This window comes from Nocardia sp. NPDC004654, from assembly GCF_040609595.1.
Taxonomy (GTDB): Bacteria; Actinomycetota; Actinomycetes; order Mycobacteriales; family Mycobacteriaceae; genus Nocardia.
Genome location: NZ_JBEXKI010000005.1, coordinates 1 through 57,671, shown reverse-complemented (window position 1 = coordinate 57,671; position 57,671 = coordinate 1). Strand labels below are relative to the sequence as shown.

Sequence of the window (57,671 nt, the reverse complement as noted above, 5' to 3'; positions counted from 1 at the left end):
GCGAATCGGCGGGAGATTCGCCCGCGAAATCGGACTCGGTGTCAGTTGCGTCCGGGCGCGGCAGGATCAGGAACCGCTCCCCTACCGACGGCTGTCGGCACCACCTTCGCGACATCGGCCGCTCGCGCCGTTGGCCGCCGCCCGAACCGCGCGCCCGGAGCTTTTCACATCCGGGCGCGGCACGAGCGCAAACGCCACCCGTCCGGAAGTGCAATGCGCGCCAATCCTTTTGGATACATACACAACGAACTGTGCAGCGATGGAGCCTATGTCGCATCATTGGGCCGACGACGCAGCCATCGGCCTATGGGAGTTCTCCATGCAGCCCAGTCACCCCACCGCGCAGAGCTCACCCGCTGACAACTCGCCGGTGCCACCGCTTTTCGCCGACTACTCACTGCCGAAGAAGGTGTGGGAGGTCTTGGGAGGCCCTGCCGTCGGTGGCGTGATTTGTGGTGTGGCGTTGCTGGTGAACCTTTGGGCCTACATCGCCGCGATCGTGCTCGTCGTCCTCGCCGGACTTCCCGCAGGCGCCCAGCACCGAACCTTGCCGGGCGCGCTGATCCGCGCATGCGCGGCCGGGATCGTGTGGGCGGTCGCCATGCTGCTCGTCAGCGGCATCGGCGACCCGACGCTGACCCTGCCGCCTTTCGGCGTGTTCATCACCTTGTTCGTCCTTGTGCCAACCGCCCTGAGCGCGACGATCTCGTGGTACTTCGGCCGCCGAGCGAGCCGCCGAGCGAGCTGAATTCGGATCGACCGACGGCGTGCACGACGAGTTCGCGACTGGCCTGCTGGAGTGTTTCACCACCCGAGTCGCCTGCTGAGCCAGTTGGCCGTGACTTGCGCTGAGTGGGCCTGGTACCGGCGGAGCCAGGGTGATCGCGGTGGCGCGGGCTCGCGGCTTTTCATAGCCCAGTAGCCCGCAAGGGAGCACAGGAATGCCGATACCGCGGCGGGATCGACGCCGCTGGTCGTTGGATGCGTGGCGAGGAGCTCGTCGACATCGATTCCGTGCGCGACGATGTGCGGAGTGAGCGCGACGAGATCGATCCACGCGGCGCCGCGGCAGGGCCACGCCCAGTCGAGGACCATGACGCTGCCGTCCGGTTGTAGCAGCATGTTGTCCGGGCGAAGGTCGGTGTGCAACAACGTTTCACCTGCGGCGTGGTCGGTCCAAGTCGATTCCAGCTCGGCCAGCTCGTCCAGGTTGCGCCGTGACCAGCCATCCAAATCGGCAGGAGGCTCGTGCTCCGCGAATCTCCTCCAGCCCTGTAGCTGCCGTCCGTAGTGCTGGACGATTGTCGGCAGATCAGGCAACGGGCTGGGCGTGAGCATGATCGCCAGCCGCTCGATCGTGGCCAGCACCGCTGCCAGCTCAGCTCGTCGATCGAGCCGGGGGTGTCGGCCAGGAACGTAGTCGAAAACCGCGACCAGCCAACCTCGGGTATCCAGGGTGAACCGCAGCGCCGGTGTGGGGACCGTTGGCGGCAATCGGGCGGCGGTTTCGAGTTCGGTCCGGTACATCACGGCGAGGCTGTCATCGGTGCTGATCGCCTTCGCGAAGAAGTTCTGACCGTCACGCAATTCGAGCCGGGCTGCCAAGCCGTGGCTGAACCCGCCCGCCTGGGTGGTGGCTGCGCGAACCTGAGATCCCAACCGGTGCTCGACCTCGGCGCGCACGGTGCCGGGGAGTTCGTCCCATCGAATCCGGTTCACGCTGTTGTCATCCCCGTCCATGTGACCATCGTGGTGCGGGGCGCTTTCCAGTGCCAGTTCTTTTGTAGCCACAGATTCGCCAGACACACGCAGGATGCGCCGGTTCTTCGCACCCTGGCCGCTTAAGCTATCTGCGCCGCCATGTGCGACAAATACGCGAGGCCAGAAAGCACTAAGAGGTACACGTCCAGGAGGTGCGGAATGCCGGAAGCCGGTCGTTGGCGGTCTCGTTCGATGTTGATTGCGAGCATGTTGCCGCTCGCGGTCCTTCTCGGAACCGGAGTAGCCAACGCATCCCCGGATGACACCCCTGTCACGTCACCGACGCGCCTCGAGCAGGGGCTACTCCCTCCGCAGGCCGTGCTCGTTCCGGTTGCCGAGTCGCCGGTCGACACCGCGGCTGCGGCAGACCCCCGCGGCGACAGACGACCAGCGCATCCGGTCGCCGACAGTCCGACCGAGACGGTCACCGCGCCGGACGCGCCGCCGACCGTGAGTCAGGAGCAGCTCGAGGCATTCTGCGCGCAGATCCCCGTCGATCCCCGCCAATGCACCGTCGCCGCCGTGGACGCGGGCGTCGGTGCGGCGATCGGTGCGGGCATCGCCGCGGGACTGTCCGCGCCGGTCGCGATAGCCGCCGCGTTGGCGGGCGCGGCGGCCGGGTTCATCGTCGGTATCCCGTTCCTGCCGACCGGCTTGGTTGTCGGCCCGCTCCTCGGCGCGGCCCTCGGCGTCACCATCGTCGCCATCCCCGCCGCCCTGCTCGGTGGGGCGCTCGGGGCGTCGATCGGGGCGTTGCTGGGCATCAACACGCCCCTCCCGCAAGAGGACGGCCGCACCGAGGAATCCGGCGCGCCCACCACCTCGCCGAACTGAGCGGACCTCACTCCAATCGTGCGTTGAGAATCCGGGCGATCTGAGCGATCGCACTCGGCTCGGTCATCGCCAGATGCGTCGTATCGATGTCGAAGACCGAGATCTGCCCGCGGACCACCCGCGCCCATCCCTCGTGCCCCGTGGCATCCGATCGCCTTTCCCGTGTCGCGGTGAAATAGAGCATGTCGCTGTCCAATACCGCGGGCCGCCATACGCCGACCGCCCCGATCGCCAGGTTGTAGGCATCGGTCAGGCGCTCGATCCGTGTGGCGTCGATACCGAGGCCGCGCCCCAGGTGCCGTTCGATCAGCTCGGCGGCCTCCTCGGCGGTCGCGTCGGGACTCACGAAATCGACGCCGAGGACCGGACCGAGATTGCTGATCAGCTCTCCCGCGGTGACCGCGGAGAATGTCGGCTCCTCGACAGCGTCCACCTCGGCGTCCAACAGCGCCAGCAGCGCGACCTGTTCACCGGCGGCGCGCATCTCGACGGCAACGGCATGGGCGATCACACCGCCCAGTGACCAGCCGAGGACGTGATAGGGACCGTGGGGCTGAACGGCGCGAATCTCGTCGAAGTAGCGTCGAGCCATCTCTTCGATCGTTGTCGGACCGGGGACCTCGCCGCCGATCTGCGGAGCCTGTAGGCCGTAGATCGGTCGACCGTCGGAGAGGTAGCGGTCGAGGGTGCGGTAACACCACGACAGGCCCGCGGCCGGGTGGATACAGAACAGTGGTGGTCGCTCACCGCCGGTCCGGATCGGCAGCAGCACGTCGAAGCCGTGATCGGTTCGCTCGACGACGGGACCCGAGCGCATTCCGGATTCGATCCGCTTCGCCAGGTCGGCGGGGCAGGGATCCGACAACATCCAGGCGATCGGCACCTCGTAGTCGAGTTCTTTCCGCAATTCGTTCACCACTTGCACCGACTTCAGCGAGTTACCGCCCAACGCGTAGAAGTCGTCGTCGGCGCCCACCCGATCCGCTCCGAGCACTGCTGCGAATGCCCGTGCGACCGCACCTTCCAGCCACGACGAAGGCTCCCTGAACTCCGCTACCGCGAGCACCGGCTCCGGTAGTCGCGTGGAGTCGAGCTTGCCCGACGCGGTCAGGGGCACCGTGTCGAGCACCATCACCGTGGTGGGCAGCATGTATTCCGGCAGTTTGGTCGCCGCGTGCGCCAAGACGGACGCGGTGTCGACCGCGGCGCCCGCGGCGGGCGTCAGGTAGCCGACGAGGTGATCCACCGCTCCCGTGGAGCGCACCACAGCGATCGCCCTGGCGATGCCGGGGTACTCGGCGAGTACCGCCTCGATCTCGCCCAGTTCGATACGCAGCCCGCGCAGCTTCACCTGGAAATCGGTGCGGCCCAGGTATTCCAATTCGCCGTCGTGGCGCCAACGCACCAAGTCTCCGGTGCGGTACAGGCGACCGCCGTCGCCGTACGGGTCGGCTACGAACCGTTCCGCGGTGAGTCCCGGTCGTGACCGATAGCCGCGGGCGAGCTGGGCGCCCGCCAAGTACAGCTCCCCGGCGACACCCGGCGGCACCGGATGCAACCGGTGGTCGAGGACGTATGCCCGCGCGTTCCATACCGGTGTGCCCATCGGCATGTTCGCGTTGTCGGCTTCGGTCACCCGATGCGCGGTCGCGCACACGCTGAACTCGGTCGGCCCGTATAGATTGTGCACCTCGACCCCGGGCACTGTTCGCCGCACCGCGGCCACCACCTCGGGGCCGAATGCCTCACCGCCCACCAGCAGCGTCCGCACCGACTCCAGCGACCGCGCGGGCGCCGCGTCCGCGAATACCGCCAGCATCGACGGCACGAACGCCGCGACCGTAACGCGCTGGAGGGCAATGGTTTCGGCGAGGTAGGCCGGGTCGGCATGTCCGTCGGCTCGTGCGATCACCATGCGCGCCCCTGCCGCCAGGGTCGCGAACAGCTCCCACACCGACATGTCGAACGTGGCTGGAGACTTCTGCAGCACCACGTCGTTCGGCGTCAGCGCGCAGAGCCCGCTGACCCAGAGCACCTGGTTCACCACCGACCAATGCGATATCGCAACACCTTTCGGCCGTCCGGTCGAGCCCGAAGTGAAGAGCACGTACGCGACGTTGTGCGGTCGCAGCGGCGCGAGCCGATCCGCGTCGGTGACCGGCGCGTCATCGAAACCGGCCAGCTCCAGCCCATCGAGGGACGACAGCTCCAGCACCGGTGCGGCGATCGACAGCATGTACGCGATGCGGTCGGCGGGAAGGTCCGGATCGACCGGCACGTACCCACCGCCCGCGGCGTGCACCGCGTACATGGCGGTGACCTGGTCCAGTGAACGCCGCATCCGCAGCGCCACCAAAGATTCCGGACCCACGCCCCGGGAGATCAACCACCGCGCCAATCGGTGCACGCGAGACGCGAATTCCGCGTAAGTCAGCGACTTTTCGCCGAATACCACCGCTGGCCGATCGGCATGCGCCCGCGCGGAGTCGGCGAAGATCGAGGGCAGCGTCTCGCCGGGCGGTAGCCGGTGTTCGGTCGAGTTCCACTGCGTCAGAACCGCTTCCCGTTCCTCGGCGCCGAGCAGTTCCACCTCGTGCACCGGCTGTGCCGGATCGGCCACCAGCGCGCACAGCAACCGCAGGAGGCGATCGACGATCATGGTTACCGTCGTCGCGTCGAAGAGGTCGCTCGCATAGGTCACCGCGCCAGTGACGCCCGCCGGGGCGCCGGTGGCGTCGTAGGAATCCGAGACCGTGATCTGCAGATCGAACAGCGCGGTGTCGGTGTCGGCCGTCACGGCCGACGCCGAGAGCCCCGGCAGTTCGAACTCGGCCCTGCCGATGTTCTGGAATGCCAGCATCACCTGGAACAGTGGATGGTGCGCGTGCGAGCGCACCGGGTTCAGCTCCTGCACCAGTCGCTCGAACGGAACATCGGCGTGCCCGAACGCGGCCAGATCGGTTCCGCGCACCTCCTCGAGCAGCTGGGTGAACGTCATCCCCGGGGTCAACCGGGTCCGCAGCACCAGGGTGTTGACGAACATCCCGACCAGATCGTCGAGCTCCGGCTCGCCGCGTCCCGCGTACGGAGTGCCGATGGCGATGTCGTCGGTATCGGCCAGCCGGGCCAACGTAGCGGCCAGCGCGGCATGGAACACCATGAACAGTGTCGTGTTGTGCACCCGCGCGACCCGCTGCAATCCCGCGTGCAGATCGGCGCCGACGGCTATCGGTACGCTCGCGCCCGAATAGGTCTGCACGGGTGGACGCGGACGGTCGGTCGGCAGCTCCAGCAAGACCGGCAGCTCCGCCAATGCGACTGTCCAGTAGTCGATCTGGGCGCGCAACAGGGACTGGGGATCGTCTTCGGTCCCCAGCACGGTTCGCTGCCAGATCGCGTAGTCGGCGTACTGCACCGGCAGTGGCGGCAGGCTCGGTGTCTCCCCGGCCAGGTGGGCCGCGTACGCGGTCATGGTGTCTCGTGCCAGCGGGCCGAGCGACGATCCGTCGCAGGCGATGTGGTGCACCACCACGGCGAGGACCCACTCGTTCGGCGCGAGCTCGAACAACCGGATCCGCACCGGCGCGTCGACCGTCAGATCGAACACCGTCGAGACGAACGCCGACAAGGCCTCGGCCAGTTCATGTTCCGCGACGGAGGTCACGGTCAGCGGCGCGATCGCCGCGGCGGGAAGGACGACCTGCGACGGCTCGCCCTCCCCATACGGGTACACGGTCCGCAGTACCTCGTGCCGGTTCAGCACCTCCTCGACGGCCGCGCACAGCGCGTCGAGATTCAGCTTCCCGGACAGCCGTAGCACGATCGGGATGCTGTAGGCCGCCGAGCCGGGCTCGAGCTGGTTCAGGAACCACATGCGCTGCTGTGCGTACGACAGCGGAATGCGCTGCGGCCGTTGCTGTGCGGTCAGCGCCACCCGGCCGGTGTCGGCCCGCGATTCGGCGCAGGTGGCCAACCTCGCGACCGTCGGCGCCTCGAAGATCATCGACGCCGGGATGGTCGCGTCGAGCGCGGCGCCGATCCGGGCCGCTACCCGAATCGCCACCAGGCTGTTGCCACCGAGTTCGAAGAAGTCGTCGTCGGCGCCTACCGGACCGTCGATGCCGAGGATCTCGGCGAACACGCCCGCGACTATCTCCTGCACCGGTGAGGCCGGGGCCCGGAATCGCTTGGCCTGGACGACCGGTGCGGGCAGGGCCGCGCGGTCGAGCTTTCCATTCGGCGACAGGGGAATCGCGTCCAGGATCATCACCGCGGCGGGCACCAGGTACGACGGCAGCACCTCGGCCAACGACGCCCGCAACTGTTCACCCGACAGGCCCGCCCCGGCTTCGGGCACCGCGTAGGAAATCAGCATCTCCGGCCCCGTGTCATCCTGCCGCGCGACGGTGACCGCGTATGCCACATCCGCCCGCGCGCTCAGCACCGCGTCGATCTCGCCCAGCTCGATCCGATAGCCGCGGATCTTCACTTGGGAATCGTTGCGCCCCAGGAACTCCAGGGCGCCGCCGGTGTTCCAGCGCACCACATCACCCGTGCGATACATGCGATGTCCCGGTTCCCCGAACGGATGCGCCACGAACCGCGCCGCGTTCGTCGCCGCCCTGTTCAGGTACCCGCGCGCCAGCGCAGGGCCCGCGACATACAGCTCTCCGGCCACCCCGACCGGCACCGGCTGCAACCGGGCATCCAGGACCAGCGCCTGCGTTCCCGGCAGCGGGGCACCGATCGTCGGCCGCTCATCCGATCGCAGCGCACCCGTCGCGGTGGCGGCGATCGTGGCCTCGGTCGGCCCGTACAGCACCTGGAACTTTCTGACGCCCGCGCTGTCGGTGCCCGCCCATCGGCTCACCAGATCGGCCGGGACCTCCTCCCCACCGGACATCACCAGCCGCAGGTCGTCCAGCCCGTCCGGATCCACCGACGCGAGCGCTGCCGGGGTCAGGAAGGCGTGGGTGACCCGTCCCACGCGCAGGAGCTCGGCGAGTTCGCCGCCGCCGTAGATCTCGGTCGGCGCCACGACCAGGACAGCGGCCCGGCTGACGGCGATCAGGATCTCCAGCACTGCGGCGTCGAACGACGGCGACGCGAAATGCAACACCCTGGAGGTGTGCCGGAGTTCGCGGTCGGCGCGCCACACCGAGATCAAGTCGGCGATGCCGGAATGGGTGATGGCGACGCCCTTCGGCACTCCGGTCGATCCGGAGGTGAAGATCACGTAGGCGATATCCGCGGCCCGCAGCGGCCGCGACCGCTCGTCATCGCTGATCGGGCCGCTCGCCGACGCGTCGATCCACGCGGCGACGGCCGGGTCGTCGAGGACGATCCAGTCCACCGAATCCGGCACCTCGGCACGCGCCGCCGACACCGTAATCCCCAGCGGTGCACCTGAATCCGAGACCATTTGCTCGATCCGGCTCGCCGGATAGCCCGGGTCCACCGGTACGTACGCGGCGCCCGTCTTGACCACCGCCCACCACGCGACCACCGATGCCATCGACCGCGCCGCCGCCACCAGCACCGGACGCTCCGGTCCGGCGCCACAACCGATCAGTACCCTCGCCAGCCGACTGGACCGCTCGTCCAGCTCCGCGTACGTCAGCGTGGCATCCCCCGCGACGACGGCGATACCGTCGCCGTTGTCGCGTACGGCCGAGGCGAACACGTCCGGCAGCAATCCGGAGGGCTCCGCAGCCGCCACGGTCCGTGTCCCGACGCGCGACGTGAGCGCCGCGCGCTCGTCGGCTTCCAGCAAGTCGATGTCCCCGATCACCACGGCCGGATCGTCGGCGACGGCTTCCAGCACCCGCACCAACCGTCGGACGATCGCCGCTGCGCTCGCCTCGTCGAACAGATCCCGCGCGTAGGTCATCGTTCCCGAGATACCGTGCGCCACATCGGTATTGCCGAACGAATCGGACAGCACCAGTTGGAGGTCGAACTGGGTCGCCCCGGTATCGGCGTCCACTCGGGCTACCCGGACGCCGGGTAGCGCCACATCGACCGTCGACACGTTCTGGAACGCCAGGACCACTTGGAACAACGGATGCCGCGCCGCCGATCGCTCCGGGCTCAACGCCTCCACGACCCGCTCGAACGGCACGTCCGCGTGCTCGAACGCGAGCAGGTCCGTCTCGCGAGCGCGCATCAGCAACTCGGCGAACGGTTCGCGGGTATCGACCCTGGTCCGCAAGGCGAGGGTGTTCACGAACATCCCCACCAGATCGTCCAGCGCGGGCTCACCGCGTCCCGCGACCGGGGTGCCGATCACCACGTCATCGCTGTCGCCGAGTCGCCCCAATACCGTTGCCAGCGCGGCATGCATCACCATGAACAGCGACGCTCCGCGCGCCCGTGCCAGCCCGAGCAGCCGCTCGTGCAGACTCGCATCGATCTCCACGGGCACCCGGCCGCCCGACAGCGACGCGACGGCCGGACGTGGTCGGTCCGCGGGCAGTTCCAGCCGGTCGGGTGCGCCCGCGAGCGTCGAGCGCCAGAACTCCAGCTGCGCGGACAGCAACGACGCCGGATCGTCCTCGGTCCCCAGCATCTGCCGTTGCCACCACGCGAAATCCGCGTACTGCACGGCGAGCGGCTCCCATTCCGGCGCGTGCCCGGCCAGTCGCGCGGCATACGCCGCCATCACGTCACGGGCCAGCGGTCCCATCGACTGACCATCGCCTGCGATGTGATGGACCACCAGTGCCAGTAGGAATTCTCCTGTGTCGCCGTCGAATTCGAACAGCCCCACGCGCATCGGCACCGCGGTCGTCACATCGAATCCGCGCCGCACGAACTCGCCCACCACCTCCGGGACCGAATCCGCGGACACCAGCACCGGCTCCACCGGCACCGCGGGCTCGTCGAGAACGACCTGCCGCGGCTCACCGGAGACCTCCGGGTAAATCGTCCGCAGTACCTCGTGACGTGCCATCACATCCGCGAGCGCGGCCGCGAGCGCCGCGGTGTCCAACCGTCCCGACAGCCGCAGCAGCACCGGAATGTTGTACGCCGCGGAGTCCGGATCGAACCGGTTCAGGAACCACATCCGCTGCTGCGCCAGCGACAGCGGCACGGGGTCGGGGTGCACTCCGGGTAGCAGGGGCAACCGGCCCACGCCGCTGAGTGTCCCTGCGAGCGCGGCCAATTCGCCGACCGTCGGGGCCTCGAACACCGACCGCACCGGCACGCGCACCTCCAGGGCCGCGCCTATCCGCGCCACCACCAGCGAGGCGCTCAGCGAATCGCCGCCCAGCGCGAAGAAGTCGTCGTCGACTCCCACCCGGTCCACGTCGAGCACCTGCTCGAATGTCCGCGCGACCAACTCTTCCAATCCCGGTGAAGGCGCCCGGAATTCGCGCGCGACGGCAACCGGTTCGGGTAACCGCTCGCGATCCAGCTTCCCGTTGGCGGTCAGCGGCACCTCGTCCAGCACCACCACCGCGGACGGCACCATGTACCGGGGCAACGCCTCGGCCAGTGCCGCGCGCAACTCCTCGCCCGACACCTCCGCCCCGGTCGCGGCCACGACATAGGACACCAGCAGCGTTGATCGCCCCTCGTCACTGCGCGGCACGGTGACGGCGTATGCCACATCCGCACGCGCGCCCAGCACCGCGTCGATCTCCCCCAGCTCGATCCTGGTGCCGCGCACCTTCACCTGAAAGTCGTTGCGCCCCAGAAACTCCATCTCGCCGGCGGCGGTGCGGCGCACCATGTCGCCGGTCGCGTACATGCGCTGGCCCGGCTCCCCGAACGGGCATGCGACGAACCGCGCCGCGGTCAACGCCATCTTGGCGACATACCCATCGGCAACGCCGGGGCCGAACAGGTACAGCTCGCCCGCGACACCGGGTGGCACGGGCCGCAACCAGGTGTCCAGGACAACGGCCGCGACCGTGCCGACGGGCCTGCCGATCGTGACCGCGGCGCCCGGCGTCAGAGCGTCGCCGGAGGTAGCCCAGATCGTGCATTCCGTCGGCCCGTAGACATTGATCATGGCGCGATCCGGCGCCCACCGATCGACCAGTTCCGGCCCGACCGGCTCACCGGCCGCCGCCAGCACGCGCAACCCGTCGAGACCATCGCACGGAACCGTCGCCAGCGCCGAGGGTGTCACTATCGCGTGCGAAATACCCTCGCGGCGCATCAGTTTCGCCAGCTCGGGCCCGGCGTAGACATCGGCGGGTGAGATGACGAGCCGACCGCCCGAGCCGTGCGCCATCAACAACTCGAAGATCGAGGCGTCGAAGCTGGGCGAGGCGACCTGCAGCACCACCGACGCCGGGTCGACGCCGAGTATTCGCCGCTGCGCCGCGACGATCTCGGCCAAGCCGCGATGGCTGACGAGAACGCCCTTGGGCGTTCCGGTCGACCCAGAGGTGTAGCTCACGTACGCGATCTGGTCCCGCCGAATCGGCCCGCCGCGTTCGACATCGGTGATCGGCGCACCAGAGACCGAGTCCAGGGTGTCGTGCGTCTGCTCCTCGTCGAGGACCAGCCAGTCGACGCACTCGGGGAGATGCTTCCTGGTCGACGCATCGGTCAGTCCGACAACCGTTTTCGAGTCCGACAGCAAGAACTCGATACGCTCCGCCGGCAGGATCGGATCGATCGGCAGTACGGCGGCGCCGGTCTTGGCCACGGCCCACAGGGTCAGCGTCGCCGCCGGGGATCGCGGAAGCACGGAGGCGACGACCTGTCCGCGCTGGGCGCCGTGCCACAGCAGGATCCGAGCCAGACGTGAGGATCGCTCGTCGAGCTGCCGGTAGGTCATGGCAGCCGCACCGCATCGCACGGCGATCGCGTCTGGTTCGGCGGCAGCGGAGGCGGCGAGTATGCCGTCCAATGTGTCCGGAATCGCCGCTTCCGCAACCGAAACCGGCCACAGCGGACCCGATTCCCCGGCGAGCTCGCCGAGCCGCACGTCCGCGTTCGCGGCGATCCGGCACAGCAGCTCGACGAAGCGATCGAGAATCCGGCGCGCCGAGGCGGTGTCGAACGCGCGCTCGTGGAACCGGAGGGTAATCCGCAGCCCCTGCACCTCGCCGTCCTCGGACTGCTTCGGTTCCACGGCCAGGCTCAGCGGGTACGGCGTCGCGTCCACACCGCTGAGTTCGTCCACCCGCAAGCCCGCCGAATCGACGAGTTCCTGCAGCGCCGTCCGGTCGATGGGGAACGACTGGAAGGTGATGACGGTGTCGAAGAGTTCGGGCAGGCCGACGCTGCGGTGAATCTCGGGTAGGCCGATATGGTGATGCTCCAGCATGCGGGCGTGCCGCACCTGAATGCCGGTCAGCAACTCGCGCACCGTCATGGTGGGTCGCAGCGGGACTCGCACCGGAATCGTGGTGAGGAACATGCCGAGCGTCTGATCGACCAGCGGCAGCTCCGGAGGCCTGCCCGACACCGCGGCGCCGAACATCACATCGGTCTCGCCGGTCGATACACGCAGATTCAGCGCCCAAGCCGCGGCCACCGCGGTGTTGATGGTGACGGCCGTCTCCGCCGCCACTAGACGGAGTTCCGCGAATCGATCCGCCGTGAGTTCGGCCGCGACCTCGGCGGCGCAGACCGAGCCCGCCGACGAGGCTTCGCGGGACACCCGGGTGGGTCCGTCGACATTCGAAAGCTCCTGCGCCCATGCCGCTTTGGACGCGGCGCTGTCCTGCCGAGCCAGCCAGGACAGATAGTCACGGTAGGAGGGAGCGGGACCGGCGGAGTCGATACGCGCGGGAGATCCGTAGTAGTCGAGCAGTTCTCGCATCAGCAACGGCATCGACCAGCCGTCCAGGATCGCATGGTGGTTCGTGACGAGCAGCCGGAAGGACCGCGCGTCGAGCCGGATCAGCGTCAAGCGCAGGAGCGGAGGAGCCGACAGGTCGAATCCCGCCGCCGCGTCGACCGCGGCGATCGCGCCCGGGTCGGCGGGCGATCCCGCGTCGACACCATCGGCGAGATCTACCTCGCGGAACGGGATTTCGGCATGGTCCAGCACGACCTGGCACGGCCCGCTCGCCGTCTCCACGAAGGCGGCCCGAAGGATGTCGTGCCGGTCGACCACGGCTTGGGCGGCACGCCGCAGGCGCTCACCGTCGACCGCGCCGGACAATCCGATCATCGTCTGGACGGTGTAGTTGTCCCCGGCACCCGGGTCGAACGTCGAGTCGAAGTGCATCCCGGATTGCATGGGCGACAACGGCCACACGTCGGACAGGCCGGGGTACTGGCGTTCCAGCCGATCGAGGTCGTGTTCGGTCAGCGTGACGAGCGGGGGCTCCGAAAAGCGGTCCGCCGTCGGGCGCCGGGCGGGTTCCTCGACCGCCACCGGGGCGGCGATGTCGTCCGCCAGTGCGGCGAGCGCAGCAACCGTCTTGTGTTCGAACACATCTCGCGGTGTGAGTGTGAGCCCGGCGGATCTCGCCAGTGCCACCAGCCGCATCGAGACGATGCTGTCCCCGCCGAGCGCGAAGAAGTTGCTGTCGGCGGACACCGTGTCGAGATGGAGTACATCGGCGAAGAGTCGCGCCACGATCTGCTCGGTAGGCGTCGACGGCGATCGCCCGCCCGCGGCGTCGGCAGCGAAAGGGCGCTGCCGCAGGGCTTCCCGGTCGATCTTGCCCGTGGGAGTGCACGGCATCTCGTCGAGCCGCACGATCGCCGCCGGATTCATGTACCGGGGTAGCCTGGCCGCGAGATCGTCGCCGATCGCCGCCACATCCACGGCGGAGCCCGGCGCGGAGACGACATAGGACACCAGAACCGGTTCACCGGAAGAGCCTTGCACCGCGACGGTGGCGACACTCGCCACGTCCGGGTGCCGGGCGATGTGGGCATCGATCTCCCCCGGCTCGATCCGCAGCCCGTGAACCTTGACCTGCTGATCGCAGCGGCCCAGGAATTCCAGCGCCAACCCGGCGGGTCCGCGCACCCAGCGCACGGAATCACCGGTGCGGTAGATCCGCTCGCCGCGAGTGGATCGCGGGTCCGCGACGAAGCGCGACGCCGTCACGCCCGGTCGATCGATGTACCCGCGGGCGAGTCCGGGCCCACCGACGTAGAGTTCGCCCGCGACACCGACCGGCACCGGTCGCAGCCAGGTGTCGAGAACCAGCGCGGACGCACCGCGGATCGGGCCACCGATCGTCACCGGTTCGCCGGGTACGAGGGCGTCCGACCCCGTCGCCCAGATCGTGCACTCGGTCGGTCCGTAATGGTTCATCAGCCGTCGCCCGGCGCCCCACCGGTGCACGGTGTCCGGCCCGGTCGCTTCGCCGACGACCGCGAGCGTTGTCAACGAGGGAATCCGGGACGGATCCATCGTGTTCAGCACCGACGGGGTGAGGATCGCGTGCGAAACCCGCTGGGACCGAATCAGTTCCTCGAGATCGGTCCCGCCGTACACCTCCGGCGGCGCCACGACCAGACAGGCGCCACTGCCGTGCGCCAACAGCAACTCCGACAGGCAGGCGTCGAATCCCGGCGACGCGACCTGCAACACCCGCGCATCGGTATCCACACCGAACGCGTCGATGTGCGCCGCGACCAGGTCGGCCAGGCCTCGATGGCTGAGCTGGACCGCCTTCGGCGTACCGGTCGATCCGGACGTATAGATCGCGTATGCCGCGTTGTCGGCGGACAATCGGCCGGTATCGGCCGGATGGGGTAGACCATCGTGACCGTCCGAAGCCGGAGCGTCCAGCAGCAACCAGTCGACAGTGTCCGGAAGCCGCTGTGCCACAGCGCTGGTCGTCACGCCGAGGCCGGTCCGCGAGTCGGACAACAACTCCCCGATCCGCGCGGCGGGATTGCCGGGATCCACCGGCAGGAACGCGGCGCCGGTCTTCGCCACCGCCCAGATCGCGACGACCAGTTCGGCCGAACGGGGCACGGCCAGCGCGACGAGCGACTCGGCCCGTGCACCGTGGCTCGCCAGCAGGCAAGCGAACGCGTCGGCGCGACGCTCCAGCTCACGATACGTCCACGAGGAGTCACCGCACCGGACTGCCACAGCGTCCGGATACCTCCGCGCGGTCCCCCACAGGACGTCGCGTAGCACGAGCGCCGCGGCCGGGTCCTCGCCGCGTACCGAAAGCAGTTCCGCGCGTTCGGAATCCCGGTACGAGGAGACGTCGGACACCCTCCGGGCGGGGTCCATGACGATCTGCCCGATCAGCAGCTCGAATCGTTCGAGCAGTGTGCGGGCCTCGTCCGCATCGAATCGGTCGGTAGCGAATTTCAGTGTCACCGTGTAGGTGTCGGGCTCGTCGACGTCCGGTCGTCCGTCGCGGCCCGACCGCGGCGGGGTCACCTGCAAGCTCAGGGGATACGGCGTGGCATCGTGGGCGTCGACCTCGACGAGCCGCAAACCGGCGTCGGAGAGATCGCGTGCCAACAGTTCTCGGCCCAGTGGATAGGACTCGAGTACCGTCGCGGTGTCGAACATATCGGTGATTCCGATGACCCGTTGCAACTCAGCCAGACCGATGTACTGGTGATCCAGCATCGCGGCCTGCTCGGATTGCACACGGACGAGCAGGTCACCGACGGTCTCGTCGGGTTCGAGCCGGACGCGGACGGGCAGCGTGTTGACCAGGAGCCCGACCATGCGCTCGATGTCCGGAAGCTGCGGCGGGCGCTGCGACATCGTATTGCCGAACACCACGTCCGACCGTCCGGTCGTGGCGGCCACCAGCAATGCCCACGCCACCTGCAGGGCCGTGTTGGGCGTGACGCCGTGCGAGCGCCCCAGCTCGAAGATCGCGGCGGTGGTCGCGGCGTCCAGGTTCATGCCGACTTCACCGGCGTCCGCGGCGGCTGTTCGATCCGGCCCGCCCGCGACCCGGGTCGGACTGTCGATTCCGGCGAGCATCTCCTGCCACGCGGCGATCGCGGCGGCGCGATCCCGAGTTTGCAACCACCGCAGATATTCTCGGTACGAACGAGGGGGCGCGAGGTCGGCGGTATCCCCGTCGGAGGCGTACAAGGCGAGCAACTCGTGGATCAGCAGAGGCATCGACCAGCCGTCCAGCACGAGATGGTGGTTGGTGACCAGCAGCTGGAAAGTATCGACGCCGGTACGCACGAGGTGGAAACGCACCAGCGGCGGGTGAGCCGGGTCGAACGGAGCCGCGGCCTCGGCCGCGAGTCGCCGAAGCGCTTCCGCCTGCGGGGCGACATCGCTGACACTCGACTCGCTCCACTCGACCCGGGTATCGCGCAACACGATTTGCCGTGGCCCGTCGGCACTCTCGACGAACGCGGTCCGCAGGCTGTCGTGGCGGTCGACGAGCACCTGCGCGGCCCGCCGCATCCGCTCCGTGTCCACGTGCCCGGCGAAGGTCAGCGCCGCCTGCACGATGTAGCCGTCGTCGCCGTCTCGGTCGTAGATCGTATGGAACAGCAGCCCGGACTGCAGGGCGGTCAGCGGCCACACATCGGTCATCGACGGGTATTCCCTCAGCCAGCCGTCGATTTCGTGCTGCGACACCGTGGTCAGCGGGAAGTCGGAGGGAGTGAAGCCCGGTGTGGTGTCGGATCGGACGTGCTCACCCAGCGCCAGCAGTGCCCGAGCCCACAGCCCGGCGAGTTCGTCGACCTCCTCGACACTCAACACCTGCGAGGCGAACTCCCAGGTCGTGTCGAGTTCGAGTCCGTCGCTGCCTTCCTCGGCGATCGCGTTGATGTCGAGGACGGCGGCCAGCGCCATCGCCGGATCGCTCGTCGCGGTCAGCGCGGTGAATTCGGTGGTGGGCGCCCACGGCCCCGAGTGCTCAGCGGCGCCCACCCGCCCGAGGTAGTTGAAGCTGATCTGCGGTTCGGGCAGACCGCCGAGCTCGGCACTGCCCTGGGGATCGAGACAACGCAGCATTTGATAGCCGATGCCGTTGTCCGGCACCGCACGCAGCTGCTCCTTCACCTGCTTGATCGCGTGTCCCGCACTCGGTCCACCGGCCAGCGCATCATCGAGATCGATGTTCTCCCAGTCGATCCGGACCGGGAAGCGGGTGGTGAACCAGCCCACCGTGGAGCTGAGATCCGCGCCGGGCACGGCCCGCTCCTCGCGGCCGTGTCCCTCCAGCGAGATCAACTCTCCGGCGGCCGCCACCGCACCACGCCTGCGCCGCCACTCACTCAGTGCCAGTACCAAAGCCGCCAGCAGCGGTTCGTTGGCACTGCAGTGGAAGCGATCCGGAATGGTGGTGAGCACCGCCTCGGCGACCGCCGCCGGGATGCGCTGACGAACCCGGCCGGCCGTGGCTCCGACGTCACGATCCGGCAGCAGACGGCGCGAGCCGAGAAGTTGATCGCCGCGCTCGAGCACGTCTTTCCAGTGTTCGAGTTCCGCCGACCGCCTGCCCGACGCCTGCACGACCAGGCCGTGCGCCCAGCGCCGGAACGAAGTGCTGACCTGTCCGAAATGCGGTGCGCCGCTGGACATTCGCGTCCAAGCCTGCGCGAGGTCGGCGACGATGATGCGCCAGGACACCGCGTCGACGGCGAGGTGGTGGATCACCAGCCACATCAGGTCGGGTCCGGACCGGTCGCGATCCCGAATCCAGACGGCCTGGACGAGCACACCACTGCCGGGATCCAATCTATCCGCCGCTTTCTGCAGGTGGCGATCGACTTCGGCGGCGTCACGTCGATCGAGCCAGACGTCGACGAGCGCGGCGTCCGGGTCGACGGCTTCCCGATCGAGCACCTCGACGTACGGATCGACCGAATCGCCGCCGCGCAGCACCGCGCGCAACATGTCGTGGCGCTCCAGCAGGGATCCCACGACGCGCACTAGACCCGCCCGGTCGACCCCCTCGGGCAGCTGCACGAGCGCGGCCTGCGCGAATCGGTCGTAGTGACCCCGATCGAGCATCGCGCGCATGATCGGCGACAGCGGCATCGGCCCCACGCCGGCACCGGGCAGCTCGGCCAACTCGAGGGTGTCGACGGCTTCCGTCGCCGTGGCCGCCAGGCCCGCGACGGTCTTGTGCACGAACACATCCTGGGTGGAGAAACTCAAGCCCTCGGCCTTGGCCCGCGCCACCAGCCGGATCGACAGAATGCTGTCGCCGCCGAGTGCGAAGAAGCTGTCGTCCGCCCCGACCCGAGGCACGCCGAGCACCTCGGCGAAAAGCCGTGCGACCGTCTTCTCCCGAACCGTGGCCGGCGCCCGGCCGACCGGCGCGGTCCCGAATTCGGGCTTCGGCAAGGCGCGGCGATCGACCTTGCCGAAGGCGTTCACCGGGAGGGCGTCCAGCGCGACGATCACCGCCGGGACCATGTGCGGCGGCAGCGAATCGCGGGCGAAGCGCTGAAGTAGGAGCGGATCGACGCGACGGCCAGCGACCGGGACGACGTAGGACGCCAGTACGGTCGTGCCGACGTTGTTGCGGACCGGCACCGTGACGGCGAGATCCACGTCCTCGTGGGCGGTGAGCGCGGCGTCGATCTCGCTCGGCTCGATCCGGTAACCGCGGATCTTGACCTGGAAGTCGCCGCGCCCCAGCAATTCCAGCGTCATCTCGGCGTCGTCGCCGGTCCAGCGCGCGATGTCGCCGGTGCGGTACATCCGCTCGCCGGCGTCGCCGTACGGATCGGCGACGAACCGGGCGGCGGTTTCGCCGGGCAGTCGGCTGTAGCCACGGGCCAATCCCGGCCCAGCGAGGTACAACTCGCCCGCGGTGCCCTTGGGCACCGGCTGGAGGGTTCGGTCCAGCACCATCGCCGCGACGCCACGGAGGGGGCCACCGACCGTCTGGGCGCGGCCGGGTCTCAGCCCGGCGCCGAGGGCGGTCACGGTGGTTTCGGTGGGACCGTATTCGTTGTACATGGACAACGACTGGATCCACCGCTCGACGACGTGCGGCGGGCAGACGTCGCCACCGACCACGACCACCCGCAAGTCGGTCGCCGGACTCGGGTCCACGGTCGCCAGCATGGCGGGGGTCAGCGTCAGGTGGGTCACGTGCTCGTCGGCGAGCAGGCGCGTGAGCGGAGCACCGCCTGTCACTTCGGGCGGCACGATCACCAGCGTGGATCCGCTCGCGAAGCAGGTCAGAAACTGTTCCAGCGAGGCGTCGAAACTCGGCGAGAGGGCATAGGACACGCGGGATTTCGTGTCGATACCGTACGTGGCGGCCCGGTCGGCAACGAGATTCGCGAGGCCGGTGTGGGTGACCTGGACGCCCTTCGGCTTCCCGGTGGAACCCGAGGTATAGGTGACATAGGCGATATTGGACGGCCGTAGCGGGCGGATACGGTCTTCGTCGGAGATCGGCCCGCTCGCAGCGTCGCATTCCCCGAGGGTCGCGGGGTCGTCGAGAACCACCCGATGTATCTGTCGCGGGAGCCGCCCGCGCAGAGCGTCGACCGTGATCGCCACTGTCGCACCGCTGTCGGCGATGATGTGGTCTATCCGCTTCGACGGGTACTCGGGATCCAATTGGACGAACGCCGCACCACATTTCGCGACCGCCCACGTCGCCACGACCGATTCGACCGAGCGGGACAGCATGATCGCGACCGCCGTATCCGGCCCACAACCCAGGGCTATCAGATTCCGGGCCAGCTGGGAGGATCTGGTGTCCAGCTCGCCATACGTCATCGTCCGCCCGGCCGAGCTGATCGCGCACGCACCACGATTCCGGCGGGCGCTCGCGGCCAGAATCTCTGGAAGCAGTCGTGTTTCGACCCCGCCGGGCCCCCGCACCGGCAGCAGCGCGGACCGTTCCTGCGCTTCCAGCAGCGGCAGCCTGCTGATCGGACAGCCCGCTCCCCCGGCCAGGAACTCGTGCAGGAACATCAGGAAGCGGCGGTGGTGACCGGCGAGTTCCTCAGGGCTGTAGGCATTCGGATTGCCTTGGAAGTCGATGTGCGTACTGTCTTTGCCCGCACCCGGATAGATGTTGACGAAAAGGTCGGCGGTCGGGCCCGAGGTGAGGACGTGCAGGCGGCCTGTCGTCTCACCCAGCACGACCTCGTTCTCGACCATCATGAGGTTCACGGCCGGCCCGAAGGACGCCGCCTCGTCGCGCGCGATTCCCATATCGTGGAAGATGTCCTCTTGGCGATAACGCTGCCGCCGAAGCGCACTCGTCAGCTCGCTCAGCACCGCGGCGATCAGCTCACCCACGCTGCGGCCCGCGACCCGCACGCGCAGCGGGACGACATTGGCCACCATTCCCCCGGAGTGGCGCAGCACGGCGGAGTGCCGACCCGAAACCGGGAGGCTCAGCAATACTTCGTCGCTCCCGGTCATTCGCGCGAGATAGGCGGCGAACGCCGCGACGATGGTCGGTGTCACGCTCGTGCCGTTTCCGAGCACGACGCTTTCCAGCAGATGCGCTGTGGCCTCGGGCAATTCGTCGCTGACCAGCGTCGGATGAATGGTGGCCTTGCCCATGCGGCTGGAAAGGCTGACGAGGGGAGGCGCGTCCGCCAGATGCTCCGACCAGTATCTGCGGTCGTTGTCGAAACGCTCCGAACCCCGGTACGCCAGATCCTGCTCGACGACGACACCGAGATCCCGCGCCATACACGGCGGCGCTTCCTCGGAGTTCACCCACGCGTTGTACAGCGCGGTTATCCGGTGCAGCATGGTGACGGCGGCGAATCCGTCGAGCGCGATATGGTGCGCCCTCTGATACCATAGGAAATGGTTCGCGCCGACCTGGAACACGATGCTCGCCATGAGATCGTCACGCAATAGGTCCAGCGGAGCAGAATAGTCCTGAACCATGATTTCGCGCGCGGTCGCAACCGGATCGGCGTGTCGGCGCAAATCCATTACCGAGACCTGACCGCCACGTTCCTGGTCGATGAACTGACGCGGCTCTCCATCGACCTCGATGAGGCGCAGATGCCCCGAGCCGAACTCACGACTGGCGGTTCGGCAGGCCTCGGTGAGCAATTCCACGTCCAAATCGCCTACGATCTCGACGTATTGGGCCACCGATATCGGCGACGATTCCGCTAGATGCTGAGCGAACCAGATTCCCCGCTGGGCCGCGGTCAGTGGAAGGATGCCGGACGACGGACGTCGCGCGTATCCATTACCGTTGGAGTGCGCTCCGGAATCCTTTTCCCGATGTCCGGAGGAACGGAATGAGCTGATCTCCGACCGTTTCGATCGGTCCCGACTGTCATCGATGCCACGCTTTCGGCCCATTTCGAACCTCCGACGATATCGTTCATTTCAGGAGCTCAGTTGTATTGCCGTAAGGTTGCCTATATCGGATTGTTAGAAGTTTGCAACGTGGTTACGACAACCGGAATGCATGCTCAGGAAAATCATGACGATCGGCAACCGATCGCCGACAGCGGTCTCGCCGGCCGGACGTCTCCGTCATCCGCCCCATAGTCAGTTCACCTGCGGCGCAAGCCCCAGGACTGAGGTCACAGTTTTGGATACGATACAGCGTCTCGCAGCAAATATAGCGCAAGATCTTGCCACAAGGTCAAGACGGCCGTAACCTGGCATCAAATGCCCCACGAGCACCAAGGAGTAGTCCACACCGAGAGACAGCAATGAGTTGGCTATCGCTTGCTGTGAGCAGTCCCGGTTAGGACGATCCCATACGCCGGTCCCTCCGCGCGGTGCTATTGCACCGTGTGGTGAAATCGCGGGCTTGTTCATCGAAAAGCACTCCTTTAGTTCGCGCATCGAGCACAAGAGATGCTCCTTGACAGCCAGTCACTTACGACTGCCCGCGAGTTCCCGCCTGCCACAATTCGGCTGGGCGTTTTCCCGTGCGCCCGACACATCTCGGTGACCAGCTGGGAAACGTCGGAAGGCAGGGCTTATGGGGCACTTCGAGCCCGCGACCCGGCGCGGATGCCGAACTCGCGGCGCGCATCAACGATCTGCTGCTGCCGATCTTCAAGGGTGTTGGCTCCGAGCGCGCCTACCAGTACCTGGTTGCCGCCTTCACGATCATGGAAACAGAGCGCGGAGTGTTCGCGGCACTGGCGGTGGTGGGCACGCTGACGCTGGTGCGCCGCGAACCCACGCGGATGGACTGGCCGCCCTGGCCATCGTCGCGAGCAGGCGACACCACCGCCCCTCGCCCACCCCGGACAGCGACGCAATCCGCTGACCGGCGAGCAAGGCGGATGCCGGGAATGTGGCCGAAGTGATGTGGTTGTGCATCGTTTCGGTGCGCAACGCCCGCCGACTGTCTAGGCTCACGGAGCTTGTTGTCAGATCACCTGGAGTATCTCCGATGACGATGTCCTCGTCCGCAACGCACGGCAGGTCCGCGCGCGATTCGCCCATCGATACCGACGGCCCGCGGGTGCCGCTGTATTCGCCGGAGTTCGCGGCGGACCCGCACCGGGTCTATCGCGAGATGCGCGACCGCTACGGGTCTTTGGTGCCGGTGGACTTGGCGCCGGGTATCCCCGCGACCCTGGTGATCGGCTACTACACTGCGGTCCGGATCTTCAATGACCCGGACCATTTTCCGGCCGACCCGCGAACATGGCAGCAGAACATTCCAGCGGACTGTCCAGTGCTGCCGATGATGCAGTGGCGGCCGAACGCTTTGCGCAACGCGGGCGCCGACCATGCGAGGTATCGGAAGACGAATACCGCGGGTCTGGATCAGGTCGATCAGTACGGTTTGCACGCCACGGTCGCGGCGCTCGCGGTGCCGCTCATCAATTCCTTCTGTACCGAGGGCTCCGCGGATCTCGTGCGCCAGTACGCGTTTCCGCTCGCCTTCGGGGTGCTCAATGCCCTGCTCGGCTCACCGGCCGAGATCGCGGCCCGCGCCGCAAAAGGGATGGCCGCCGTGTTCGAGGGCGCCGACGCCGAACAGGGCAACCAGATGCTCATCGGCGCACTGCTGGAACTGACCCAGCTGAAGCGCGCCGAGCCCGGCGATGACGTCACGACGCGGATGCTGCAACATCCGGCGGGGTTGAGCGACACCGAAATGGTGCATCAATTGGGCACGCTGTACGGAGCGGGCATCGAGCCCCAACAGAACTTGATCATCAACACCCTGCTGTTGATCCTCACCGAGGAACGGTTCGGCGGGAGCGTACTCGGCGGGAGTCTGTCCACCCGGGACGCACTCGACGAGGTGCTGTTCGACGATCCGCCGATGGCGAACTTCTGCATCAGCTTTCCGCGCCAGCCGATTCTGATCGACGGCGTATGGTTGCCCGCGCATCAACCTGTCGTCATCAGCATAGCGGGCTGCAACAACGACCCGGAGATCAAAGCGGATCAGTACGCGGGCAATCGATCTCACCTGGCGTGGGGTGCCGGGCCGCACGTCTGCCCGGCTAGTTCGATGGCATACCTGATCGCCCAGGAGGCCATCGATCAACTTCTCGACGCCCTGCCCGAACTACGACTTGCGGTACCGCCCGATGAACTGACCTGGCGCCCAGGCCCGTTCCACCGAGCCTTGACCGCCCTGCCCGTCACCTTCCCGGAATCGCCACCGCTGCCGGAGATTCAGGCGGTGAACTCGGAACCCGGCTCTGGGCAGTTCAGCTCTCGGTCCGCTCCGGTTTCGGGATCAGAACGGTGAATGTCGCTCGGGGCGAAGACGCGCTGGCGAACGACCGCCGCACCTCGCACAATCTCAGGCGGCGAAGTCGCGACCAGGACCGCAGAAGTCCGGCCGCGACGGCTCAGGCGAACGGCCACCGCGTCAGGCGGTCCTCGGCGCGCGACTCATAGGGCCGCGCGCCGAGCAGGCGCGCCCGGTGCCGCGCGGCGATCACCTCCTCGCGCGCGCCGGGAAGTCCGAGGATGCCGCGGGCGGTACCGCGGTAGAGCCCGGACGGCCCGAGACACACCAGCCCCGGCCATTGCACGATCAATGTCTCGCCCCACCCCTGGGTGAACGGTTCGAGTTCGGCGGTGAGCTCGACCACCCGGTCGCGCTGCTCCGGCGCGCGCTGACCGACCGTGAGCAGCGCTTCGATCAGCAGCGGCACCCGTACCACCAGGCGCGGGCCGTGCAACCGCCCGGGCAGGGCGATGATCGACTCGATCGTCGACAGCGCGCGCTCGTGATCATCGACCTCCGCCGATGCCATCGCGACCACGAGCGCGAAGTCCTCGTCGAAGTCCTGAGCCATCCGGTCCACTTCGGCGAGTACCTCGCCGAGCCGTCCGCGATGCCACAGCTCGATCGAATTGCTGGTCAGCGCAGAGACTTCGGCGAGCAGCCGAGCGTGATCGTCGACCGCGCCGAGATCGTCGGCGAAGCGTGTCATGAGCGCCTGCGACTCCCGGTAGTCGCCACGCAGCACGGCGAGCATCACTTGCCACCACAGCTGAGTGGCCGCGAGGTCGATGTCGTCGGCGGAAGCGAGCCGGGCGAATTCGGCAGACAGCCGACGGACCAGCCGCATATCGCCCGTCTCGAGGGCACACACGCGGCGCAGGTGGACCGCCGTCGCCCGCGCCGTGCGGTCGTGGCCCGCGAGTTCCTCCAGTTCCTCGGCGATCTTGCGCCGGTCGGCGACGGTTGCCGGCCCCCACGTGCACAGGAACTCGGCCAGCAGTACCTGCGGCCACGATCGGCTTCCGGCCGCGCTGCGCGCCCGTGCCTCGGCCAGCGCGTCGAAATCCCCCGGCAGACCGTGGATCGCGCGGTCCGCGGCCTCGATCGCCTCCGCCGCGGCGACCAGCTCGGCGTCGAGATCGAGACGATGCGCCAGTGCCTGCGCCCGCAGCGCCGACGAACCCGCGTGCACCACACCGTATCCGGAGAAGTATCCGGCTACACCACGCGGTGCGGCGAGCAATGCGGTCCGCGCCAGGCCGGACCAATCTCGGCGTTCGGCGCAGCGCCGACCGGCCCGGTCGAAAGACGCGGCGGCCGCGTCGTAGTGGCCGAGACGGTGATGGGCCTGTCCCGCAAGCTGATCCAGCTCGATCAGCAGCTCCGCGTCACCGGGGTCGGCGTGCCGGAGCCCGCGCGCGGCGAGTTCGGCGCACTCGGTGAGCGCGTCCCGCCGCAGCGCGTCTCGCGCCGCGACCGAACAAGCATGCGCGGCAGCGAAATCCAGCGAATCGAGGGCGGCGGCGCTGCGATGCCGTGCCTGCGCCGTGAGCGCACCGGGTCGCAGGTCGGCCAGCGCGTCCGCGATTCGCTTGTGCAGCAGCGCCCTCCGCACTTCACCGATGGTGGCGAGCACGGCATCGCGCACGAGGTCGTGTTCGAAGGCGACGGCGCCGTCCTCGAGCGAGACGACCCGTGCGGCGACGAGCTCACCGATCCGATCGTCGAACCGTGGCTCGCTGTCGGCGGCCGCGACCAGTCCGATCGACGTGCGCGTACCGATCACGGCCAGCACCTCGGCGAGCGCTCGCGCCGAGGGCGAGACCGCGGACAGCTTTGCCGTCGTGATCTCGGGGGCCGAGCCGCTGACGTCCAAGGGGCGGCCCGCGCGAACGAGATCGCACAGTTGCGCCGCGACGAACGGACTACCGGCGCTCGAGTCGATGATCTGGTCGCGCACCTCCGGACCGACCGAACCGAGATCGTTGCGAACCAACTCGTCCACGGCCGCGGCGGACAGCGGAGGCAGGTCCACCACGACGTGAGTGCCCGCGGACTGGAGCGAGTTCACCTCCGCCGGGAGCGGCTCGGGGCGAACCGTCAGAAGCAGCAGCACGGGGTGGGCTCGCAGCACCCGCATGGCCGCCGCGATCATCCGAACCGAATCGGGATCGGCCCACTGCACGTCGTCGATGACCGCGACCAGATGTCCGGTCTCCCGCGCCACCTCGGCGAACAGCGCGGCGAGCGCGCGCGGTGTGGGGACATCGGGCACGGCGCGTCCGGCCAGCGCGGCCTGATCCAGCCACGGCATCAGCGTCGCCAACGCCGAGGCGCCCGTCCCGCTGATCCCCGCGGTGAAGAAGGCCACCTCGCCGTGGCGCCGCATGGCGTCCTCGACGACGGCCGTCTTGCCGATGCCGGGCGCGCCGCGCACCGTCACGACGGTCAGTCCCTGCCGGGACCGGTTCCACGCACGATTCAAGACAGCGGCGACGTCCGCACGTCCCACGAGGACCGATCGTTCCGCCGGGGCCGCCGCGGGCTTGGCCGGAGTGCGGATCTCGTTCTCGACCCGGACGGTGTCGGGCGCGGGATCGAGCCCGAGATCCTCCCGCAGCGAGCGGCGCAGTCGAACGAGAACGTCGAGGGCGTCGGAGACCCGTCCGCAGTCTCGCAGCGCCAGCGCCAGCAGCCGTGCCGTTCCTTCCCGCTGTGGATGCCGCTCGCATTCGTCGGTGAGCAGGGTGACCGCGTGCCGGGCGCGTCCGAGCACGATCAAACCCTCGGCGCACATCTCGACGAGTTCCGATCGCAGCTCGACCAGACGCGCCCGTTCCGGAGCGAGTTCGGCGACGTCGTCGACATCGCAGAGCGCCTCGCCGCGCCACAGGCGCAAGGCGCGTTCGAGCAGATCGACGGTTCGTCCGACATCACCGTCGGCGTGCGCCGCGCGCGCTTCCCTGGACAGCACGTCGAGCAAGTCGAGGTCGGTGCCGGATCCACCGCACCGCAGCACGTAGCCGTTCGGACTGGTCTCGATCCGGAATTCCGGAAGTGGCCGCAACGTCCGGCGCAACCGTGAGACGTAGCCCTGCAGCGTGACCAGTGCGCTCTCCGGCGGGCTGCGCCGCCACAGCAATTCGCACAGGTACGGCGCGCTCCGGGCGGTGCGTTCGGCCGCGAGAATCACCAAGAGCTCGGCGTGTTTGCGTGCCGGGATGGTGAGGCGGGCGCCGTCCGGGCCGCGCACTTCCAGCGGCCCGAGCACCGAGATGGCCGGGCGGTCGTCCTCGGACCCGCCGCGCACCAGCGTCACACCAGCGCCCTGGTCGACCCTTGGCCCATGACACACACGCAAGCACTCCTACCAACCCACACCACCGGCGAAACTCGGGCCATCGGCCCCTCTCGCGAGACTGTACTGCGGATGTGCGGCGCCGCACTGGCCTTCGCGGGCCCCCTGTGCATCGCGGGCGGCACACTGCATCCGATCGTGGCGGGCAAGAGCCATTCGGTCGAGGCGCTCACCAGCCCCGGCGCGCCGCTCGCGCAGATCCTGCTCGGCATCGGAACCGTTCTGCTGATCCTCGGCCTGCCCGGGATGTACGCGTGGATGCGGCCGAGACTCGGCACGGCCGGATTCGTCGGCCTGATCTGCTACCTGCTCGCCAACGTCGTCACCGCGGCCGGTCACCTCACCGTCGAGTTGTTCGTCGCCTACCCGTTCGCGGCTGATTCCGGCACCGCGCACCTGATCGCGGGCAACGACAACATGATCGACACCACGGCGTTCGAATTGTTCAACATCATCGGCGCTGTCGTCCTGCTCGCCGGGCTGGGCCTGATGGGCGGGAGCATGTTGCGCAACAGCGCGGTGCCCCGCTGGATCGCGATACTCACCCTGGTCGCCGGGCTCGGCTTCTTCCTGCCGGTTCCGCCCACCCAAGGCCTCACCGGATTCCTCTACGAGGCGCCGCGTGGCATCGTCGTCGCCGCGATCGGTGTGCTGATGTTGCGGTGGCCGGGCGGATTGCGGCGGTGGGCGGAGGACTCGGATCGCTAGCGGAACCCATTGTCACGGGCGGGCGGGTTTGAACGCGAACCCGACTTTCACGAGTCCGTGGTCACCGGTGCCGCTCTCGCGGTGGTTCTCGAAATTCAAATGGTCGTTGTTGATGGTGAGCCCGTCGAACAGCCACACGCGTTTGCGGCTGTTGTCGTAGAACTGTTCGCTGACGAGCACATGATCGAGCGATTCGCGAATGTCTTGGTGCACGTGGGTGTAGTAGACGTCGCGGGTATCGCGGTACTCCTGCAACGTCTGGGCGGTGTAGAGGCCGTTGTCCACGCCGCCCAGCGAGTCCCCGACCAGGTAGCGGGGCTGCTCGGTCAGGATGTTGGCGGTGTTGCTGTGCTGGCCGTCGTTGATGTCGCCGAGCACGATGACCGGCGTCGCGGTGCCCTTCATCGCGGAGGTGAGCAGGACGCGCAGCGCCACCGCCTCGGCGGTGCGGCGAATTGTCGACAGCCCCGCACCCAGCGCCAGCTGATGCGGCTTGAAGGTGTCCGGATCGTCCTGGAACCACTGCTCGCCCGCCAAACTGGTCGGCAGTTTGGATTTGAGGTGGACGACGAACACCTCGGTCGGCTGACCGTCCCGCAGTTCGACGCTGAAGTGCAGTACCGGTCGGGAGAACCGGTCGATGGCGACCCGGATCTGCGGTGCTTGCGGGTCGTTTCGATCGTCGGTGGATTCCAGGCGGACCGCCTCGGAGAAGTCCGCGATCCACTGCGGATCGCCGTGCAGAAGGCCTTTGCGGACCAGCGCCGCGCAGATGATCCGGGAGCCGTCCGCGGGATCGGCGAGCACATCGTAGGTCGCCTCCAATCCCCCGGCGGCGACCACCTTCTCCAACGCGGTCTTGCTCCACACCTCCTGTAGACCCACGATGTCGACGTCCAGCGTGGTGAGCTGACCCGCGATCCAATCCGCCTTCCGCGTGAATTCCGCTTCCGTCCAGGGACGTTGACCCGGATTCATCGGTTGTCCGGGGTCCTGGAGGTTGAACATGTTGAACGTGGCGACGCTGAAACGATTCAGGTTCATCGCGCACTCCCTCGAAATCGATCGGTCGAGTTACCGCGCGGCCGAATGGTGCGTTGACTCATCCGATCATGCCGCCCATGCAGGGTCTTGCCCTGCGTAGTCGACTACTCGATCGAGGCTTTCTCGACCGGTAGTCCGGCCAACGCCCATTCCAGCATTCCCTCGTCGAGGCGTTTGACCTCCCGACCGGACTGCTGCGCGATGCGGATCGCGTCGGGCGCCATGACGCAGTAGGCACCGCGGCAGTAGGCGACGATGTCCCGGTCGGCGGGCAGCTCGGCGAGTCGGGCGGCGAGTTCGGCGAGCGGAATGTTGATGGCGCCCGGGATGTGCCCGGCGTCGTATTCCTCGTGGGGGCGGACGTCGACGAGGATGATCTCCCCGGCGTCGCGGCGGCGGATGAGTTCGTCGCGGGTGATCGCGTCTTCGGGAGAGCCGAGCGCGGCGGCGGCCGCGAGGGCGACGTCGGCGAGGTGCGCTTCGGCGACGCTCTGCACTAGCGCGAACAAGCGAGCGACGTCGGTTCCGGCAAGCCGGTAGTGCTGGCGGGTTCCGTCGCGTCGCGCCTCGACCAGACCGCTGGATTTGAGCGTTTGCAGGTTCGCCGAGGCGGTGGTCAGGTTCATGCCGGTCGTGGTGGCGATCGCCTCGACCGTGCGCTCGCCCTGGGCGAGCAGATCGAGGATCTGCAGTCTGCGACCGTTGCCCAGCGCCTTGCCGACGCGGGCGACCTGGTCGAACAGAGCGGCCTTGGGACCGGACGACTCGCTCACGCTTGCTTCTCCAATACTCTTTGGAATAGCTTATTCCACAGTTCCTTGGAACAACATCGAACATGGCGATTGTATTCGCGACCGCTTGCCCCGCCCGCTCGACAGCGGCTCACCAGGAAGACCTTCTCGTGGCCACCGGCACCACCAGCATCACCTCCGACACCCCGCTCCCCGACACCGCACGAGCGCAGCGCCGCATCCTGATCGTCCTGGTCTCCGCGCAGATCCTCAGCGGCGCGGGACTGGCCGCCGGAATCACCGTCGGCGCGTTGCTGGCCCAGGACATGCTCGACTCCACCAGCCTGGCCGGACTGCCCAGCGCCCTGTTCACCGCCGGTTCCGCGCTCGCCGCCGTAGCCGTCGGACGTCTTTCCCAAGCCCGCGGGCGCCGTCCCGGTCTGGCCGCCGGGTACCTCACCGGCACGATCGGCAGCCTCGGCGTCATCGCCGCCGCCGTGCTGAACAACCTGGCGCTGCTGTTCATCGCGCTGTTCGTCTACGGCGCGGGCACCGCAACCAACCTGCAAGCCCGGTACGCCGGAGCCGATCTGGCCACCGCTTCGCACCGGGGTCGCGCCGTGTCCACCGTGCTGGTCGCGACCACTCTCGGCGGTGTCATCGGCCCGAATCTCGCCGCCCCGACCGGCGGATTGGCCCAGAGCTTGGGCATCCCCTACCTGGCCGGGCCGTTCCTGCTCGCCGCGGCGGCCTACGCCTTGGCCGCGCTCGTGCTCGCGGTGTCGCTGCGGCCGGACCCGCTACTGCTGGCACGGGAACTGGGCACGACGGATGCGGCGACCACACAGACGGCGCCTGTCGACGATTCCGGCAAGGGCATCGCCGCGGGCGGCTTGGTCATGGCGCTGACGCAGCTGGTCATGGTGGCGATCATGACCATGACTCCGGTCCACATGCACGCCCACGGCCACAGCACCGCCGCGGCTGGGCTGGTGATCGCCATCCACGTCGGCGCCATGTACCTGCCCTCGCCGCTGACCGGCTGGCTCGTCGACCGCTACGGTCGCCTACCTGTCGCCGCCGCGTCGGGGGTGACACTGCTCGCCGCGGGACTCCTCGCGGCCGCCGCACCCGGCGACTCCATGGTGTTGCTCGCGCTCGCGCTGACGCTGCTGGGGTTGGGCTGGAATCTCGGGCTCGTGGCGGGCACGGCCATCATCACCGACACGGTGCCGCTGGCCACCCGCGCTAAAACCCAAGGCGCGGTGGATGTCTCGATCGCCGTCGCTGGAGCGACCGGCGGCATGGGGTCCGGGCTGATGGTCGCGGCGACCAGCTATCCGGCCCTGGCTCTCGCCGGTGGCGTGCTCGCGCTGGCGGTCGTGCCGATCGCGGCGTTCACCGGGTTCAGCCGGTCGGCATCGAGATAGCCATTCGGGTGGCGCGCCTGTCCCTTCGACGACCTCGCGCGACGTCGCTTGGGCTCATGGACGAGCAGCCGTCTACGCACAAGTTCCTCGACGACACCAGCGTCGACGAGATCGCGGAACGCGCACGCCAAGACCTGGGATCGGATCATCCCCGCTGAGTCAACGCGCCGCTCTCGTCGCTGAGACCTGATTCGAGCCATTCGAAAGATCAAGTCCGGCAACCTGTTTGTCGCGATCTGTGGGATTGCGCCAGGGCGAACGAAACTGGTCGCGGTGACAAAGATCTCCCCCTCGCCGTCGAGCGCCTCGGCGGGTGATGACCGCTGCTATCGTCGGAAGCGTTCATGGCGCCGGGTGAGGGACCGCGCGCTTCATTCGCGCGCGAGGACGAACCCTCTTGAAGTATGTACCCCGCCTGGTCCTGTTCCTGGCTGTTCCGGCCCTGCTGATCTCGCTGCCGTGGTGGACGTTGGTGGCGGCGCCGACCCAGGGAACCGGCTCGCTGTTCTGGCTCGGCTCGGCGCTGGCCGCCCTGACGTTCTGCTGCCTGCCCGCGGCGATGTATCTCGGCCACGGACACGCGCAGTCGGATGCCGCCTCGATCGTCGGCGACACGCTGCTCGGCGTGATGTGGGTGGTGTTCAGCTGGTCGGTCTTCGGCAACCTCGCACGCCTCGGGCTCGCCGTGGCCGGTGTCGACGATCCGGCCCGTTCCCGGATCGTCGCCGCGGGCGTGTTCGCCGCCTCCGCCGCGCTCGTGGTGTGGGGCGTGGTCGAAGCACGGCGGGTGCCGCGGGTTCGCACCGTGGAGGTATCCATCCCCGGACTCGGTCCGGCGCTGGACGGCCTGCGCCTGGTGGTCGTCACCGACACCCACTTCGCCGCGCTCGACCGATTGCGCTGGTCGGAGCGCGTTGTCGAGGTGGTCAACGCGCAACGTCCCGATATCGCTTGCCACGCGGGTGATCTCGCGGACGGCTCGGTGGCGAAGCGGCACGCGCAGGTCGATCCGCTCGGCAAGGTCGAGGCCGAGCTCGGCCGGTTCTACATCACCGGCAACCACGAGTACTTCGGCGACGCGCCAGGCTGGATCGACCACATGAGTTCGCTCGGCTGGCAACCGCTGCGCAATCAGCACGTGACGGTGCGCCGCGGCGACGATCAGCTGGTGATCGCCGGTATCGATGACCCGACGGGCGTGGGCTTGACCGGTCACGGCCCGGACCTGCCGACCGCGCTCGCCGGTGCCGACCCCGACGCGCCGGTCGTGCTGCTCGCCCACCAACCCAGGCAGATCATCGACGCCGTGGCCGCGGGTGTCGCACTCCAGATCTCCGGCCACACCCACGGCGGCCAGATCTGGCCCTTCCACTATCTCGTCCGGCTCGAGCAACCCGTTGTCGCGGGACTGAGCCGCCACGGCGACACCCAGCTCTACACCAGCCGGGGAACCGGCTTCTGGGGGCCGCAACTGCGGGTCTTCGCACCGAGCGAGATCACCGTGCTGGTCCTGCGTCCGCAGTAGCGGAACGCCGCCGCGGCGTGCGGGCAGCGTGTTTCGTCCACGCAGTCGTTGCTCGGCTTCCGCCTCCCCCGCTGATGTGCCCCGGCCGTTCCTACGACCCGGCATCGGTGGCAGCCAGAAACGCGCCTGTCTCGCCACCGGCCTTCCGGTGTGGTGGACCGCTGGCGTACGATTAACGATGCAATTTCGATGCAGCACACCGGCGTGTTGTGTGCGGGCAACGGGGTACTCGACGCACGAGCGGTGCACTCCCGGAGACGCGAGGTGCGGACATGCGATGCGTGATATTCGGGGCGACCGGATATATCGGCGGCCGTCTGGTTCCCGAGCTTCTTCGCGCCGGTCATACCGTCCGGGTAGTCGCGCGCAACCCCGGGAAGCTCGCCGACGCACCGTGGCGCGATCGGGTCGAGATCCTGCGCGGCGACGTACTCGATGACGAGGACGTTCGCCGCTGCGTCGCCGATCAGCAGGTGCTCTACTATCTGGTCCACTCGCTCGACCGAGCGGATTTCGGCGAGATCGACCGCGCGGCCGCCACTCGGGTCGCGGCCGCCGCCGCGGCGGCGCGGGTCGGTCGCATCATCTACCTCGGCGGCATCACACCCACGGGGCAAACCCTTTCGCGCCACCTCGCATCACGCGCCGAAGTCGGCAGGATCTTCCTGGCCTCTCCCGTCCCCACGCTGGTTCTGCGGGCCGGTGTAGTCATCGGGTCCGGCTCGGCGAGCTTCGAGATCCTTCGCTACCTCACCGAGCGGCTACCCGTCATGGTCACGCCGCGGTGGGTGCGGAGCAAGGTTCAACCGATCGCTGTCCGCGACGTCCTCTACTACCTGGTGCGGGGTGCGGACCTGACGCCGGACCGGACCGGCGCCTTCGACATCGGAGGCCCGGACATCGTCACCTACGAAGAAATGATGCGAACGTACGCCGAGGTCGCGCAGCTGCCTCGCCGGATCGTCATCCCGGTACCACTGCTGACGCCCTGGTTGTCCAGCCAGTGGGTCAACTTGGTGACACCGGTACCGCGCGCGATCGCCGTTCCCCTGATGGAATCGCTGATCAACGACGTCGCCTGCGCCGACCACTCGATAGCGCACCTCATCCCGGACCCGCCAGCGGGGCCGATACCGTTCCGCGAGGCGATCTCGTTGGCACTCACCAGAATTCGAGACCTCGACGTCCCGACCCGGTGGTCGGATGCCAGTCCCCCGCGGACGCCGTCGGATCCGCTGCCGACGGACCCCGATTGGTCGGGCGGCTCCCTGTACCGCGACGTCCGCGAACTATCGACTTCCGCGGATCCCGAGGTCCTGTGGTCGGTGATCGAGTCGGTCGGCGGGGAACACGGGTGGTACTCGTTTCCCCTGGCGTGGGCGCTTCGCGGATGGCTGGATCGAATCGCGGGCGGTGTCGGTCTCCGTCGCGGGCGCCGGGATCCACACAAACTCCACCAGGGTGAGGCTCTGGATTGGTGGCGCGTCGAAACACTGGAACGCCCTCGGTTGCTTCGACTGCGGGCCGAGATGCTCCTTCCCGGACAGGCATGGCTCGAACTGTCCGTCACGCCGACTCCCGAAGGCGGCGCGCGCTACCGGCAGTGCGCGGTGTTCGAACCACGGGGACTGGCCGGGCATGCGTACTGGCACTCGATAGCGCCCTTCCATGCCGTCGTGTTCGGCGGTATGGCTCGCAACATCACGGCGAAAGCCGAAGCGGCGTAACGCCTATGGTCGGTCGCGAGGACCGGCTATCCGATCGACCGCGTCGGCCAGCGTGGTCACCGGAGTGGCCCGAGCCGCAAGGACGACCAAGTCCCAGCCCGGTCCGCCGACGAACACTCGGGCGCCTGCCGCCGCGCATGCCCGCACCGCCGATGTGAGCGCCGTGGATTCGTGCTGCGACCAGAGCACCACGTCGGGGCAGGAATCGGTGCGCGCGAGGGCATCGGCGAGAGCGGCGGTGGGCACATCGGCGCCGAGCATCCAGGCGCGCACGCCGCGCTCGGCAAGCGCTGCGCGCAAGGTCTCCAGCGGGAGTACATGCGTCTCACCGCCTGTACACGCGAGTACCGCGGCGTGCGCCTTCGTTGGCGTGGTGGGCGGGACATAGCTGTGCAGGGCCGCGGTGGTCGACCACGACAGCAGGTGCTCGACGTCGATGCACGCCTCGCCCGCGAGCTGCCGTGCGACGATCGCCGCGAAGACGGGGCGGCACAGCATGTTCCAGGTGTCGACAACACCGTAGGCGAGTAGATGCGCGTTGAGCAGCGCCGACAAGGCTTCGGCATCGAGCGCGAACGCGGCGGTCGACAGCGGCTCCCAATCCCCGCGGACGGCCGTGGTCCGGCGCCGCTCGGTCACCACGGCCGCCGCGCCGGCCGGGCTCACACCCGCGCGGATCAGCGCGAGCATCCGTTGCAGTGCCGCGATATCGGATTCGCCGTAGCGGCGGTGTTTTCCGGGCTCGTGACGGCTGGGTCCGATGTCGTAGCGGCGATTCCAGCTGCGCAGCGTCGCGGTCGGGATGCCCAGGCGATCGGCTACCGCGCGCACCGAGTAACCGAGCACCTCGGAAGCGGGGTCCGCGGGCCCGAGCTCGCGCCGTCCGTCCTGTATTCGGGACCGCGGGCCGCGACCGGTCGGGCGCGCTGCCGCCGCGGACGCCGCCGGGTCGGATCCGGGTGTCGCACCGTTGGGAGTCACGAACCCACTCTTCTCACTGGCAGGAATCGTCTCCTCCAGTATGCATCGTTAGTGCATCGTTTAGTGGTATCGTTGGCCTGAACGAAAGCGAAAGACGCGAGGGGAACGAATCGACGGCACTCGCGGCGACCAGCCGCCCCGACACAAGTGGTGAACGACATGAACAACACGAAAGCCGTACTGGCGACGATCCTGCTGACTTTCTCGGTCGCGTCCGCCGCGGCCTGTACGAATGACGACACGGACTCCGCGTCGACCGCAGAGCAGACCACCGCACCGACGCAAACGGCGGCGACAGCACCGGGCACAACGACGCCGAGCGGCGATCCGGCCGCCGGACTGGTCGGGCCGGGTTGCGCGGCGTACGCCGAGCAAGTCCCGACGGGACCCGGTTCCGTCGCGAGCATGGCACAAGAACCGGCTGCCGTCGCGGCGTCGAACAGTCCCTTGCTGACTACATTGACCGCCGCCGTATCCGGGCAGCTGAATCCGCAGGTCAACCTCGTCGATACCCTCAATTCCGGCGATTTCACGCTCTTCGCCCCCGTCGACGACGCGTTCGCCGCGGTGGATCCGGCGACGATAGAATCGTTGAAGACCGATGCTCAGGCGCTCACGACCGTGCTGACCTACCATGCGGTGCCCGGTCGGCTCGCCGCGGACCAGGTCGCGGGAACCCATAAGACGGTGCAGGGCTCCGAGGTCACCGTGACACGATCCGGCGACGACATCCAGGTCGCCGACGCCGAGGTGCTCTGCGGCGGGGTCCAGACCGCGAACGCGACGGTGTACCTGATCGATGCGGTACTGATGCCACCGACGAGCTGACCCACCAATCACCGCGCAGAAAGAACCCACCAGGCGCGCCGGGCACACGCGATCGAGCGAGAGGCGAACCGATGACCAAGCGCAGATTCCGCAAAGGCGAGAAGGTCGAATGGGATAGCCACGGCAGCGTCGCCAAGGGCACGGTGGAGGAGAAGATCACCTCCGACACCGAGGCAGCAGGACGCACGGTCCGGGCGTCCGCACAGGATCCGCAGTACCGGGTGCGCAGCGAGAAGTCCGACCGCGACGCGGTACACAAACCCGACGCCCTACGTCCCCGCGACGACTGAACGGAAGAGTCGATTCGTTATGACGAGAGACGACGACAAGGCTCGTGAGGAGTTCGATGCGACCGTCAACATGACGGCGAAAGAACTCGGCCGATGGCTCGACACCGACGAGTCGAAGTCGGTGGGGCAAAAATCCGAGGGCGGCGGTGAGTCCACCGGACACGCCAGCGGCCGAAGGATCATCGAGATCTTGAACAAGAAGAAGGCGGATCTGACCGACGACGACTACGCGCACATGCGCAAGGTCGTCGGTTATGCGCACCGCCATCTCGCGCAACGCCCCTCCGGCGACGCGCAGGACAGCAAGTGGCGCTACTCGTTGATGAACTGGGGGCACGACCCCACGAAGCGATGACCGATCCTGCCACCATGCAACCGGGGTCGAATCCGGTTGCCGCAGTGGCCGGTTCGCGGCCCACAGAGGTCGAGGTTGAACGCGTCCGCAGAAAGCCGGAAAGTTGTTGCCCCGCAGCGCTTCCAGGAAAGCGTCGTTACGGCACGACTTCGATGATGTCACCGGGCGAGAGGTAGTCGAAGAATTCGCGGGCACCGTCGGGTGTCATGCGGATGCACCCGTGCGACTCCTCTTCGATCGGCCCGATGTGGGTGGCGATGTCACCGTCGAAGAAGACCGCGTACTTCATCCAGACGTGGTGCATGGTGCTCCAGTGATCCTCCCGCTTGAAGTCGACGTCGAAGACGCCCACCCGGGTGCGGAAGCCCGCCCTGCCGTGCGAAATCGGCGTGGGGCCGTAGGTAACCCGCCCGTTGTCCATCAGCCACGCCTCGTTCGTCGACAGGCGCATACACCCGCGCGCCGCCTCGGCGGTACACGGCGCCACCACCGGTGCGGGCGGCACCAGCGGCGGCAGGACCAGCGGGGGCACGCCCGGGATGTCCGGTCCACCGGGCCACAACGGTTCACCCATCGCCGGGGCCGCGACGGCGAGTCCGGTGACCGCCGCGCCGATCAGCAACGCGATCCGCGCCACCGGGCGGAATCGACTCTGGCACTTCATGAATCAGACCTGCCTTTCCCTCACCCGGGTAGTTGGACGTGCCGCTCGCGGGGCGAGGGGACGCGCATGGGCGACACGAGAGTCCGAGCTGACCTGAAAGTGTTTTTGATCATTCTGAAGTGGCTTTGGACCCCAACGTGGCAAATCGGGCACGACCGGTAGGCAACCGAGTCGATCTCGATAGCGTCGCGTGATTGCCATTTTCAGAATTTTGTGATTGGCCTGTCCGCCGGGCGATACGGCGTGGCGCGCCGAAATACAGCAATCCGACAGCTACGCTGACGGGCTAGCTATCCGACAGCTACAGTGACGGATCAGCGGCACGGGCTCGGTTGCGGTCGAGCTTCGTGCGGTGCGTGCACAACCGAGTGGTTCCGGACGGAGACAGGAGCTCCATGCGAACACGGAAGTGCGGATACGCCCTCGTCACCCTCGCCATGATCGCGACCGTGACGCTCGCGCCGGGGGCGGCCCCCTCGGCGCACGCGACCGTCGCGCCGTTCGGCGACGAGTTCCTCTGGGGAGTCGCGTCATCCGGCTTCCAGTCCGAGGGGCACGCGCCCGACAGCAACTGGACCCGCTACATCGACTCGGGCGAGGCCGGGGACGAGTACCTGAATTCGGTCGACTTCCTCGAGCGCCATCCCGCCGACATAGATCTGGCCGCTCGGCTCGGTGTCCAGGTGTACCGGATCGGGATCGAGTGGGCCCGCCTCCAGCCGGAACCGGGAATCTGGGACGCGGCGGCCTTTCGGTTCTACGACGATGTGATCGACCGTATCGTCGCGGCCGGTATGCGGCCGATGCTGACTCTCGACCACTGGGTGTATCCGGGCTGGGTGAGTGATCGCGGCGGCTGGCGCAATCCGGGCATCGTCGACGACTGGCTGACCACTATGCGAAAGGTGGTGGACCGCTATGCCTCTCGCAACCCGCTGTGGGTCACCTTCAACGAGCCCGCCGCGTATGTCGGCACCGAGCTGCGGATCGGCGCCATCACCGTCGATGAGGCGCCCGTGATGCTGGACCGAATGGCCCAGGCCCACAACACGATCTACGACATCATCCACCACGCCGTGCCCGACGCACAGGTCACAAGCAACCTCGGCTACGTGGCGGGCGCCGAGACCGAGGTCAACCAGCCGATGGTCGACCGCATCGCGGACAAGCTCGACTTCATCGGCGTCGACTACTATTTCGCGGTGCTGCCGGAGTCCGGCCACTCGGTGCAGGGTGGTTCGAACCAGGGTCCGGCCATCTGGGAATTGCCGATTCGCACCGAGGGCATCTACTACGCGCTGCGGCACTATTCACGCCTGTTCCCGGACCGTCCGCTGTACGTCGTGGAGAACGGCATGCCCACCGAGAACGGTGGCCCGCGCGCCGACGGTTACACCCGCTCCGAACACCTCCGCGACACCGTCTACTGGCTGCAGCGCGCCAAGGCCGACGGCATCGACCTGATCGGCTACAACTACTGGAGCCTCACCGACAACTACGAATGGGGTTCCTACACACCCCGTTTCGGCCTCTACACCGTCGACGTCCGCACCGATCCCACGCTCACCCGCCGACCGACCGACGCCGTCGACACCTACCGCACCATCATCCGATCCGGCGGCGTCCCGACCGGCTACCGGCCGACTCGTCCCCCTGCCGAATGCGAACTGGTGGACCCGCCGGAAAGCTGCGATCAAACGGTCGGCCTAACCGATTAGACCGCCCGTGCGCACCCGAACACGTGATCGCACTAGGCACACCGGTCAGTCGAAAGGCGACTTGTCGACCGCGCAACCGGTGCCGTCCGGTGGAAGTTCGCCGGTGAACAGGTATTCCCGCTTGGTTCGCTCGGCGCAGGTGCTCGGCACGTACATGCTGCTGTGGCCCGCGCCTTCGATCACCACCACCCGGGCGTCGGCCAGCTGGGCGGCGCCGGCGAAGGCGCCGGCCAACGGGGTGGCCGGGTCGAATCTGCTGTTGAGCACCAGGATCGGCGCGGCGGTGCGGCGGTTCCACGGTCCGGTGTACCGGTCGGCGTCGTGACCTCGCCAGAACGCGCAGGTCGTATTGCCGAACACTGGTATCCGCCCGAAATGCGGCACCCGCAGGTCTTCCGCTATCGCCGCACGACTGTAGACCTCGGCGTCGGTCGGCACGACGCTGTCGGCGCACTGGATCGCGTGGTACGCCTCGGTGCGGTTGCCCAGGTAGGACTCGCCGCGCGCGACCGGCAGCAATCCGCGGACGGTGGTGCTCGCGTCGAACAACCTTTGCAGCAGCACCGCGAGGTCCGGGAACGTGGACGGCTGCGCAAGACTCGCCGCCGTATCGAGGACCGACGCGTACGTCCACGTCTGGTCGTCGAGCCTGATGGGCGCCAGGCGAGCCCGCTCGGCGAGTACCGTCCACTTGACCCTCGGATCGCCGGAGGAGAACGCGCACCGCGGCCCGGCCGCCGAACACTGTCGCAGGAACGCGTCGAAGGTGGCGGCGATCGCGTCGGCCACGCCCTGCCGAGTGTCCAGCGGAACCGTCGTGCCTTGCCCGTTGTGCCCGTTGACGTTGCCCTCGAAGTCCATCGATCCGTCGAAGACCATCGCCCGCACCCGGCTGGGATACATGTTCGCGTAGATCGCGCCGAGCTGGGTGCCGTAGGAGATGCCGTGGTAGGTGAGCTTCGGATCGCCGACGGCGCGGCGCAACAGTTCCAGATCCCGCGCGGTATTGGCGGTCGAGGCGTGGTTCAGTATCGGACCGGCGTGCCGCCCGCAGCGATCGGCGAACTCCTTGGACCAGTCGTAGAACGGGGCCTCTTCGCCTGGCGTCGTTGGCATTTGAGGGCTGGCGCCGAGGAACGCCGTTTGTTCGTCCACCGTCGGGAAACAGCGCGCCGCCGCACTGCGGGCCACCGCTCGGCTGTCCCAAGAGACCACATCGAACCGCGAGCGCAGCTCATCGGAGAACAGCCACGGCCACCGCGCCCGTTCCCGTAGGCGATCCACCCCGGACGGGCCGGGACCCCCGAAGTTGACGAACAGGGTGCCGATGCGCCGACTCGGATCGGCGGCGGGCAGTTTGATCACCGCCAACTCGATCTGATCCTGGTGCGGCTGGTTGTAGTCCAGCGGCACCTTCGCCGACGCGCACTGGAAGCCGTCCTGGCAGTCGGACCACCGCAGCGCCGGGGTTTCCGCCGCCTCGGACAGGCGATCGATGTAGGAGTCCGCGACGTCCTCCGCGGACGCCGACACGGGCACACCGAGTACTCCTACCCCGACCGCGAGTGCCAGCAGGGCACGCCGGATCCGATGAGATCTGTTGGGTCCCAAGCGTAGATCCAAGCGAAAGCCTCCTGCGCACAGCTCGACGAACCGGGCGATCTTGTCATACGCGCGGCGCGGCTGCCACAAACCGAGAGCAGGGGCACAACGGATTCGACGAATTTCGACCCGAGAGGTGTCGATGCACGCCGATTCCGGGGTCGGCGGCTAGGGTCTAGTCGGCCCGCGAACGTGGCGGCGTTCCGCGGCCGTCGGGGAAGCGGTCCGTCCTTCGCACGATCGAGTCGGGGGACGGACCTCCCGCGGACAAATGCTTGACTCGTTCCAGAAAACGGACAAGACTTTCGTCCGTGCACACTGCCGAGGAATTCCAGCAGATGCTGCAGGGAGCTTCGCTCCGCGTGACCGCTCCGCGAGTCGCGGTGCTCGGCGCGGTGCACGATCACCCGCACGCCGACACGGATTCGATCATCCGTGCCGTGCGTTCGCGCCTGTCGGCGGTGTCGCACCAGGCGGTGTACGACTCGCTGCGCACGCTCACCGCCGCGGGCCTGATCCGATGCATCCAACCGTCCGGCTCCGTGGCGCGTTACGAGTCGCGGGTCGGCGACAACCACCACCACGTCGTGTGCCGGGCGTGCGGGTCGATCGCCGATGTCGACTGCGCGATCGGCCATGCCCCTTGTCTGACCGCATCCGAGGACCACGGCTTCGCCATCGACGAGGCCGAGGTCATCTACTGGGGTCTGTGTCCCGACTGCGCCGCATCTCAACGTCCCTGATCGCAGCCCGCACCTCATTCAGGAAGGAATGTCGTGACATCAGATAGTCGTCCACCCGCTCCGGACACCGGTACTCGAAGCACGAGCGAGACCGAGAACCCGGCGATCCCCTCCCCCACGCAGAAGACCGAACATCGCCCCCGATCCAACAAAGACTGGTGGCCGGAGCAGATCGATGTCTCGGTGCTGCACGCCCACTCTTCCAAGTCCAACCCGCTCGGCGAGGACTTCGACTACGCGGAAGAGTTCAAGAAACTCGACGTCGAGGCCCTCAAGGCCGATGTCGCGGCGGTCCTCACCGATTCGCAGGACTGGTGGCCCGCCGACTACGGCAACTACGGCGGCCTGTTCATCCGGATGAGCTGGCACGCGGCGGGCACCTACCGCATCGCCGACGGACGCGGCGGCGGCGGTCAGGGCGCCCAGCGTTTCGCGCCGCTCAACAGCTGGCCGGACAACGCCAACCTGGACAAGGCTCGCCGACTGCTGTGGCCGGTGAAGCAGAAGTACGGCAACAAGATCTCGTGGGCCGACCTGCTGGTGTTCGCGGGCAACGTGGCGCTCGAGTCGATGGGTTTCCAGACCTTCGGCTTCGGCTTCGGCCGACCCGACATCTGGGAGCCCGAAGAGGTCTTCTGGGGCCCGGAGGACACCTGGCTCGGCGACGAGCGCTACAGCGGCGATCGTGAGCTGGCGAGTCCGTTCGGCGCGGTCCAGATGGGCCTGATCTACGTGAACCCGGAAGGGCCCAACGGCAGGCCCGATCCGGTGGCCGCCGCGCGCGACATCCGCGAGACGTTCGGCCGCATGGCGATGAACGACGAGGAGACCGCCGCGTTGATCGTCGGCGGCCACAGCTTCGGCAAGACCCACGGCGCGGGTGACGCCGGGCTGGTCGGCGCCGAACCCGAAGCCGCCCCGCTCGAGCAGCAGGGCCTGGGCTGGAAGAGCGCCCACGGCACCGGCAAGGGCAAGGACGCCATCACCAGCGGCTTGGAGGTCGTCTGGACCGCCACCCCGACCAAGTGGGGCAACGGCTTCCTGCAGAACCTGTACGGCTACGAGTGGGAGCTCACCAAGAGTCCGGCCGGCGCTTGGCAGTGGAAGCCGAAGGACGGTGCGGGCGAAGGCGCGATCCCGGATCCGTTCGGTGGCCCCGCGCGGACCCCGACCATGCTGACCACCGACCTGTCCCTGCGGGAAGACCCGATCTACCGCGAGATCACCAGTCGCTGGTTGGAGCACCCGGAGGAACTCGCCGAGGCGTTCGCCAAGGCGTGGTACAAGCTGCTGCACCGCGACATGGGACCGATCAGCCGCTACCTCGGTCCGTGGGTCGCCGAACCGCAGCTGTGGCAGGACCCGGTGCCCGCCGTCGACCACGAGCTGATCGATGAGCAGGACATCGCGGCCCTCAAGAGCGAGGTTCTCGAGTCCGGCCTGTCGGTCGCGCAGCTGGTCAAGACCGCGTGGGCGTCGGCGGCGAGCTTCCGCAGCACCGACAAGCGCGGCGGCGCCAACGGCGCCCGGATTCGGCTGGAGCCCCAGAAGAACTGGGAGATCAACGAACCGGCCGAGCTGGCCAAGGTGCTGCCCGTGCTCGAGCAGATCCAGCAGCGCTTCAACAGCTCGGCGTCCGGCGGCAAGAAGGTCTCGCTGGCCGACCTGATCATCCTCGCCGGGTCCGCGGCGGTGGAGAAGGCCGCCAAGGACGCGGGCCACGACGTCACGGTGCCGTTCACACCGGGACGCACCGACGCGTCGCAGGAGAACACCGACGTGGAGTCGTTCGCGGTGCTCGAACCGCGGGCCGACGGCTTCCGCAACTACGTGCGAATCGGCGAGAAGGCTCCGCTGGAGCGCTTGCTGGTCGACCGGGCGTACATGCTCGATCTGACGGCGCCCGAGCTGACCGTCCTGATCGGCGGCCTGCGCGCCCTCGGCGCCAACTACGGTGGCACCGAGCACGGCGTCTTCACCGACCGGCCGGGCACGTTGACGAACGACTTCTTCGTCAACCTCCTCGACCAGGGCACGGAGTGGAAGGCGTCCGAGTCGGCGGAGAACGTGTACGAGGGCTCCGACCGGCGCTCCGGTGAATCCAAGTGGACGGCGACCGCCAACGATCTGATCTTCGGGTCGCATTCGGTGCTGCGTGCGATCGCCGAGGTGTACGCGCAGCAGGACTCCCAGGCGAAGTTCGTGAACGACTTCGTCGCGGCGTGGGTCAAGGTGGTCGACAACGATCGCTTCGACGTCCGCTGAGTTGTAGTGGTGAATCCCAGGCCCACCCTTCGGGGTCGGCCTGGGATTCCTTTGTTCGAACCGAAGGAAGTCTCTTGTCCGCACCTTTGGCCCCGTCGCGACTCGGTCGCGCACTCGGTGCGCTCGGCGCTCTCGCCGTGGTCCTCGCGACCGCGTTCGTCGTCGCTCCGCGCGCGCTGGCGGGCGATTTCGCCGACGAGCGCGATCTCCGCGACGCTTTCCGCGCGGCGTTCGTCGAGTACTGGCGTTCCGGCGACCGGGATTTCTCCCCGGCCTTGGAAAGCGTTGTGGATTACTGGTTTCGGTACCACGTGGCCAAGGGAGTGATCGCCGCGCTCTTGCTGATCGTGCTCGTCGCGCTCGGCGCTCTGCTGTGGCGGGCATTTCTTCGAGGCCGCGGTCTCGGCGCGGGCAGGAATGCCGCCTTCGCGTCGGCCGGGGTGGTCGTCACAGCGCTCGCGGTGTTCTCGCTGCTGGCGGTGATGGCCAATGTCCAAGGTGCGGTGGCGCCCTATGCCTCGCTGCTGCCGATGTTGACGGGCGGCGACACCGACAGTGAGCACGCCGAGACACGCGCTCGAGTCAGGCAGCAACTCGCCGAGTCGGTGAGCGGGAATGGCGAAACTTCCCCTGCGCTGGCGGTGATGATCAGCGACTTCTCGCTCTATCACGTGGCGATGGCCGTGATCGCCACGGTCGTGGCGATCGTTCTGCTCGGCCTGAGTGTGGTGGCGTGGAAGCGATTCCCGAGATCGGCCGACACGCGAGCGAGGCGCGTACTGGGGTCGTTCGGTGTTCTCGCCGCGTTGTCGTCGCTGGCCTCGATCGTTGTCGTCGTCGCGAACACGACCACCGTGGCGGATCCGGGACCGGCGCTCTTGGCGTTGTTCGACGGCGGATGGTGAATGCCGACGCGGCCGTCATGAGCCGGGCGCGCCGCCTCCTCTAGAAGTGGCCTCGTAACGGTTCTTACGTGCGTCGACCGAGGGTCGAACGCCCACACACGAGTTTGGGAACTACCGTTCTTGACTAGTTGTTCCCAAACTCGGTAGGGTGATGACATGGCGCGACCGAGAACATTCGATGAGGTAGCTGTTGTCGAGTCGGCAGCGGAACTGTTCGCCCGGCGGGGGTTCGACGCCGTGTCGATCGACGACCTCGTCGGCCACCTCGGCGTGCACCGCCACAGCCTGTATCGCACCTTCGGCAGCAAGCGCGGGTTGTATCTGCGGGCGTTGCGAGCGGCACGCAAGCAGAGCCTGGTCGCGATCGCGGCCGCCGATGATCCTCTGCGAATCCTCTGCGCCGCAGTGGTTTCCGACGGGATCGGCAGCCTGGATCTACTACTGATGGCGGCCATCGAGCAGGGTGCGGCGGATCCGGAAGTCGCCGCCGAGGTGACGGGCGCGTTCGCGGAACTCGACGCGGTCACCGCGGCGTTGGGCGACGGAGCGTTGTCGACCGCGACACTGCTGGGACTTCGGTTGCGCGCCCGCGCCGGTGACGACGTGGCCCGCATCGCGGACGAGTTCACCGGACGAACACAGACCGATCGATAGATACGAACGAAGGAGAACGAGATGGCCGAGGTCAGCATCGACGGCAGGGATCTGGTGGTCCGCATGGAAGGCCTGGACAAGCTGTGGGCGTTGAAGAGTCGCCTGGTGATCCCGCTGGCGAACGTCCGCGGCGCGACCGTCGACCCCGGAATCATCAAGGAGCGCAAAGGTATTCGCGCGCCTGGGACGCACTTCCCCCGGGTGATCACAGCGGGAACCTTCCACATCGACGGGGAACGCGTGTTCTGGGACGTTCGCGATCCCGACAAGGCCGTGGTCATCGAACTGGCCGACGAGCGGTACGCACGGCTGGTGGTCCAGGTCGACAACCCCGCCGATGTGGTCGGGCTGATCGAAAAGGCCTGTGCTCGTTGAGTTTTCCTAGCAGCTGACGCCTGGCGGGCATGCCCGCGCCCTCGCCGAGATGGCCTCCGAGCGGTTGTGACGCGTGCGGAGACGACCGCCTCGGCGAGGGAGCGCCCGCTGCCCGGAACCGGCCGCGAACTACGCGGATGCCTGCATATCGGCCACGATCTTCGCGACCCGGTCGCCGGCCTGCGTCGCCCAGTGCGGATGGGTGGTGACGTAGAGACGATCGGCCTCGACCGCCGTCAGGATGATCTCCGCGGCCCGCGCGGCGGGCATGGCCTCGTTCGCCAGCTGGGTGATCGCGCCGAATCCAGGGGCGAGCCGCCCCCACTGCTCCGGGGTGAGCGTGCCCAACCATCCTTCGGTGGGCTGCGCGGGGACGCCGCCGTCGCCGAGCAAGGAGCCGATGCCGTCGGTGAGACCGCGCAGCATCTGCGTGTCGACCGGCCCCGGGCACACCACCGTGGCGCCGACCCCGGGCGCGAGTACGGCCAGCTCGCCGTGTAGCGCCTCGGTCAGCGAGACGACCGCGTGCTTGCTCGCGGTGTAGGGGCCGTTGAGCAGACCGACCGTGACGCCCGCCAGGGACGAGGTGTTGACGACATGACCGCGCCCCGCCGCGATGAAATGCGGGACGAAGGCACGCATCCCGTTGACGACACCCTGCACATTGACCGCCCAGACCCGCTGCCAGTCGTCGGGCGCGACTTCCCAGATCGGTCCGCCCACACCCATTCCGGCATTGTTGAACACCAGGTCGACCCGGCCGAAGTGCTCCACAGTGGCATCGGCCAGTCGCTGAACTTGCTCCGGATCAGCGACATCCGTCGGCACCGCGAGGGTCTCGGCGCCGAGTTCGTCGGCGGCCTTCGCGACGGCCTCGCCATCGATGTCGGCGAGCACCACTCGAATCCCGCGGTCGCACAGCGCCTGCGCCACGGCCCGTCCGATGCCATTGGCGGCGCCGGTCACCACCGCTACCTGTCCTGGTTCCAGTTTCATTGGCTCCCTTTCGGTTCGAATATTCCGGACTGCTCGACGTCAGTCGGTCGCGCGTGCGGGCTGCGGAGCGGCCGCCCGATCGAACAACGTAACGAGTTGCGCCGCATAGAAATCGACATCACTGACCTGCCCCTCGGCATAGCGGATCGCGATGGTCTCGATGGCCGCGCGCAGCGTCACCGCCATCACATGGGCATCGAAATCGCCGAATTCGCCTGCTGATCGGCCCGCGCGGAGACCTGCTTCCAGCGGCGGCAGCGGCGAGTCGGCGCCCGCGTCGTCGAGGAACGGCTCGCCGATCGCCGCCCGGGCATTGCTGTTGAGCTCGATCAGCGCGCGCAGGACGGTCGTTCGGTCTCGCATGAACTCCATGTTCGCGGTGATGTAGGCCGCCAGCTGCGCCCGATGACCGGACGCGGCCAGAATGCGCGGCTGAATGTATTCCACCGCAGCGTCTTTCGCCGCCACCACGACGGCGCGCATCAGGTCTTCCTTACCGCTGAAGTGATAGGAGATCAGCCTCGTACTGCTCAGACCGGCGTGTTTCGCGATCTTCGCGAACGACGTCTGCGCGTAGCCGTACTCGGCTAGCACCTCCATCGTCGCGGCCACGATCTGCCTGCGCCGCTCCGCGGCCGCCGGAGACAGGGGTTCGGAGCCGTCCGTTACTCGCACAAGTAAGAAATTACTCGACCAAGTAACACCACGCAAGGCGATGGCCGGTTCAAGGCGCCGTGCCAAATCCCCCAGCGCCTTCGGGCCTGCCACCGACATGCCGTCGTCGTCCAGCGGCCGGTGTACGAAACGGGTTGCCGGGTATCGGCGGAGTATGACGAAGTTCCAGGAGAACGAGATTTTCAAGCCGGGCCAGAAGGCCCCGGCCAGCGGGATCTACGAGTGCTGCGGTCCGACTTCGTGTGGGCACCGGTTCAGCACCGACGTCGCCGGACACCGGCTACCCCCGCTGCCCGCCGACTGCAAAGGCGGCGGCTGGCGACTGCAGCAACCCACCCCGCACATCCACGCCACCGATAGCTGAGCTCGATCCCCGCCTCGGCGCCCCGAAGCTCAGGCGTCCGCGTCTCGCTGGGCCGCGCAGCGGAAGAGGGCCACGAGGTCGGGCTGATAGCCGTGGGTGGTGTTCACCGCCGGGGGCAGCTCGTCGATCGCCGGGTCGAAGCCCCGTTCGGAGGCCGGGTCGGGATCGACCCCTCCAAGAGCTCGTCGCTTCGGGCACGATATGGGGATCGGTCGCGATGCGCTGGGTGCCGCGCCCGGGGACGACCGATCTCGGCGCGGCGCAGCGCAGAATCGGTGGCCGCCGAAGGCGCGGCGGTCACGCGGCGCCGACAAAGGCCAGCAAGGCGATCGGAGCCAACAGGATCCACTGGGGAAGGCGCAGTAGTCGTCGCGGTCCCGGTAGAGCGGCCGCGATGACCACGAAAACCACCGAGTAGGCGGCGAAATGCAGAGCGGTCAGCAGCGCGACCAGCTCGGTGCCCGACGGCTCGGCCACCGCCAACACGATGAGGGTGATCGCGGTGAGCACGAGATCGACACTGACCCAATGCCATACGACGTGCATTGTCCGCTTCGGGACGTCCGGTAGCGCGCTGTCGAGCAGCGGTCGCACCGGGTCGACATGTCCGGCGATCACGTGCACTGCCGCGACGGCGGCCGCGGCGATGCCCGCGCCCAGCAACCAGCCGTTCATCGCGCACCGATCCCGGTGGTCACGATGCGGCCGAGCTGATCGGCCAACGTCTCGGTCACCGGCTCACCGAGCAGGCCGAGGTGAAAGAACACCGCACCGGCCAACGTGTCGAGCACCAGCTCGACATCGACCTCGCCATCGAGCTCCCCGCGCCCCCGGGCGCGGTCGAAGACCTCCACCATGCGCGCCTTGGCCGGAGCCAGGAACGCGGTGCGCACCCGCGAACGCAGCTGCGGGTCGGCGGCGAAATCGGCCAGTAGCCCCGGCAACGCGGCGACCGCGGCCGGTGTGCTGAACTCGGCGATCAACGCGGCGGTCAAAGCGGTGACATCGCCGCCCAACGTCCCAGTGTCGGGCACCGGACCCGTGTCGACGGCGGTGAACAGCGCCTCGTAGACCAGTTCCGGCTTACCCGACCAGCGGCGATAGATCGCGTCCTTGCCGACTCCGGCGCGCGACGCGATCGCGGTGACCGAGGCCGCCGCGTAACCGGATTCGATCACCAGTCCTTCGGTGGCATCGAGGATGGCCCGGTGGGTGCGCTCGTCGCGCGGTCGCCCGGCCGTTGTCTGCGTGCTCATGCAATTACCTTACGGGTCTACCCGTTTGGTAATCACCACTTGGCCCGTCACGCCCTCGACTTGGTGGCCCACAGGACGACGTTGGTGCCGAGGAACTTCTTGCTCCACCCGATGTCGTGAAAGCCGAGCCCCCGCAGGATTTCGGCGAGGCGCTCCGGTGCGGCGAAGGCGAGCGTGCTGGATTCGAGATAGGTATAGGACGACCGGTCCCGAGCCACGATCTGGCCGAGCAGCGGAACGACGAGGCGCATCCCCCACTCCACGATCGGCTTCACCGGCCCGCTCGGCGGACACGTTTCGAGGACGACGATCCGGCCGCCGGGCTTGAGGACCCGGTGCTGTTCGCGGAGCACGCCTTCCAAGTCTTCGACGTTCCTGAGCAGATAGCCTTCGGTGATCCCGTCGAATGTCTCGTCGTCGAACGGCAGACGAGCCGCGTCCGCGCGTTGCCATCGAACCGACTGCGCACCGGGCTTGGTCTGGGCGCGCGCCAGCATCTCCTCCGAGAAGTCGACGCCCGTCACCGTGACCGAGGGATACCGCCGTGCGGATTCCAAAGCGATCACGCCGGTCCCGGTGGCGATGTCCAACAGCTGTCCACCCGCGGGCGGCGCGACCCGTTCGGCCACTTCGCGGCACCATCGTCCATGACTGCCGAGCGTCATGAGGAAGTTCATCCGGTCGTAGTATCCGGCGATCTTCTCGAAGATCCCGTGTACTTCGGCGCCTTTGCTCTTGTCGATGGTCACTCGGTCTCCACTGCTGATCTTTCGGACTCGCGACCGGACCTGTCGACGTAGCCGAAATAGGGCGCTGGCCAACAGAAGTCGGCGGAGTCCGAACCGGGCGTACAACAGCGTATCGAGACAGGTCATCGGCCGTGGACGCGGGTGCCGACCCAGCAGCGGGCGGGTGCCGCTCTGATACGGGGCATCGCCGGGGGCGGTCGAACAGTCGGCCCGGCCCGACGATGCCGGGCCGAGAGCGACCGGCCCTGTGGCTCAGGGGCGTTCGTGCACGGTGAGCAGCAGGTGGTCGAACCGGGTGCGGGTGCTCACCGAACCGCCGCCGAAATCGCGCAGCGCGCCGACCATTTTCTCGGCGATAATGCGCAGTTTGGTGTTCGTCTCCTGGGAACGCCAGGCCAGCACATTGAACGCCTGCTCGGCGCTGATCCCGTACACCAGCATCAGCGCGCCCTTGGCCTGCTCGATCACCGCCCTCGCCTCCACCAGCTCCGGCAACGCCTCGTTCAGGACCGCGCGCCGGGTCTCGTCCACGCTGTCGGTGACGTCGACGTAGAAGCCCGCGGTGCCGACCAGCGCACCGGTGTGATCGCGCAACTGGTCGCCGACCACCAGCACGTGGTGCTCGACCCCGGCGGTGTCGATGATCCGGTGCCGACTACAGAACGGCTGACCGGTCCGCACCACCGCGACGAGGGTGTCGGCGACCTCGGCGCGGTCGTCGGGATGCTTGTGCGCCAATAGCAGTTCGGTGGTCGGGACGACGGTGCCCGGGGCGTACCCGTGCAGGGCGGCGACCTCGTCGGACCATTCCCAGCGCTGGTCGGCGAACCAGAAGCGGAAGCTCCCGGCCCGGGGCGGCTGCTCGGGGCTGGCGTCCACCGCATGGAGCCCGGCTGTTTCTGTCACCCGGAAAGTATCGCCGCCGTGCGCCGCGAGCGGGTGGACCGGGGCCGACTGCCGGACCTGCTCGTTCGGGATGGGCTGACAGAATCGACGTTCGTGGTGGATGATGCGCGATTGCGACCGGCGACGGCCGACGATTACGACGCTGTCGTCGCGGTCGTCGATTCCTGGTGGGGCCGAACGGTTTCGGCGTCCTTGCCACGACTGTTCTTCGATCATTTCGCGGGCACCAGCCTGATCGCGGAACGCGACAGTGCGCTGGCCGGGTTCCTCGTCGGCTTCCGCTCGCCCGATCACCCAGCCGAGGCCTACATCCATTTCGTCGGCGTGCATCCGCAGCTGCGCGGCAGCGGACTGGCACGGCGGCTGTACCAGCGCTTCATCGCCGACGCTCGCGCGGACGGACGCACGGTGATCAAAGCGATCACCTCCCCCGGCAATACGAACTCGATCGCCTTCCACGCGGCAATGGGTTTCGTCGTCCACGACCGGACCGCCGACTACAACGGTCCGGGACGCGACATGGTGACGTTCGTCCGCACGCTCGGTCCCTCATCGGTACGACTGTCACCATGACAGAACCAGCGAAAGCGAGTCGGTCAGGTACGTGCCACCAGAATCTGCTCCGACTCCGCGGGCCGCAGTCCATCGGTGCGGTCGGCGAAGTAGCGGCGGGTCAGCTCCTCGCACGAAATGTGCTCGGCTGAAGCGAAACCCGACTCCTCGGCGAGCGCCACTATTTCGTCGGGCCGGAAGAAGCTGATGAACGGGGTGCCGGAGGCTCGGGCGCCCTGCTCGGCGAACCGGCGCATCCGTTGCTCCTCGGCGCCGACGAGTTCGAGTGGCAGCATGAACGTCACAGCCAGCGAGGACCCCGGCGCGAGCGCCGAAAGCTGGCGCAGGGTAGCGATGTTCGTCTCCCTGTTGAGGTACATGGAGACGCCGGTGGAGGCCACGACCGCGGGGCGACCCGGATCGAAACCGGCGGCGAGGAGCCGCTCCCACCACGAGTCGACCTCGAAATCGACGGGCACCCAGCGCAATCCGTCCGGAACGCCCAATCCGAGCTCGTCGAGGCGCTGCCGCTTCCACGCTTGCGTGCCGGGCTGGTCGACCTCGAACACCGTCAGCCGCGCGGCGAGCTCGGGCCGGCGCTGCGCGAAGGTGTCCAGCCCGGCGCCGAGGAGAACGTACTGATCCACGCCGCGGTCGATCCGCTCGGCGAGCAGATCCTCGAGGAAGCGGGCACGCGACACGATCCCCGCGCGCATCGGGCTCGTCGTCCGCGGATCCATATCGGGGCGGTCCCGCCAGCCGTCCTCGGGGGCGGCCAGCCGCAGACCGATCCGGTCGTCGAAAACGCGAGGCGGCGCATCGATTTCCGCGTGCAGGGCCCGCCAGAGCGCGACCCGGACCGCGGTGTGATCCGGAGCGATGATCGGCACAGCACTCACTCCTTGCCCGGCGCCTGCAGATTCCACAGTCGCCCGTCGGGGTCGCGGACGGTCATCTCCTGGGTGCCGTAATGGGTCGGCTCGAACTCGTTGACGATCTCGACGTCGCCACCAGGGCGATCCGCCGTGTCGGCGACTTTCAGAACCAACAGCGTCCGCGGCTCGCTGGTCGGCGGAACCTCGGCCACGAAGACATAGGGGCCGTCGCCGTTGCGGAACTGGCCGGAACTGTGGCCGGTCTCGAACTCGACCTCGAATCCCAGTTCACGCAGGAATCTCGCCTGTTTGCCCCAGTTGTGCGTCTCCAGGAACACGGCTTCGATGCCTTCGGTCTTCATGTCAATCCTCTCCCGGCGATGTCTTCGGGTGGGTGTCGTCGAGGTAGGCGCGCAGCGCCTCGGCGACCAGCGCCGACAGCGACATTCCCGACTCGATCGCCTGGAACTTGACCTGCTTGATCAGTCCGATCGGCAGGTAGACGTTGAACTGCTTCACATCCTCGTCGCCCACGGGACAAATGCTAGCACGCTAGCTTACTAGCTTGCTAGCGCCGCGAGACCGATCCGCGACCACGCCGATTCGCCGAAATCGGGTTGGATCGCGCCGAGCGGGTACGCGAGGAATGAGCAGCGAGAGACGAGATCGGGATGGGATTGTCGGATGAGCGAGCTCGGTCCGTTGGATTCGGGATTCATGGAACTCGAAGACGTCGATCAACACGTCAGCCTCGGCATCGGCGCGGTGGCGATCCTGCGCGGAAGTCCCGGCCCGCGTGCGGAATTCACCGCGCACCTGGCCGAACGGATCAGCGTGAACCCGCGCCTGCGCCAGCGCCTGCGGCGGGCCCTCTGGGATCTGAGCGCGCCGCAGTGGGTCGAGGACCCGCACTTCGATATGGGCCATCACCTGCGCTGGGCGGCGCTGCCGCAACCGTGCGACGAACCGGCACTGTGGGAGATGGTGGCCACCGTCATGGAGCAGCGACTCGACCGCGACCACCCACTGTGGCGCTGCACCGTGGTCGAACACCTGGCCGGTGAGCGCTGGGCATTGATTCTCACCGCCCACCACAGCATGCTCGACGGCGTCTCTGGCATCTCGCTGTTCCAACGCTTCTGCGATCCCCCCTCCGACTCCCCGACCCCGAACCGCCACCAGTCGGACAATGGCGCCGACCGCGGCCGGGATTGGCGGGCGCTGCTCGCCGAGGGACTGCGACTGCCGGTTCAGGCGCCGGCGGCGCTGCTGCGCACGGTACGCGCGGCAGCGCCGCTGGCGTGGAACGCGATCGTGCCCGAGAGCGGGTCCTCGCTGACCGGACCGATCGGGCGCCAACGCCGCTACACCGTCGCCCGGGTGTCGTTGGCACAGGTCAAACAGATCGGCGCCGCGTTCGACGTGACGGTCAACGACGTCGCGCTCGCCGCGGTGACCGCCGCGTTCCGCGCGATGCTGCTCGCCCGCGACGAACAACCCGACACCGAGACCGTCCGCATCCTGGCACCGGTATCGGTACGCACCACCGACGCCGACGGCGTGCTCGACAACCGGGTCTCGGCCATGCTGCCGCAGCTGCCGACCGAACTCGACGACCCGCTCGACCAACTGCGCACCGTGCACCGGCGCCTGAACAAGCACAAGGCCAGCGGCGAAGCGGGCGCGGCGAATTCGATTCTCTCGCTCGCCAAATGGATACCCTTCGCACCGCTGGCCTGGGCGGTACGCACCGCACTGCGCTTCCCGCAGCACAGCATCGCCGGACTGGCCACCAACGTGCCCGGCCCCACCCGCACCCTGCGGCTCCACGGCCACGAGGTCCTGGAAATGTTCCCCTTCGCGCCGATCGCCATGCGACTGCGCACCTCCATCGCGATCCTGAGCTACCGCGACCACCTCGGCTTCGGTATCACCGGCGACTACGACACCACCCCCGACCTCGACCTGCTCGCCGAGACCATCACCACCACCGTCGACCGGCTCCTGGACAGCTGTCCCTAGCCACCGCGACGGTGTCGCCGGGTGACCCAGCGAGGACCACACATGCCGCAATCCGGCTGCGCACGGGCGACTTCGTCGACAAGAGGCAGGCGGCCGCCTATTCGCGAGGGATGCCGAACGCCGTGCGTTCTTATATAGTCGAATTCGACTAGCCGAACTCGACCAAAGGACACCGGTGGCCCGAGAACTGCGCGCGCTGCAAACGCCGCTGACGATGGCGGTGCTGAGCATGCTGGCCGAGCAGCCACGACACCCCTACGAGATGAAGATCGCCATTCGCGAGCGGCACGTCGAGGACGTGGTGAAGATGCGCGGCGGCTCGCTCTACGACGCGATCGGCCGCCTCGAACGGGCGGGGCTGGTGCGACAGGCCGGTACGGCGCGCGAGGGGTCTCGACCGGAGCGGACGGTGTACGAGATCACCGAGGCCGGTCGGCAGATGTTGCACGAGCTGCTGGAGCGGTTCCTCGCCGAACCGGTGAACGAATATCCACGTTTCGTCGCCGCGCTGGCCCACCTACCCGCGCTCGCACCGCCAGCGGCGGCACAGTTGCTGCGCCGACGTGCGCGACGACTGCGCGAGGACCACACCGATACCGCCCGCATGCTGGACGAGCACTCGACCGGACTGCCGCGTGCGGTGCTGTTGGAGGCCGAGTACCTCCAGCATGTGCGTGCCGCGGAGATCGCGTGGCTGGACGGAGTAGCTCGCGATATCGACGACGGAATGCCCTGGCCGGACGACGAATTCACCGAAAGTGACGAGGAGTAGATCATGACCAGCGAGAACGATCGCATGCGGCGGCGCTTGAAGCCGTTCAACCGGATGGTGATCGCACTGCAAGGCGTCGGCTTGACCCTGGGCACCATGCGAGTGCTCTCGGTGCCCGGCCGGAAGACCGGAACGTTGCGTACCACCCCGGTCTCGCCGCTGACCGTCGACGGCGTGACGTACGTGGTCGGGGGATTCGACGACGCGGACTGGGTGCGCAACGCGCGCGCCGCGGGTTGGGGCGTGCTCGCGAAAGGGCGGCGGAAACAGCGGGTTTCGCTGATCGAGCTGCCGATCTCCGAACGTGCCGCGGTGTTGCGCGAATTCCCGCGGAAGGTGCCGCACGGGGTGCGGTTCATGCTGAACGCCGGTGCGGTCGAGTCCGCGGACCCGGACGCGTTCGCCGCGGCCGCGCCGCGCTGCCCGGTGTTTCGGATCGAACCGTCGCGCGCAGCGGAGGCGCCTGCCGATTCCAGGCGGTGACAGCGGTCGGTCAGCACCTCGACTCGGAGCGCCCTATCGCACAGCGCTTTTCGCAGGACGGGAACCGGGCCCGGGGTGACGACGACCGACCGCCGTCACCCCGGCTCCGGAGCCAACACCTCAACCTCCTGGCGAATGCGCGGCGGTATCGCGGATGGTGAGGATTTCTTCGATCGGCCGACGTGGCGTCGGCGCGGATGCGGCGGTGTCCGCGGGTGCGGCGCCGACCCGAATGATGACCTGCGGTATGCCCGCGCCGGTCAGCACCGACTGGATCGATTCGCGCGCCGAGGTGAGTTCGGTGATGTGGGTCAGTGCGCAGCTCGCCAACCCGGCGGAGGCGCATTCCAGCAGCAGCGCGGACAGGGCCTCGCCGACGTGCAGCCAGTCCGCGGGAGTGTGCCCGGGCGAACTGAGCACCAGCAAGGCGGCCTGGTCGTCGAGGTCGCCGCGGCGATCGGAATGCGACGCGGAGGGGAACTTGCGAGCGATCGGTACGTGGGAAGCTTCGGCCTCGGAGGCCAGCGCATCGGCGGGCACCCCTTCGGGAGCCCCGGAATGCCCTGCCCACCAATGTAATTCGGTCTGGTATTCCATGTCGTAGCGGCGGTTGGCCCCGGCGTGCTCGGAAGCGGCCGCCAGCAGCGGGCGGGCGCTGTCGTCGAGGACGTCGAGCTCGACCTCGTGCGGGCTGAGCAGCATCCGCGCGGCGTGCACCAGCTCGCCGAAGCCCGGTGGCGGGTTCAGCGGCAGCCGGTCGGTCCGGCGTCGCTCGATGGCCGCGGCGCGGGTGAGGACCCCGGGCGGCGGGTCGGGCCAGGGCCGGAAGCCGATCGTGGCCAGCAGCTCCGGGCGGGTCGGCACCGGCACGCGCTGGGTGTCGGTGTGCCATCCGCGCGCGGCCAGCGCGGTGCGCAGGTGGTGCAGGACGGCGCCGCAGCTGATGACCAGCTGGCGTCCCTGCGGGTCGGCGGCGATCAACAGCCGATCGTCGTCGCGGAACAGGTGCAGCCGGGTGCCGTCGAACTCCCAGCGCCACGGCTGGGTGTTGTGTACCGAGGGGGCGCGGACGGCCAGTCGCAGCGCCGCCAGCAGGGTGGGCATATCCGGCACGGAGGATGCGGGAGTCGCTGTGCTGTCGGTCATGAATCCAGTGTCCCCAGGGCGCGGGCCTCGCCGAGACGGGAATTGTGCCGCTCTTCGAGGGCCGATGGTCACATCGCCGCGTGAACCCCACGGCACACGCCCGGGCGCCCATCCACGCAGCCGCGCCCACTGCCGAACAGGGGCTGCGGCACGCGCGAGGCGTACGCGGTTCTCGGAACGCTCGTCGGCGGGGCCCGGCCGGATCACGGCCGGGCCCCGGTCTCAGGCGTTGACGGCGGCGCAGTGCCTCGTCTTGGGCGACCATCGCCGCGAACGCGGAGATGACCGGCAACTCCCCAATTCCGCGCTTACGGGATCAGAACCGCGGCTCCGTCGAAGCGGCCGTGGGACAGATCGTTCAACGCCTGGTCGGCGCGATCGAGGGCGTAGCGGTGGGTGGAGACGTGCAGGTGGTGTCGTTCGGCGAAGGTGAGGAATTCGCGGGCGTGGGCCCGAGTGTTGGAGGTGACGCTGCGTAGCTGGCGTTCCCGGAACAGGTGGCGCTGGTAGTTCAGCGGCGGTATGTCGCTGAGGTGGATTCCGGCCAGCGCGAGAGTGCCACCGGCGTCGAGGGCTTCCAGCGCGACAGGGACCAGTTCTCCGGCGGGAGCGAACAGGATGGCCGAGTCCAGGGGTTCGGGCGGGACGTCGGTCGCGCCCTGCACCGAACTCGCGCCGAGAGTGTGGGCGAGGTCCCGCGCCGCCGCGCCACGGGTCATCACGTGTACCCGCGCGCCTTGGGCGATCGCGACCTGCGCGGTGAGATGCGCGCTTCCACCGAACCCGTAGATGCCGAGCACACCGCCCGCGGGCAGTGCCGCACGCAGCAGCGCGTGGAATCCGATGATGCCCGCGCACAGCAGCGGCGCGACCTGCTCGTCGGTATAGCCCGCCGGTAGACGCAGCGCGAAATCCGCTGGGACCGTGGCGCATTCGGCGTATCCGCCATCGGCGTCCCATCCGGTGTAGCGCGAGTGCGGGCAGAGGTTCTCCGCGCCGCGGCGACAGTACCGGCATACCCCGCAGGTGTGGCGCAGCCAGGGGATGCCGACTCGGTCACCGATCGCGAAATCGTCGCGGCCCGCCGCAACGGCGAGTACTTCGGCGACGATTTCGTGCCCGGGGACCACGCCGGGGCGATGGACGGCCAGGTCACCTTCGACGACGTGCAGATCGGTACGGCACACCCCGCACGCCAGGACCCGTACCAGCAGCTCGTCCGGCCCAGGTTCGGGGATGGGCTCGTGTGCCATTCCCAGGGGATGGCTGTCCAGTGAACCCGGCGTGCTCACCCGCCACGCCCGCATCGAATGCCGTGCTCCCACGACAGGCTCCTCTCGGTTGTGCTCTCCATCGTGCGCGCTGTCCGGACATCGAGAGAGTCCCGCATGTGCCGGGTATGCCCGGCCGTGCGGCGGCCTCACCTGGACGACCGAACGCGGCTTGTCCGGCGCGGGCTCCGAAACCCTTGGTCCTCCAGGCCTGCGACCTTCGGCCCTGACGAAAAGCGCGGCCGAGCTGATGACATGGAACATCGAACACACTCGCGCACGGATAGGGCAGCACGTGGGACCTTGCGAACCGACCGCCACGGTGAGATCAGCCGCACGGCGTACACGCCCGACCCCTCACCGCGCCATCGGACAAGGCACGCGACGGTGAGCGGCTCCCCCACCGTCGACCGAACCGACCACAACCTCATCGAATTGACGCGCGAGGAGGCATTGACCCTCCTCGCGCAAGCACCGTTCGGACGCGTCGTCTACACCCACGACGCACTGCCCGCCATCCGCCCCGTCAACCACCTACTCGACAACAACCTGCTCATCGTGCG

41 protein-coding genes and 1 pseudogene are annotated in these 57,671 nt (G+C 68.1%); 23 read left to right on the top strand and 19 right to left on the bottom strand.

From position 1 onward, the window contains the following. Positions 1 to 268 precede the first annotated feature (268 nt). Positions 269 to 748: a hypothetical protein gene (locus ABZV58_RS17740; protein ID WP_355001210.1), complete on the top strand. Its 480-nt coding sequence runs from the start codon at positions 269 to 271 to the stop codon at positions 746 to 748. A gap of 56 nt (positions 749 to 804) precedes the next feature. Here ABZV58_RS17740 and ABZV58_RS17735 read toward each other — a convergent pair whose 3' ends face one another. Then, entirely contained in the window at positions 805 to 1,740 is a 936-nt protein-coding gene (locus ABZV58_RS17735; RefSeq protein WP_355001209.1) for a phosphotransferase, read from the bottom strand. A gap of 339 nt (positions 1,741 to 2,079) precedes the next feature. Here ABZV58_RS17735 and ABZV58_RS17730 point away from each other — a divergent pair, with 339 nt between their 5' ends. Further along, positions 2,080 to 2,595, top strand: coding sequence for a hypothetical protein (locus ABZV58_RS17730; protein WP_355001208.1), 516 nt, complete (start codon positions 2,080 to 2,082; stop codon positions 2,593 to 2,595). Positions 2,596 to 2,602: 7 nt separating this feature from the next. Here ABZV58_RS17730 and ABZV58_RS17725 read toward each other — a convergent pair. Then, positions 2,603 to 20,638, bottom strand: a pseudogene (locus ABZV58_RS17725) (amino acid adenylation domain-containing protein); the annotation flags it as partial. 722 nt (positions 20,639 to 21,360) lie between these two features. Here ABZV58_RS17725 and ABZV58_RS17720 point away from each other — a divergent pair. After that, positions 21,361 to 21,747 carry a hypothetical protein gene (locus ABZV58_RS17720; RefSeq protein ID WP_355001207.1) on the top strand — a complete coding sequence of 129 codons (387 nt, stop codon included), beginning with the start codon at positions 21,361 to 21,363 and terminating at the stop codon, positions 21,745 to 21,747. Positions 21,748 to 21,833: 86 nt separating this feature from the next. Continuing rightward, positions 21,834 to 23,153, top strand: a complete 1,320-nt coding sequence (locus ABZV58_RS17715; protein WP_355001206.1) for a cytochrome P450 — start codon at positions 21,834 to 21,836, stop codon at positions 23,151 to 23,153. A gap of 103 nt (positions 23,154 to 23,256) precedes the next feature. Here the strand turns inward: ABZV58_RS17715 and ABZV58_RS17710 are convergent, their stop codons facing one another. After that, complete coding sequence (locus ABZV58_RS17710) at positions 23,257 to 26,457, bottom strand: BTAD domain-containing putative transcriptional regulator (protein WP_355001205.1); 3,201 nt, start codon at positions 26,455 to 26,457, stop codon at positions 23,257 to 23,259. Between the two features lie 27 nt (positions 26,458 to 26,484). Between ABZV58_RS17710 and ABZV58_RS17705 the strand changes: the two genes are divergently transcribed. Next, a complete protein-coding gene (locus tag ABZV58_RS17705) occupies positions 26,485 to 27,204 on the top strand; it encodes a hypothetical protein (RefSeq protein WP_355001204.1) in 720 nt (239 codons plus the stop codon). Positions 27,205 to 27,216: 12 nt separating this feature from the next. Here ABZV58_RS17705 and ABZV58_RS17700 read toward each other — a convergent pair whose 3' ends face one another. Further along, positions 27,217 to 28,248, bottom strand: a complete 1,032-nt coding sequence (locus ABZV58_RS17700; RefSeq protein WP_355001203.1) for an endonuclease/exonuclease/phosphatase family protein — start codon at positions 28,246 to 28,248, stop codon at positions 27,217 to 27,219. Positions 28,249 to 28,352: 104 nt separating this feature from the next. After that, entirely contained in the window at positions 28,353 to 29,021 is a 669-nt protein-coding gene (locus tag ABZV58_RS17695; RefSeq protein WP_355001202.1) for a metalloregulator ArsR/SmtB family transcription factor, read from the bottom strand. Positions 29,022 to 29,149: 128 nt separating this feature from the next. On the opposite strand from ABZV58_RS17695, the gene ABZV58_RS17690 reads away from it, so the two are divergent. From ABZV58_RS17690 to ABZV58_RS17680, 3 genes are all read left to right on the top strand, one after another. Beyond that, positions 29,150 to 30,409 carry an MFS transporter gene (locus ABZV58_RS17690; protein WP_355001201.1) on the top strand — a complete coding sequence of 420 codons (1,260 nt, stop codon included), beginning with the start codon at positions 29,150 to 29,152 and terminating at the stop codon, positions 30,407 to 30,409. 397 nt (positions 30,410 to 30,806) lie between these two features. Beyond that, entirely contained in the window at positions 30,807 to 31,934 is a 1,128-nt protein-coding gene (locus ABZV58_RS17685; RefSeq protein WP_355001200.1) for a metallophosphoesterase, read from the top strand. A gap of 272 nt (positions 31,935 to 32,206) precedes the next feature. Then, on the top strand, positions 32,207 to 33,661 hold the full coding sequence (locus tag ABZV58_RS17680; RefSeq protein ID WP_355001199.1) for an SDR family oxidoreductase: 1,455 nt from the start codon (positions 32,207 to 32,209) through the stop codon (positions 33,659 to 33,661). Positions 33,662 to 33,664: 3 nt separating this feature from the next. On the opposite strand, the gene ABZV58_RS17675 is transcribed toward ABZV58_RS17680, so the two are convergent. Next, a complete protein-coding gene (locus ABZV58_RS17675) occupies positions 33,665 to 34,642 on the bottom strand; it encodes a MerR family transcriptional regulator (RefSeq protein ID WP_355001198.1) in 978 nt (325 codons plus the stop codon). 159 nt (positions 34,643 to 34,801) lie between these two features. Between ABZV58_RS17675 and ABZV58_RS17670 the strand changes: the two genes are divergently transcribed. The 3 genes from ABZV58_RS17670 to ABZV58_RS17660 all read left to right on the top strand — a co-directional run bounded on the left by ABZV58_RS17670 (position 34,802) and on the right by ABZV58_RS17660 (position 36,115). After that, positions 34,802 to 35,470: a fasciclin domain-containing protein gene (locus ABZV58_RS17670; protein ID WP_355001197.1), complete on the top strand. Its 669-nt coding sequence runs from the start codon at positions 34,802 to 34,804 to the stop codon at positions 35,468 to 35,470. 71 nt (positions 35,471 to 35,541) lie between these two features. Further along, complete coding sequence (locus ABZV58_RS17665) at positions 35,542 to 35,760, top strand: DUF2945 domain-containing protein (RefSeq protein ID WP_355001196.1); 219 nt, start codon at positions 35,542 to 35,544, stop codon at positions 35,758 to 35,760. A 19-nt stretch (positions 35,761 to 35,779) separates the two neighbouring features. Then, a complete protein-coding gene (locus ABZV58_RS17660; protein WP_355001195.1) occupies positions 35,780 to 36,115 on the top strand; it encodes a DUF3140 domain-containing protein in 336 nt (111 codons plus the stop codon). A 136-nt stretch (positions 36,116 to 36,251) separates the two neighbouring features. On the opposite strand, the gene ABZV58_RS17655 is transcribed toward ABZV58_RS17660, so the two are convergent. Continuing rightward, entirely contained in the window at positions 36,252 to 36,779 is a 528-nt protein-coding gene (locus ABZV58_RS17655) for a L,D-transpeptidase (RefSeq protein ID WP_355001194.1), read from the bottom strand. A 395-nt stretch (positions 36,780 to 37,174) separates the two neighbouring features. Between ABZV58_RS17655 and ABZV58_RS17650 the strand changes: the two genes are divergently transcribed. Beyond that, on the top strand, positions 37,175 to 38,497 hold the full coding sequence (locus ABZV58_RS17650; protein ID WP_355001193.1) for a family 1 glycosylhydrolase: 1,323 nt from the start codon (positions 37,175 to 37,177) through the stop codon (positions 38,495 to 38,497). Positions 38,498 to 38,542: 45 nt separating this feature from the next. On the opposite strand, the gene ABZV58_RS17645 is transcribed toward ABZV58_RS17650, so the two are convergent. Continuing rightward, positions 38,543 to 40,036 carry an alpha/beta hydrolase gene (locus ABZV58_RS17645; RefSeq protein WP_355001192.1) on the bottom strand — a complete coding sequence of 498 codons (1,494 nt, stop codon included), beginning with the start codon at positions 40,034 to 40,036 and terminating at the stop codon, positions 38,543 to 38,545. 401 nt (positions 40,037 to 40,437) lie between these two features. Between ABZV58_RS17645 and ABZV58_RS17640 the strand changes: the two genes are divergently transcribed. From ABZV58_RS17640 to ABZV58_RS17620, 5 genes are all read left to right on the top strand, one after another. Then, positions 40,438 to 40,842, top strand: coding sequence for a Fur family transcriptional regulator (locus ABZV58_RS17640; protein WP_174554798.1), 405 nt, complete (start codon positions 40,438 to 40,440; stop codon positions 40,840 to 40,842). A 33-nt stretch (positions 40,843 to 40,875) separates the two neighbouring features. Then, complete coding sequence (gene katG / locus ABZV58_RS17635) at positions 40,876 to 43,107, top strand: catalase/peroxidase HPI (protein ID WP_355001191.1); 2,232 nt, start codon at positions 40,876 to 40,878, stop codon at positions 43,105 to 43,107. A 74-nt stretch (positions 43,108 to 43,181) separates the two neighbouring features. Continuing rightward, on the top strand, positions 43,182 to 44,012 hold the full coding sequence (locus ABZV58_RS17630) for a hypothetical protein (protein ID WP_355001190.1): 831 nt from the start codon (positions 43,182 to 43,184) through the stop codon (positions 44,010 to 44,012). A gap of 156 nt (positions 44,013 to 44,168) precedes the next feature. Beyond that, a complete protein-coding gene (locus ABZV58_RS17625) occupies positions 44,169 to 44,666 on the top strand; it encodes a helix-turn-helix domain-containing protein (protein ID WP_355001189.1) in 498 nt (165 codons plus the stop codon). Positions 44,667 to 44,687: 21 nt separating this feature from the next. Further along, positions 44,688 to 45,041 carry a hypothetical protein gene (locus ABZV58_RS17620; RefSeq protein ID WP_355001188.1) on the top strand — a complete coding sequence of 118 codons (354 nt, stop codon included), beginning with the start codon at positions 44,688 to 44,690 and terminating at the stop codon, positions 45,039 to 45,041. 129 nt (positions 45,042 to 45,170) lie between these two features. On the opposite strand, the gene ABZV58_RS17615 is transcribed toward ABZV58_RS17620, so the two are convergent. Together ABZV58_RS17615 and ABZV58_RS17610 are read right to left on the bottom strand one after the other, a co-directional pair. Next, a complete protein-coding gene (locus ABZV58_RS17615; RefSeq protein ID WP_355001187.1) occupies positions 45,171 to 46,037 on the bottom strand; it encodes an SDR family NAD(P)-dependent oxidoreductase in 867 nt (288 codons plus the stop codon). 39 nt (positions 46,038 to 46,076) lie between these two features. Beyond that, the gene (locus ABZV58_RS17610; RefSeq protein WP_355001186.1) at positions 46,077 to 46,811 is read right to left on the bottom strand and encodes a TetR family transcriptional regulator; all 735 of its coding nucleotides are present in this window, start codon (positions 46,809 to 46,811) and stop codon (positions 46,077 to 46,079) included. Positions 46,812 to 46,866: 55 nt separating this feature from the next. On the opposite strand from ABZV58_RS17610, the gene ABZV58_RS17605 reads away from it, so the two are divergent. Next, on the top strand, positions 46,867 to 47,076 hold the full coding sequence (locus tag ABZV58_RS17605) for a hypothetical protein (RefSeq protein ID WP_355001185.1): 210 nt from the start codon (positions 46,867 to 46,869) through the stop codon (positions 47,074 to 47,076). 297 nt (positions 47,077 to 47,373) lie between these two features. On the opposite strand, the gene ABZV58_RS17600 is transcribed toward ABZV58_RS17605, so the two are convergent. The 4 genes from ABZV58_RS17600 to ABZV58_RS17585 form a co-directional block, all read right to left on the bottom strand. Then, positions 47,374 to 47,751, bottom strand: coding sequence for a hypothetical protein (locus ABZV58_RS17600; protein WP_355001184.1), 378 nt, complete (start codon positions 47,749 to 47,751; stop codon positions 47,374 to 47,376). Then, positions 47,748 to 48,332 (bottom strand): TetR/AcrR family transcriptional regulator, encoded by a 585-nt coding sequence (locus ABZV58_RS17595; RefSeq protein ID WP_355001183.1) that lies wholly within the window; start codon positions 48,330 to 48,332, stop codon positions 47,748 to 47,750. The genes ABZV58_RS17600 and ABZV58_RS17595 overlap by 4 nt, the downstream gene beginning before the upstream one ends. A gap of 47 nt (positions 48,333 to 48,379) precedes the next feature. Next, positions 48,380 to 49,081 carry a ubiquinone/menaquinone biosynthesis methyltransferase gene (locus ABZV58_RS17590; RefSeq protein ID WP_355001182.1) on the bottom strand — a complete coding sequence of 234 codons (702 nt, stop codon included), beginning with the start codon at positions 49,079 to 49,081 and terminating at the stop codon, positions 48,380 to 48,382. 252 nt (positions 49,082 to 49,333) lie between these two features. Continuing rightward, complete coding sequence (locus tag ABZV58_RS17585; protein WP_355001181.1) at positions 49,334 to 49,987, bottom strand: PAS and ANTAR domain-containing protein; 654 nt, start codon at positions 49,985 to 49,987, stop codon at positions 49,334 to 49,336. 93 nt (positions 49,988 to 50,080) lie between these two features. Here ABZV58_RS17585 and ABZV58_RS17580 point away from each other — a divergent pair, with 93 nt between their 5' ends. Continuing rightward, a complete protein-coding gene (locus tag ABZV58_RS17580) occupies positions 50,081 to 50,560 on the top strand; it encodes a GNAT family N-acetyltransferase (protein ID WP_355001180.1) in 480 nt (159 codons plus the stop codon). 23 nt (positions 50,561 to 50,583) lie between these two features. Here ABZV58_RS17580 and ABZV58_RS17575 read toward each other — a convergent pair whose 3' ends face one another. From ABZV58_RS17575 to ABZV58_RS17565, 3 genes are read right to left on the bottom strand one after another with little or no spacing between them, the layout of a single operon-like run. Further along, positions 50,584 to 51,423, bottom strand: a complete 840-nt coding sequence (locus ABZV58_RS17575; RefSeq protein WP_355001697.1) for a class I SAM-dependent methyltransferase — start codon at positions 51,421 to 51,423, stop codon at positions 50,584 to 50,586. An 11-nt stretch (positions 51,424 to 51,434) separates the two neighbouring features. After that, positions 51,435 to 51,776 (bottom strand): VOC family protein, encoded by a 342-nt coding sequence (locus tag ABZV58_RS17570; RefSeq protein WP_355001179.1) that lies wholly within the window; start codon positions 51,774 to 51,776, stop codon positions 51,435 to 51,437. Position 51,777: 1 nt separating this feature from the next. Beyond that, positions 51,778 to 51,948 carry a CopG family transcriptional regulator gene (locus tag ABZV58_RS17565; protein ID WP_355001178.1) on the bottom strand — a complete coding sequence of 57 codons (171 nt, stop codon included), beginning with the start codon at positions 51,946 to 51,948 and terminating at the stop codon, positions 51,778 to 51,780. A gap of 150 nt (positions 51,949 to 52,098) precedes the next feature. Between ABZV58_RS17565 and ABZV58_RS17560 the strand changes: the two genes are divergently transcribed. From ABZV58_RS17560 to ABZV58_RS17550, 3 genes are all read left to right on the top strand, one after another. After that, positions 52,099 to 53,436, top strand: a complete 1,338-nt coding sequence (locus tag ABZV58_RS17560) for a wax ester/triacylglycerol synthase family O-acyltransferase (protein WP_355001177.1) — start codon at positions 52,099 to 52,101, stop codon at positions 53,434 to 53,436. A 175-nt stretch (positions 53,437 to 53,611) separates the two neighbouring features. Next, complete coding sequence (locus ABZV58_RS17555) at positions 53,612 to 54,208, top strand: PadR family transcriptional regulator (RefSeq protein ID WP_355001176.1); 597 nt, start codon at positions 53,612 to 53,614, stop codon at positions 54,206 to 54,208. Between the two features lie 3 nt (positions 54,209 to 54,211). Further along, on the top strand, positions 54,212 to 54,691 hold the full coding sequence (locus ABZV58_RS17550; protein ID WP_355001175.1) for a nitroreductase/quinone reductase family protein: 480 nt from the start codon (positions 54,212 to 54,214) through the stop codon (positions 54,689 to 54,691). A gap of 120 nt (positions 54,692 to 54,811) precedes the next feature. Here the strand turns inward: ABZV58_RS17550 and ABZV58_RS17545 are convergent, their stop codons facing one another. Then, positions 54,812 to 55,837, bottom strand: a complete 1,026-nt coding sequence (locus ABZV58_RS17545; protein ID WP_355001174.1) for a hypothetical protein — start codon at positions 55,835 to 55,837, stop codon at positions 54,812 to 54,814. Between the two features lie 308 nt (positions 55,838 to 56,145). Continuing rightward, on the bottom strand, positions 56,146 to 57,144 hold the full coding sequence (locus tag ABZV58_RS17540) for a zinc-binding alcohol dehydrogenase family protein (RefSeq protein ID WP_355001696.1): 999 nt from the start codon (positions 57,142 to 57,144) through the stop codon (positions 56,146 to 56,148). 3 nt (positions 57,145 to 57,147) lie between these two features. Between ABZV58_RS17540 and ABZV58_RS17535 the strand changes: the two genes are divergently transcribed. After that, positions 57,148 to 57,671: pyridoxamine 5'-phosphate oxidase family protein (locus ABZV58_RS17535; protein ID WP_355001173.1), on the top strand; the 524-nt coding region annotated here is incomplete at its 3' end.

Excerpts from the sequence above, each read along its gene's own strand:
- ABZV58_RS17740 (WP_355001210.1), top strand. The coding sequence starts at position 269 with ATGTCGCATCATTGGGCCGACGACGCAGCCATCGGCCTATGGGAGTTC.
- ABZV58_RS17735 (WP_355001209.1), bottom strand. The coding sequence starts at position 1,740 with ATGGACGGGGATGACAACAGCGTGAACCGGATTCGATGGGACGAACTC.
- ABZV58_RS17715 (WP_355001206.1), top strand. The coding sequence starts at position 21,834 with ATGACGATGTCCTCGTCCGCAACGCACGGCAGGTCCGCGCGCGATTCG.
- ABZV58_RS17705 (WP_355001204.1), top strand. The coding sequence starts at position 26,485 with ATGACACACACGCAAGCACTCCTACCAACCCACACCACCGGCGAAACT.
- ABZV58_RS17700 (WP_355001203.1), bottom strand. The coding sequence starts at position 28,248 with ATGAACCTGAATCGTTTCAGCGTCGCCACGTTCAACATGTTCAACCTC.
- ABZV58_RS17680 (WP_355001199.1), top strand. The coding sequence starts at position 32,207 with ATGCGATGCGTGATATTCGGGGCGACCGGATATATCGGCGGCCGTCTG.
- ABZV58_RS17670 (WP_355001197.1), top strand. The coding sequence starts at position 34,802 with ATGAACAACACGAAAGCCGTACTGGCGACGATCCTGCTGACTTTCTCG.
- ABZV58_RS17665 (WP_355001196.1), top strand. The coding sequence starts at position 35,542 with ATGACCAAGCGCAGATTCCGCAAAGGCGAGAAGGTCGAATGGGATAGC.
- ABZV58_RS17660 (WP_355001195.1), top strand. The coding sequence starts at position 35,780 with ATGACGAGAGACGACGACAAGGCTCGTGAGGAGTTCGATGCGACCGTC.
- ABZV58_RS17655 (WP_355001194.1), bottom strand. The coding sequence starts at position 36,779 with ATGAAGTGCCAGAGTCGATTCCGCCCGGTGGCGCGGATCGCGTTGCTG.
- ABZV58_RS17650 (WP_355001193.1), top strand. The coding sequence starts at position 37,175 with ATGCGAACACGGAAGTGCGGATACGCCCTCGTCACCCTCGCCATGATC.
- ABZV58_RS17640 (WP_174554798.1), top strand. The coding sequence starts at position 40,438 with ATGCTGCAGGGAGCTTCGCTCCGCGTGACCGCTCCGCGAGTCGCGGTG.
- ABZV58_RS17625 (WP_355001189.1), top strand. The coding sequence starts at position 44,169 with ATGGCGCGACCGAGAACATTCGATGAGGTAGCTGTTGTCGAGTCGGCA.
- ABZV58_RS17620 (WP_355001188.1), top strand. The coding sequence starts at position 44,688 with ATGGCCGAGGTCAGCATCGACGGCAGGGATCTGGTGGTCCGCATGGAA.
- ABZV58_RS17615 (WP_355001187.1), bottom strand. The coding sequence starts at position 46,037 with ATGAAACTGGAACCAGGACAGGTAGCGGTGGTGACCGGCGCCGCCAAT.
- ABZV58_RS17610 (WP_355001186.1), bottom strand. The coding sequence starts at position 46,811 with ATGTCGGTGGCAGGCCCGAAGGCGCTGGGGGATTTGGCACGGCGCCTT.
- ABZV58_RS17605 (WP_355001185.1), top strand. The coding sequence starts at position 46,867 with ATGACGAAGTTCCAGGAGAACGAGATTTTCAAGCCGGGCCAGAAGGCC.
- ABZV58_RS17600 (WP_355001184.1), bottom strand. The coding sequence starts at position 47,751 with ATGAACGGCTGGTTGCTGGGCGCGGGCATCGCCGCGGCCGCCGTCGCG.
- ABZV58_RS17595 (WP_355001183.1), bottom strand. The coding sequence starts at position 48,332 with ATGAGCACGCAGACAACGGCCGGGCGACCGCGCGACGAGCGCACCCAC.
- ABZV58_RS17570 (WP_355001179.1), bottom strand. The coding sequence starts at position 51,776 with ATGAAGACCGAAGGCATCGAAGCCGTGTTCCTGGAGACGCACAACTGG.
- ABZV58_RS17560 (WP_355001177.1), top strand. The coding sequence starts at position 52,099 with ATGAGCGAGCTCGGTCCGTTGGATTCGGGATTCATGGAACTCGAAGAC.
- ABZV58_RS17550 (WP_355001175.1), top strand. The coding sequence starts at position 54,212 with ATGACCAGCGAGAACGATCGCATGCGGCGGCGCTTGAAGCCGTTCAAC.
- ABZV58_RS17545 (WP_355001174.1), bottom strand. The coding sequence starts at position 55,837 with ATGACCGACAGCACAGCGACTCCCGCATCCTCCGTGCCGGATATGCCC.
- ABZV58_RS17540 (WP_355001696.1), bottom strand. The coding sequence starts at position 57,144 with ATGCGGGCGTGGCGGGTGAGCACGCCGGGTTCACTGGACAGCCATCCC.